The organism is Nonomuraea sp. NPDC059194, assembly GCF_042754765.1.
Classification (GTDB): Bacteria; Actinomycetota; Actinomycetes; order Streptosporangiales; family Streptosporangiaceae; genus Nonomuraea.
The window spans coordinates 504527-561382 of sequence record NZ_JBHZBH010000001.1; the positions used below are offsets into that span (position 1 = coordinate 504527).

Below are 56856 nucleotides of genomic sequence, written 5' to 3' on the forward strand. Positions count from 1 at the left end.
GGCCGCTCGCCGCAACGTCGCCCGTAAACCCGGCCCGCCGCGCCGCTTGCCGAAGCCGCCACGCCAACGACCCTGTCGTCTGCCGCCCCAGCCCCGCACGCTCGTCGGCCGTCTCCCTGGAGGGACGCCGACCCCGCGCCGAGGGTGGGCTTGACCCGGCTTGCCGTACAGACTCCGAAAAAGCCGCACCCCGCACCTCGGGGAGGATTCGCCACGAGATCGGGGATGGTCGGGGGTAGGGAGTGGGGTGAGAATCCGAAGAAAGCGGTAGACGGAGGCGGCCGTTATGACCGAGTACGCGCAGGCGAGAGAGGTGGCCGAGCAGGCCAGGCAGGCCGCTTGGGAGCGGCCGAGCTTCGGCAGGCAGCTCTTCCTCGGGGACTTCAGGCTTGATCTGGTGCACCCGATCCCCGAGCTCGGCGAGGCCGCCACCAAGAAGGGCGAGGAGTTCGTCAGGGCGCTGCGGCACTTCCTCGACCGGCATGTGGATCCCGCGGAGATCGAGCGGACCGCGGTGGTGCCCGACCGGGTGATCAAGGGGCTGGCGGAGCTCGGCGCGTTCGGGATCACGATCGAGGAGGAGTACGGCGGTCTCGGTCTGTCCCATCTCTACTACAGCCGTTCGCTCATGCTGGTCGGCTCCTACTGTCCGGCGCTGGCGGCGCTGCTGTCGGCGCACCAGTCGATCGGGGTTCCGCAGCCGTTGCGGCTGTTCGGCACCGAGGAGCAGAAGCGGGAGTTCCTGCCGCGGTGCGCGCGTGGGGAGATCTCGGCGTTCCTGCTGACCGAGCCGGACGTCGGCTCCGATCCGGCGCGGCTGTCGACGATCGCGACCCTGGTCGGCGACGAGTACGTGCTCGACGGCGTCAAGTTGTGGACGACGAACGGCGTGCTGGCCGGCCTGCTGGTCGTGATGGCGAGGACGCGCGGGAAGATCAGCGCGTTCGTGGTCGAGGCGGACTCGCCGGGCATCACGGTGCAGCGGCGCAACGCGTTCATGGGCCTGCGCGGCATCGAGAACGGCGTGACGAGGTTCGAGGGTGTCCGCGTCCCCGCGCGCAACAGGATCGGCCGCGAGGGCGAGGGGCTGAAGATCGCGCTCACCACGCTGAACACGGGACGGCTGTCGCTACCCGCCATCTGCGCGGGCAGCGCCAAGTGGGCGGCGAAGATCGCGCGCGGGTGGTGTTCCGCGCGGGTGCAGTGGGGGCGCAGGCTCGGCGAGCACGAGGCGGTCGCGACCAAGCTGGCCTTCATCGCCGCCACCGCCTACGCGCTGGAGGCGGTCATGGACGTGTCGAGCAGGCTGGCCGACGACGAGTCGACCGACATCAGGATCGAGGCCGCGCTGGCCAAGCTGTTCGCCTCGGAGATGGCGTGGCGGGTGGGTGACGAGCTGGTCCAGATCAGGGGCGGGCGCGGCTACGAGACGGCCGAGTCGCTGGCGGCGAGGGGCGAGCGGGGTGTGCCCGCCGAGCAGGTCCTGCGGGACCTGCGGATCAACCGGATCTTCGAGGGTTCGTCGGAGATCATGCGGCTGCTGATCGCGCGGGAGGCCGTGGACGCGCATCTGTCGGTCGCGGGCGAGCTGATCGATCCCGGCGCCTCCCGGCAGGACAGGACGAGGGCGCTGAAGCGGGCCGGCGCCTTCTACGCCAGGTGGCTGCCCGGCCTGGTGGTCGGACACGGCACGCTGCCCGTCTCCTACGGCCGCTTCGGCCCGCTGGCCCACCATCTGCGGCGGGTCGAACGCGACAGCCGGAAGCTGGCCAGGTCCACCTTCTACGCGATGTCCAGGTGGCAGGGTGGTCTGGAGCACCGGCAGGCCTTCCTCGGCAGGGTCGTCGACATCGGCGCAGAGCTGTTCGCGATGACCGCGGCCTGCGTGCGGGCGGAGGAGGATTCGCGGGACCTGGGCCGCCGTCCGGTGGAGCTGGCCGACGCGTTCTGCCGCCAGGCGAGCGACCGGGTGGACGCGCTGTTCGACCGGCTGTGGCGGAACACCGACGCCCAGGACGCCAGGCTCGCGCGGTATGTCCTCGACGGCAGATACACCTTCCTCGAGGAGGGCGTGCTGGATCCGTCCGTCGACGGGCCGTGGATCGCGGCGCCGACCGGTGACGAGGACGTGCGACGCCATTTCGATGCTTGATGAGTATCGCCACGACGCTTGTTCCGTGCACAATCGTGCAGAATGCTGTGGTCTGGTCTAGACCGGTGGAGGCCTTTTCGCGGCGATGGCGTTGCCAAACCGATACCATCCGGTATAGACCGGCTGGCTAACACCGGCTTACTCTGACGCAAACGCGTGGAGCACGTGGCTCCCGCACACCCGAATCCCCTGGGCGGTGTCAGGTGGCTGGTACGGACCAGCGCGCCCGTCCGATGAGAAGGCGGTATCTACGGTGAACATCAAGCTTGTGGGCGGCGCCGCTCTCGGCCTTGCCACCATGCTGGTCCTGTCCGCGTGCGGGGGCGGCGGCTCCCAGCCCGCGACGGGTGGCGACTCCACCGGACAGGCAGGCGGCCAGGTCACGCTGAAGATGGTGGCGGCCGACTACGGCGACAACCCGACGGCGGACAACGCGGGCACGAAGTTCTGGAAGTCCGTCGTGGACCAGTTCCAGGCGGCCAACCCCAACATCAAGGTCGACGTCCAGGTCATCTCCTGGAACGACATCGACAAGCAGGTCGCCACCATGGTCCAGAACGGCCAGGTGCCCGACATCCTGCAGACCGGCGACTACTCGGGCTTCGTCAAGGACGGCCTGCTCTACAAGGCCGACGAGGTCCTGTCGCCCGAGGTGTCGAAGGACATGCTCACCAAGTTCGCCGACTTCGGCAAGGTCGACGGCACCGCGTACGGGATCCCGTTCGTGTCCTCCGCTCGCGCGCTCTTCTACAACAAGGAGCTGTTCGAGAAGGCCGGCATCGCCGAGCCGCCGAAGACGTGGGACGAGCTCAAGGCCGCCGCGGAGAAGCTGAAGGCCGCGGGCGTCAGCCAGCCGTTCGGTCTCCCGCTGGGCCAGGAGGAGGCGCAGGGCGAGTCCTTCCTGTGGATGCTGGGCAACGGCGGCGGCTACACCGACGCCTCCGGCAAGTGGACGGTCAACTCCCCGGCCAACGTCGAGGCGTTCCAGTACGTCAAGGGCCTGGTCGACGCGGGCCTCACCACCCCCAACCCGGGCACCAAGGACCGCAAGACGGTCTGGGAGGACTTCGCCGCGGGCAAGGTCGGCATGGTCAACGGCGGCCCCATGTCCATCCCGATCTTCGACAAGGGCGCCGTGAACGGCAAGTACGCCGTCGCCCCGATCGCCGGCAAGACCGGTCCGCTCAACACCACCCTCGGTGTCATGGACTGGATCATGGCGTTCAACAAGAATGGCCACGCCGCCGAGATCAAGAAGTTCTTCGACTTCTTCTACACCGGCGACGCCACCCAGAAGATCGTCGACAACTACAAGCTGCTGCCCGTCACCAACGGCGGCATCCAGAAGCTGTCGGGTGACGAGAAGCTCAAGCCCTTCCTCGACGCGCTGCCCAACGCCAGCTTCTACCCGTTCAAGGACCCCAAGTGGTCCGAGGTGAACACGACGATCAAGCAGACGATCGGCGGGGCCGTCAAGGACGACCCGGCGAAGGTGCTCGGCGACATCCAGAAGGTCGCCGAGGGCAGCTGATCCTCTGGGGTTACGGCCGGCGCTCCCCCGCGTCGGCCGTACTCACATGGAAGGTTCTTCATGAAAAGGTTGCGCGTCCTGGAGCCCCTGGCGTGGATCGGACCGGCGGTGGTGCTGATCGCCCTGGTCGTCCTCTGGCCGGTGATCGAGATGGTTCGGACGTCGTTCCTGGAGGTCAGCCGGTTCGGCGTCGTCCGGGGCTGGAACGGCACCGAGAACTACGACAAGCTCTTCGCCGAGACCGATTTCTGGCCCGTGATGTTCCGCAGCCTCGTCTGGGTGGTCGCGGTCGTCGGGTTCACGGTGCTCATCTCGCTGGCGCTGGCCCAGCTGTTCAACCAGCGCTTCCCCGGACGCAAGATCGCCCGGTGGGCGCTCATCGCCCCGTGGGCCGCCTCGGTGCTCATGACCTCGATCATCTTCAAGTGGATGCTCGACCCCGAGGTCGGCATCATCAACCTGATCAGGCGTGATCTCGGGCTGATCCCTGCGATGGGCGGCGCCGACGCCGACCAGCTCGGCCAGGCCGCCACCGCGTTCCCCTGGTTGATCTTTGTGGCGGTGTTCGTGTCCGTGCCGTTCACCACGTATGCGCTGCTGGCCGGTCTGGCCACGATCCCCTCGGACGTCTACGAGGCCGCCAAGATGGACGGCGCCTCCAAGTTCAGGACGTACTGGTCGATCACGCTGCCGCTGCTGCGTCCCGCGCTGACCGTCGCCGCGCTCATCAACGTGATGAACGTCTTCAACAGCTTCCCGATCATCTGGTCGATGACCCACGGCCAGCCCGGCTACTCCACCGCGACCTCGACCATCTTCATGTTCATCCTCAAGGGCTCGGACATCGGCGAGTCCGCGGCGATGTCCGTGGTGAACTTCGGCATGGTGATCATCCTCACCGCCATCTTCCTCAAGATCTCCAAGTGGAAGCAGGAGGTGGCGTGATGGCCCACTCCCGTCCCGTCACGGGCGGCGCCATGCCGTCGGTCAAGAAGGTGGTCATCGCGGCCGCCGCCTACGTGATCGCGTTCATCTTCCTGTTCCCGTATCTGGTCATGCTGCTGACCGCGCTGCGCCCGCAGAGCAGCCTGCGCGAGGCGTCGTACTTCTCTGCGTCGTTCGACTGGTCGAACCTGCTGAACTTCTGGACCGGCGGCCTGGCCGACAACCTGTTCGTGACGCTGAAGGTGGCGGCGGGCTCGACCCTGCTGGTGCTGGTGGTGGCGCTGCCCGCGGCGTATTACTCGGCCAGGCACAACTTCAGGGGGCGCACGGCGTTCCTGATCCTGGTGCTGATCACCCAGATGTTCCAGCCGACGGCGATGCTCGTCGGCATCTACCGGGAGTTCTACCAGTTCGGCCTGGTCGACTCGACGTGGTCGCTGATCCTGGTCAACGGCGGGTTCAACCTGGCGTTCGCGGTGTGGATCCTCAACGCGTACTTCGCCTCCATCCCGCGGGAGCTGGAGGAGGCGGCGTTCATGGACGGCAACGGCCGCTTCGGCGCGCTGTTCCGGATCACCCTGCCGTTGGCGATGCCCGGTGTGATCACCGCGTTGATCTTCACGTTCATCGCGGCGTGGAACGAGTTCGTGGTCGCCCTGACGCTGACGACCAGCCCGGAGAACCAGCCGCTGACGGTGGCGCTCAACTCCTTCATCGGGCAGTACTCGGTGGACTGGCAGAACCTGTTCGCCGGCTCGGTGATCGCCACCATCCCGGTGATCATCCTGTTCGCGCTGATCGAGCGCAAGGTGGTGGGCGGCCTGACGGCCGGATCGATCAAATAGGGACGAACTTGGTAAAGTCCTCCGCGATCACTCAACGATCTCGGAGGACTCCTTGAAGCTGCGCACCATCGCCGCCGCCGCCATCCTGGGCGCCGGCGTTCTGGTCGGTACGGCAAGCCCCGCCTCGGCCGCCACCTGCTCGGGCAGCCACCTGGACAACTGGCCCATCAAGGGCGGCTACATCAGCGTCTACTACAACTCCTCGACCGGCTACAACTGCGCGATGACCTACACCAACAGGCCCGGCGTCTCGCAGTACATCCGGGTGACCCTCGGCGTCGAGGGCGGCGCGTCGAAGACGGACGCCAAGACCTACAAGTACTACGCGGGCCCCGTCAGCGTGTACGGCAAGGGCAAGTGCATCGAGTTCTACGGGCAGATCGGCAGCAACCCGCTGGAGGGCGTCGGGAACGCCTACTGCGGCTGAATTTAATCCGTTGCGCACCGTGCGGCTCCTGCCCTAACGTCTGAGCCATGCGCCTTTACCTGTGATGCGCGGGGCTGACCGGATCAGCCACCGCCACTCAGCACTTGAGCCCCGTCCATCCAGACGCGGCAGCTGAGCTTGCCCGACCGGCCATCTTTCGATGCGGCCGCGTCGCAAGTTGCGTAAAGGAGCACTCTTATGCGAGTTCGTTCAGGCACGAAGAAGCACGGCACCAACCTCCCCGGCCGGGAGATGCCGCAGATTCCGCGCCAGATACCCAAGATGTCGCAGCGGCCCATCGCGCCGCCGCGCCGCATCCCACCCAAGGGCCGCTGACACAGACGCCGCTGCCCCTCCCCTGTGACGAAAGAGCCGCTCCCCGCGAACAGTTCGCGGGGAGCGGCTTCATTCACAGGCTGCGGCATCCTCCTCGGGATGCGCCCATGGCGTGGACCCGTCAGAGGCGCTCGATGATCGTGACGTTGGCCTGGCCGCCGCCCTCGCACATCGTCTGCAGGCCGTAGCGGCCGCCGGTGCGCTCCAGCTCGTGCAGCAGCTTGGTCATCAGGATCGCGCCGGTGCCGCCCAGCGGGTGGCCGAGCGCGATCGCGCCGCCGTTCGGGTTGACCTTGGCGGGGTCGGCGCCGAGCTCGCGCATCCACGCCAGTGGCACGGGCGCGAACGCCTCGTTGATCTCCGTGACGTCGATGTCGTCGATCGACATGCCCGCCTTCTTCAGCGCCTTCTGCGTCGCCGGGATGGGCGCGGTGAGCATGTAGACGGGGTCGTCGCCGGTGAGGGCCAGCTGGTGGATGCGGGCGCGTGGCGTGAGCCCGTGGTCGCGGACCGCCTGCTCCGAGGCGATGAGCAGCGCGCCGGAACCGTCGGAGATCTGCGACGACGTGGCCGCGGTGATGACGCCGCCTTCCTTCAGCGTCTTGAGGCCCGCCATCTTCTCCAGGGTCGTGTCGGGGCGCGGGCCCTCGTCGTCCTCGACGCCGTTGACCGGGACGATCTGGTCCCTGAAGTAGCCGTTCGCGATCGCCTTGGCCGCCCTCTGGTGCGACTCGAAGGCGAACTTCTCCAGCTCCTCGCGGGTGAGACCCCACTTCTGGCACATCAGCTCCGCGCCGCGGAACTGGGAGATCTCCTGCTTGCCGTACCGCTCGACCCACATCTCGCCGAACGGGAACGGCATGCCCTTCTCCAGGGCGGTCGTGATCGACGAGCCCATCGGGACGACGCTCATCGACTCGACGCCCGCGGCCACGACCAGGTCCTGGGTGCCGGACAGCACGCCCTGGGCGGCGAAGTGGATGGACTGCTGGGAAGAGCCGCACTGACGGTCGATCGTGACGCCCGCGGTCGTCTCGGGCAGGCCGGCGCTCAGCCACGCGTTGCGGGCGATGTCCATGCTCTGGGGGCCGAACTGCATGACGCAGCCCATGATGACGTCCTCGACCGCCGCGGGGTCCACGCCGGTCCTGGTGATGAGCTCCTTCAGGGTGAGCGCGGCCAGATCGGTGGGGTGGACGGTGGAAAGGCCGCCCTTCTTCTTACCGACGGGGGTGCGAACCGCCCCGACGATGTATGCCTCAGCCACAGTGCCTCCCGGGGTAAAACCGAGCAACATTCGGTCAGTGAGAGGTTACAACAGAATGTTCCTCTGTGCCTGTGACGGCCGCCTCTCTCCGGGGGCTCTCCCCTTCTGGTACGGCTTCCGCCGGGTTGAGGCCACCGTGGGATGACGGTCACCGCCCGTCCATCACGCGTACTCCAGCACGACTTCGGTTCCCGCCGTCACGTCGCACCCTGAGACGGGCGACGTTGCGGCGCCCGGCCGGAGTCCTGCTGGGGTGGCGTGATGGACGGGCGGTCAGGGGTGACCGCGGTGGGCTGGGGCGGGCTTGCCGTACAGAGAGGATCTGAGCCGCGGCGCGGCGGGTCAGGATCGGTGCGAGCTCGTCATCGTGGCGTAGACGATGATGTTGTCGGTGTAGTGGCCCGTGCTGCGGTTGTAGATCCCGCCGCACGTGATCAGGTGCAGCTGGGCGTTGGCCTGGTCACCGTACACACGCTGCGTCGGGAACGTCGCCTTGCCCGCCTGCTCGACCCCGCCCACGGTGAACACCGCCGTCGTGCCGTCGCGCCGCTTCACCTCGATGACGTCGCCGTTGCGGATCTCGCCGAGCCTGCTGAACACCGCGCTCCTGGTGCGCGTGTCCTTGTGCCCCAGCATGACCGCCGGACCCGCCTCGCCTGCCGTGGACCCGTGCCGGTACCAGCCGACGAGGTTCGGGTTGTCGATCGGCGGCGTCTGGATCGCGCCCTTCCTGTCCACGCCCACCGACGTGACCGGTGCGTTGACGCCGAGCCGCTTGATGATCACTCTGATCGGGTTCGACGGCTGCATCGGCGGCGCCGGAACCACCTGCGGCAGCGGCGGCGGGACCGTCGGCGGCGCCTCGAACAGCGCCTGCTGCGGCTCGCCCGACTTGATCGCGTCGGGCTGACTCGACAGCGACAGCGACTGCCGCCCGTCCGCCAGGCCGTACTCCTCGGGGCTCATCAGCATGAACACCAACCCGACGACCACGGTCAGCACCCCCGCCACCGCCGCGAAGATCAGCGTGGACCGCAGGATCTGGCTGCCGCGATCGTCATAGGGCTCGGGATACTGTCCGCTCACCGGGTCACCCCCGAGGTGCGGTACGGCGACGCAGCACCAGCCCGCCCACAGCGGCGGCCAGCACGATCAGCGAACCGCTGACCACGAACATCCGCCCGTCGGGGCCCAGATCGCCACCGCCACCGGTCTCGGCAGCACCCTTCGGCGTCTTGGTCACCTTGCCGTTGCCCGCGCCGACGGGGGTCTGGGTGACGGTCGCGGTGACGGTCCGAGTCGGCTTGGCCGTCGGCGTCGGCGTCGGAGTGGGCGTCGGGGTGGGCGTGGTGCCCGTCCCCGCGCTGACGGTGAGCGTGTAGGTCTTGAGGTTGGCCGCGTTCTGAACCTCGCACCGGATCGCCGGGTCGGTTCCGCTGGCCGCGTTGGATCCGAAGTTGACGGTCCCGGGCTTCACCGTCGCCGTGCCCGCCGTCGCGGACGTGGTCTTCATGTTGACGACGCTGGTGATGGCGGGCAGCGGAACGATCTGGCCGGCCGTGATGGTCCCCGTGGCACCCTCGCCGGTGGCCGAGGTCAGGTTGGTGATACCGGTGAGCGTGGCGTAGGGGAAGATCTTCGGGCTCAGGGTGCCGGTGGTCGGCGCCTTGAGCTCCTTGCCGGTGACGTAGGTGCCCTTCCACCCGATGAAGAACTGCTCGTTCGTCTTGGCGGTGGTCGGCATGGTCAGTTCGACCTTGATCTGGACATCCTGCGTGTCCGTGGTGCCCGGTCCCGTGCACCTGTAGGTGACGATGTCCTGCGTGCCGGTGCCGCCACCGGTTCCGCCGACCGTGGTCGTCAGGCTCGCCGGGTTTGGCGTGCCCGCGATGCAGGTGGTCTCAGTCTCCGTGGTCTGGCCACTTGGCGTCACACTCAGCCAAAGGCTCGTCGTGGTCGGGACTGGCTTGGCGGCCACTGACGTCGCCCCCGCGTCGGGCTTCGCATTTACTGTCTTCGGCTGGGTCGTCGGCGAAGAACCACTCGGCACCTGAGCGCCGAGGTTGAGCTCCTGATCCCATGTCAGATCAGTACCGGCCGCGCCTTCTGCGGAGGTCGCGCCAGTGACATCGAGATCCGCCTCGATCACGATCTTCGACCCAGCGTTGATGAGCTGGTTCGCCTTCATGGAGACGAACTCCCATTTGATGGAAACGTTGGCGCCGGTCGCCACGTTGTCAGGCATGGTGATCTTGGCCTGAACCGTGTCAGTGCCCGCGAAGAGGCCGCCCGTGCAGTTGAAGGCGATGGTCATCGGCTTGTCCACGGCCGCTGCTGTCGACGCCTCCGCTGGTGCGGACAGGCCGGCGATGGATCCGACGAAGAGAGCCAGCGTTCCCGCGAGCCCCAGGGCAGAGGTCTTCAGGGCGAGGCGGCGCCGCGCCACGGACTTCAGCACTGTCTCTCTCCGTTCCAACAGCAGGTGACCACTTCAACTGGCGTAACAGGATTCCAGTCCATGGTCACGGTTCGGTAGAGATCCTACGAACTGTCCCTGTGAATCGTCTTGAAACTCCAAAAATCGCCCCAAATTGCCCCGCCGTCATCCCTTCTTCTTCGACAGGGTGGCGTACACGACGACGTTGTCCTCGTAGTGACCGTTGGCGCCGACCATCCCGCCGCACGTGATCAACCGCAGCTGGGCGTTGTTCGTGTTCCCGTACACCCGCTGCGTCGGGAACGCCGACTTCTTCACCTGCTCGATCCCGCTGACCGTGAACCGAGTGACCTTCCCATCGGTCCGGTACACGTAGATTTGGTCACCCTTGGCCAGTTCCTTCAGCCGCCTGAACACCGCCGCACCGCGCTTGGTCGTCGCGTGCCCGTTGATGATCGCCGGGCCCTTCTCGCCAGGGACGGGGCTGAAGCGGTACCACCCCGTGAGGTTCGGCTTGGACAGGGGCGGCGCCTGCAGTTCGGCCTTGGCGTCGACGGTCACGCTTCCGATGGGCGCGTTGACCTTGATCTTGGGGATCCTGATGCGCAACGGCTTCGCCTTGCCGTTCCGCTTGATGGGCGCCACGACCGCGCCGGCAGGCAGGGGCGGCGGCGCGGACAGCACGGCCGGAGCCAGCGGCGAGTTCGGCCCGCCCGGCCCCACCGACGGGAGCACGAACGAGTTCGCCACGTTGTACAGGCCGACCGTCTCAGCGCTCTGCCCCGACTGCGCGAGAGGCGCGGTGCCGCCGGAGCCGTCGTCGACCGGCGTGATGAACGACAGCAACCCCGCCATGATGGCCGCCACACCGCCCAGCGACCCAGCGATCAGGAGCCCGGGAAGGGCCTTGTTCAGCAGCGACTTCTGCTCGGTCATGATCCGCCCTCCCTCAGCGCCGGTTCCCGGCGTGCGCGGCACGCCGCCGTCTCATCACAAGTCCGCCGGCGACGCTGCCGAGCAGCAGCACGCTGCCTCCGGCCATCAGCGCGTACGGCTGCCGCGAAGGCTCGGGCGCCTCACCGGACGGCACGCCCCCGAACGGCGTCTTCTTCACCTGCGCGGCGACGTAGTTCGTCGCCGTCGGCCCGGTCGACGGCTTGGCCGTCGGCGTGGCGGTCGTGGTGGTGGTCGTATTGCCGTTCACGATCACCAGCCGGTCGGCCGTGGTCCGGTCGTTGTTGGTTCCGGGATTGTGGTTGCCGTTGTCGTTGTTCTGACCCGGCTGGGTGGTGCTGTTGGTCGGGGTCGGCGCGGGGGTCGTCGGCGTCGGGTTCGGGGTGCTGGGCGTGCTGGACGGCGACGAACCCGGCTTCTCCTTAACCGTCACCTCGATGGACACCGGTGCGCTCACGATCTTGCAAGTAGCCCGATGGAAGTCGGTCGGCACTGCGGCGGTGTTTGTCGTCACGCGGAAAGCATCGAGCCATGCCTTCTTGTCCGAGGCGTTCTCGATCTTGATCGTGTGCTGGCCGTATGGCAGGTTCTGCGGCGACTTCCACAGCGTGAATCCGCCGTTGCGCACCTCGTTCACCGGGTCGTCGTTCGCGTCCCGAGAAGGGTCCTCCACAGCCCTCAGCACGTCGTCCAGGTAGATCTTGACAGGGCCACCTTCGCGGTCATGCGGACCGATGTACTGCACACCGGTTCCGGTGAACTTCAACTCGGCCGTGTCACCCTGCGAGGAGGTCTCGTGGAAGTCGTTGTGGATATGGTGCTCAGAGGACAGCCGGTCGTTGAATTCGGTCCACCCGCCAACGTAGGTGATCACATGATCGCGCGGATTGTCCTCGTCGTTGCCGTTGTTGACGGTCGCCTCCCCGTTTGGAGGCGCGAAGTCGACCACGATGTCCTTGGGCTCGATCCTGATTACACCAGCCCGGTCGATCAGGTTCCGATCGGCAATTCCCGAAAGCAATGGCAGCTGGTCGTCCGCCCGCAGCTTGTCCTTGATCACATTGGTGCCGGTGGGCTGGAGGATGCCTTGCCACGCACCGGTGACCTGCACGTTGCCCAGGACGTTCATCTGCGCGCCCTCGGCGTAGAAGCCAGGCGACGAGAACCAGCCGTCCCTGTAGGCCAGCGACCACTTCAGATCGAGCGCACCGCCCACGATCAGATCAGTCGCGAAAGTCAGCTGAGTCCGCAATCTGATCGGCTTGTACTTGGCGATGGAGTAGCCGTTGGCACCCTCGCACTCGTAGTCGATGACCACGTCAGCCGGTGCGGCCGACGCCGGAGTGGACGGCAGGACCACGCACACGCCCGCCACCAGCCCTACCGATCCGGCTGCTAATGCGCTCCGCCAACGAGCCACCGCACACTCCGATCTCACTCAACGCCAAGGGGAGATCTTAAGGTTTCAAACAGTTGCGACACAGGCGAAAAACGCGACAAACGACACTTGTGATGAACCCGTGTCCACCACACAAGGTCGAAGTACGCTTCGACGAAGTACGTTCCTACCTTTGAGGAACCATGATCCCCAAGCCCGGGCCCGTCTTCGCCCGAGACTTCGAGTGGCGCCATCTGTCGGCCTTCACCGAGCGGGCGGGCACTCGCCCTCAACTTGGTGTCGTCAGCGGACGCCTACGTCAGGGAAAGACCTTCCTCCTGGAAGCACTGGCCCGGCAGGTCGACGGCCTGTACTTCGGGGCGACAGAGGCGACGGAGACGGAGTCGCTCCACCTGTTCTCCCAAGCAATGGCCGACTACACGCGAGTCGACGTTCCGGTCCGGTTCGCGAACTGGGACGAAGCCATCAGGCACCTGTTCGCCATCAGCGCCGAGAGAGGCGCACTGATCATCATCGACGAGTTCCCCTACCTGAGCAAGGTCTCTCCCGCCCTCCCGTCGATCATCCAGCGGGAGATCGACAGGGCCGTTCCCAAGGAGGCGCTCGTCTCCCTCCTGCTGTGCGGTTCCGCGATGTCCGTCATGGGCGGACTCCTCTCAGGAAGCGCCCCTCTCCGCGGCCGGGCATCCCTCGAACTGGTCGTGCGCCCCTTCGACTACCCGCTCGCCGCGCAATACTGGCGCCTCGCCGACCCTCGCCTGGCAGTGCTGGTCCATGCGGTGGTCGGCGGCACGCCTGCCTATCTCCGCTTTGTGAACGATGAGACACCCGCTGACCTCGACGACTTCGACGACTGGGTCCGGCGCACCGTACTGGACCCGGGTACCCCTTTGTTCCGCGAGGCGCGGTACCTCATGGAGGAGGAGGCGGACGTACCAGACACCGCTCTCTATCACTCGGTGCTCGCCGCCGTGGCGAACGGCAACGCGACCCGAGGTGGCATCGCGAGCTACATCGGCCGCAAGACGGCCGACATCGGCCACCACCTCAACGTTCTGGAAGACAGCTGCCTCCTGCGCCGCGAGGTCGACGCCTTCCGCCCAGGCCGTTCCGTGTATCGGGTGTGTGAGCCGCTGATCAGCTTCTACCAAGTCGTCATGCGCCCCCGCTGGTCGCTGCTGGAGAGTGGCAGGGCCGCCGCAGTGTGGCAGGACGCGCGGACGAGGTTCAAAGGCCAGGTCGTGGGACCTCACTTCGAGGACATGTGCCGCGCATTCGCAAGGACGGAGTCACTCTTCGGCGAACTGCCGGGCGAGGTCGCCGCGGGAGTGGTCGCCGACACGGCGCGACGAAGCCAGATCGAGGTCGACGTGGTGGTCTTCGCGGCGACCGAGCCGGGAAAACCGCGAAGAATCCTTTCCCTCGGCGAGGTGAAGTGGGGCACTCGCATGAACCAGGGCCACGCCGACCGGCTGGCGCGAGCCCGCGACCTGCTGGCCGAGAAGTACGACGTGCGCGACACCGTCTTGTCCCTGTACGGCGGAGCGGGCTTCGACCAGGGGATCACCGGAGCCCGCACCTTCGACCTGCGTGATCTCTACTCCGCATAGCGAGCAGCACGACATGCCAGAGTCGACGTGCTCCAGACCAACCCCCGCGTCGGGGATCCCCTACGCCAAAGCCCTCGGTGGTGACGAGCACGGTGTGATCGAGGTCGTCGATGTCGGGGGTCATGCCTGGAGGGTTCGTGATCCTTTGAGGCTCGATGACGTGCGTGTTCGGTGTGCCAAGGAGTAATCGGCTCTGGTCTACGCGGCTGCGGCGATGGCAGCGGCGACGAACAGCACCTGCAGGGCGGTGCGGACGGGCAGCGGAGTCACCGGCTTTCCCGCCAAAGTGAGGCCGCGGCGCGCCGCCGAAACGTTGGCCGGAAACATGGCGATCATGAGCAGTGCAAGCCCGATCGCGGCGTACGGCGCGAGCGGCGGAAGCAGCAGCCCGGCCGCGCCGGCCAGTTCCAGTACCCCGGTGATGGTGACCAGCAGGGCCGGCCGGGGGAACGCCGCAGGGATCATCGCGACGAAGTCGCGCCGCCACGAGGGCAGGAAATGCGGCACGCCGGTGACAACGAACATCAGGGCCAGAGCGCCACGCAGCGCGGGCTGCCAGCCGTCCAGCATGTCCACGCCGGCCAGGCCGAGCAGCCGCAGGGCGACGAAGCCACCGATCAGGGCGATGAACGGGACCATCCCATCCTCCAATCTTGTCATCGGCAAGATTGGAGCAGGCTCGCCATCTTGTCAATGCCAAGATAGGGTGAGGCCCGAACATCAAAGAGCGGAGGTGAGGGAGATCAATCAGCCGGCCTACCATCACGGCAACCTGCGACGGGCCATCCTCGACGCCGCCCTTCAGGCCATCGGCGAGTCCGGCCCTGCCGGGTGGAGCCTGCGTGAGCTGGCCCGGCGTGCGGGCGTCTCGCATGCCGCGCCTGCCCACCACTTCGGTGACAAGGCGGGACTGTTGACGGCCGTGGCCGCCGAGGGGTTCGAGCTGTTCGCCGACAGCCTGGAACGCGCGGCCGAGGACGTCTTCGCGGTAGGGGTGGCGTACGTGCGCTTCGCCATCGACTACCGGCCCTACTTCGAGGTGATGTTCCGTCCGGAGCTGTATCGCGCGGACGATCCGGGCATGCGAACCGCACGTGAGCGTGCCGCCCATGTGCTCGTCACCAGCGCCGGCAGACTATCGCCGAGCCCGGCGCAGGACCGGCTGACCACAATCGCCGCATGGTCGCTCGCCCACGGTTTCGCCGGCTTGTGGCTCAGCGGCTCCCTTCCCGAAAGCGCCCATGGCGATCCGGAGGCGATTGCCCGCTCGCTCGTCCAACTTGTGTTCGGACCGGCGGGCAGGAACGGATCGGAGTAGCGGCCATCAGGCGACCCACCTGGTGATACAGCCCTCGACGATCCAGGTCGTCCCGCTCCCCGGAAACCTCGCTCCAGGTGCAGCCGACTCCGGTCATCCGTACAAAGGCAGACCACCAACTAGGCAACCAGCACCGTCGGCGCTCGCGTATGAGTCCCTGGCCACCGCGAGATTCAGCGGTGAACGAAGCCGTCTCGACTCCCCCAGATCTCCAGAACGAACTCGGACCATGGCCTCCAGTGCAGCGTAGGACGAGATCGCCGACTGGTACGAAGAGGAGTTCCTGGACCAGACAGCAGAACGATCCGCTGGGGCTCGATCGCACGCTCCGCGATCTGCGCGGGCCGGGCGGCGGGGTCCGGACTAAGTGTCAGCGTCGGCGTACGGCACGCAGGTCCTTGGCCAAGGCAACCACGGCGAAGGCGATGAGCCCGTTGACGTAGGCGATCAGGCAGATCACCACCCCGCTGAGCTCGAGTTGCTCCCAAGCCGAGATCGCCAGGGCTACCACCCCGATGAGCAACAACGGCTGCAGCGGCAGGATAGTGACCGCCGTCAGGACCCGGTGCTCCCCGAAGAACCGCCGGCATCTAGCCCCCAGGAGCCAGGCCCAAGCCGAGAGTCCGGCCAGGACGAGCACGGCCACGAGCATGACCATCACACTCATTCGTCAGCCTCGTTTCGCCGCGGACCGGAGCGCCAGCACGACAAAGATTCCCGTGACCGGCCAGACACCCATCCCCAACCAGAAGGGGATCGCCTCCCCGGCGATCTCCGAACGGGCGAAGGAGTTGTCATAGATCGCGAACCCGGTCACAGCGGTCGCCAGCATGACGACGAACTGCGCCGCCACGGCCAGACCGATCGAGCGGCCCTGCGGAGCCTCCGCCCCAGCGCCTCGCGACGTCGGAACCCGCCCCCCAGAGGCCCGTGACTGCGGAACCTGAAGGACCTGCGGCTGCGGGGTTGGCGGCCGATGCGGAGGCGCCGGTTCCGGCCGGCCGCCCACGAGGTGCTGCAGCACCTGGTCGACGCACGGGCGCGACTCCGGCTCCTTGGCCAGGCAACTCACCAGCAGCCCCCGCAGTTCCTCTGGGACGCCGTCGAGATCGGGCTGAACGGTGAGGATGCGGTTGAACACGGCCGGGATGCTGTCCTGCCCGAACGCCGGCCTGCCGGTGGCCGCGAAGACCATCGTGACGGCCCACGAGAACACGTCCGACTTCGGACCGATTTCCCGGCCCCCGAGCTGTTCGGGCGACATGTACGGCGGGGTGCCCACGATCGCGCTGGAGAGCATGGTCGTGGCCTCCAGCGCCCGCGCGATGCCGAAATCGACGACCCTGGGCCCGTCCAGGGCGAGCAGGACGTTGCTCGGCTTGAAGTCGCGATGCACGATGCCGGCCTGGTGGATGGCCTGCAGTGCGGCCGCCGTGGCCAGCATCAGTCGTTTCATCCCGCCGACGTCGCGGGCGCCCTCCCGGGTGATCAGCTCCTGCAGGGAGTCTCCGGCGATGTACTCGCTGACGATGTACGGCTGGTCTCCTTCGATGTCCACGTCCAGGATGCGTGCCGTACCGAAAGATCCCACGGTGCGGGCCGCGCGCACCTCCCGCATGAAGCGGCGGCGACTGTCGTTGTCCTGGACCAGGCGCGCGTGCAGGACCTTGACCGCGACCTGTTCGCCGCTGGGAGCCACGCCCAGGTAGACCGTGCCCTGGCCGCCCTCGCCCAGCAGGCCCGTCAGCCGGTAGGACGCCATCTGCACCGGGTCGGAAGGTCGTAACGGGCGTGGATTGGTGGTCACCAGACTCTTATATCTCACTCCCGCACCCAGCCGATCTCACTGCCGAGCAGCCCGCTACGGCGAGAGGCACGCTGACATATAGTCCGCGCAACCACTGACATCCGAAGTGTCAGTGGTCGACGCGGACTAAATGTCAGTGGGTTCCGGCCAACACGAATCGATCCCGCCGGAATTCACCGCCCATATGCGCCCTTACAGAGAACTCCGACTGGACTGGGGCTCGCGCCTCTCCATCGGCCCGGCGGTCTGACCTTCGAGTGGACCGGTGGGCGGCCGGCGCAAGCCGTACGCTGCTCTGGCCGTCGCCTTCGGCTAGGTCATCGGCTTCATCCGTCGCCGGCATCACTCCGTCGGGTTCAAGAGATTCCTCGTGGCGGGTGCACCCGCGATCTTCTGCGCGTTCGCGGTGTTCGAGTCGGACGTGGAAGTCCTTCCGTTCAGCTTCTTTGCCTGGTTGGCGCGGTGGACCCGGCGGTCAGCGGCGCCGCAGTGCCGGGTCGAGCAGCGCGGGCGGAGTGTCGTTCTTCTCGTGCGCGGCCAGGTCGGTGCCCGGGGCGACGATCGCGTCGATCGCGTCGAGCACGTCGGCGGAGAGCATGGTTTCAGCGGCGGCGAGTTGCGAGTGCAGGTGGTCCAGTGTGCGGGGACCGATGAGCGCGCTGGTCACGGCAGGGTGCGCGGTCACGAATCCGAGCGCGAGCTGGATCATGGTCAGGCCGGCCTCGTCGGCGACCTTGGCCAGCTGCTCGACGGCATCGAGCTTGGCCCGGTTGGAGGGGACGGCAGTGTCGAAGCGTTGCGGCATGAACGTGGAGCGGCTGGTGGTGATGTCCCGGCCCTCGCGGATCGCGCCCGACAGCCAGCCCGAAGCCAACGGGCTCCACACCAGCACACCGAGCCCGTACTGCTCGGTCACTGGCAGCACATGGGTTTCGATCCCGCGCTGCAGGATCGAGTAGCTGGGCTGTTCGGTGACGTAGCGGCTCAGGTGATACTCGCGAGCGGCCCACTGGGCCTGCACGATGCGGTATGCGGGGAACGTCGAGGAGCCGAAGTAACGGATCTTTCCCGCGCGCTGCAGGTCGGTCAACGCCGACAGGGTCTCCTCGTCGCTGGTGCTCGGGTCCCACCGGTGGATCTGGTAGAGATCAACGTGGTCGACACCGAGGCGGCGCAGGCTGTTGTCCAGCTCGGTGACCAGCCAGCGGCGCGAACTGCCCTGATGGTTGTGCCCGTCACCCATAGGCAGGCTCGCCTTCGTGGCCAGCACGATGTCCTCGCGTCGGCCGGTGATGGCCTTGCCGACCATCTCTTCCGACTCGCCGCCGCTGTACGCGTCGGCGGTGTCGATGACGTTGATCCCGCCCTCAAGAGCGGCATCGACGATGGCGGTGACCTCGTCCTGGGTGGTGCGCCCGATCTTGCCGAAGTTCATCGCGCCGAGCGCGAGGGAGCTGACCTGCACGCCGGTGCGGCCCAAGGTGCGGTACTGCATGACCGTGTTCCTCCGTTGCGGATGAAGCGTGGTGGCAACGCATGGTTTGGTTGTCGGCCCCTGCTCATGGCATCATGAGTAAACGGAACCATGTCCCGCTTAACGATATGGAACGTTGTCCCGTTTAGCAAACTCGGCAACGGAGGGAAGGATGCGGTGAACGACAGCGACCGGCGCACAGGGCAGGCAGCCCGGCCCAAACGAGCGGACGCCCGGCGTAACGAGGAAACTCTGCTCGACGCGGCCGCCGCGATCTTCGTCACGTCAGGCGTGGAAGCGCCGGTACGCGACATCGCGGCCAAGGCCGGCGTCGGGACGGCCACGATCTACCGCCACTTCCCAACTCGGGCGGACCTCATCATCGCCGTCTACCGCCGCCAGGTCGACACCTGCGCCGAGGCCGGCCCGACCCTGCTGGCAACCAGCCAGACACCTCACGTCGCCCTCGGACGGTGGGTCGGCCTCTTCGTCGACTTCCTGGTCACCAAGCATGGCCTCGCGGCCGCACTGCAGACCGACAACGCCGGCTTCGAAACGCTGCACGCCTACTTCCTAGACCGCCTCCTGCCGGTGTGCACCCAGCTCCTCGACGCTGCCGCCGCCTCCGGTGAGATCCGCCCCGACCTCAACGCCTACCAACTCATGCGCGGCGTCGGAAACCTCTGCATAGGCGCCGACAGCGACCCCCGCTACGACGCACGCCAACTGGTCGAGCTCCTCGTTGCAGGACTACGCCAACCGCGCTGACCGTGGCACCCGTGAATGACGGGCCCACCAACTCGGGTCGGCGTCACCACGGGCAAAGTAGCTCCGTGTGACGGGTTAGGTTGGCGATCGCCGGTCATCGCGGTCGCGGTGCTGTGTCTGTCGGGTCGCGCCGACAGGCCTCCGAGGAGCTCTCTGGCGCAGTTGGCGACGGCGGGGGTGCAGCGGTGGATGCTCGACCGCTTCGCGGAAGGCGGTGGCCCCGCTCCCGTGATGCTCGCGATCAGAGCCCGCAAGCCCGCATGACCTTCCCGACGCAGCCAGCGAAAGCGCGCCACCACGAGGGCCCACGCCATGCCAACCCAACATGTTCATCAGCATGTTAGCTATCAAGCTAACGAACATGCTGGAGGCCGCCGCCCCACCATCACCGCCCGGGGACGCCGCCACACCCTCAACACCCCACCGCCAACCGTGGTCAACGGGGGCCGAAGGGGGCGGGAGCCCCCTGGAAAGGCCAGCCCCGAAGCCATCCGCGCGAAGCGCGCCACCACGAGGGACCGAGCTTATAGGGGAGCGCATCCAAGAACAGAATCGTATTCTGGTTGCCACACCCCACCATGGAGGCGACCACATGCAGCGAGACCTCTTCGACGAGGAGCACCTGCTCTTCCGGGAGACCGTGCGCGAGTTCATGGCCCGCGAGGTCCTCCCCCACCACCCCCAATGGGAAAAGGATGGCATCGTCCCGAGGGAGGTGTGGAAGAAGGCCGGCGAGCTCGGCATGTTCGGCTTCTCCGTCCCCGAGGAGTACGGCGGCGCGGGCGTCACCGACTTCAGGTACAACGCGGTCATCGTCGAGGAGATCATCCGCTCCGGCGCCTCAGGCCTCGGGTTCTCGCTGCACAACGACGTGATGGCCCCCTACCTGGTCGATCTCACCAACGACGAGCAGAAGCAGCGCTGGCTGCCTGGTTTCGTGTCGGGCGAGCTGATCACCGCGATCGCGATGACCGAGCCCGGGGCGGGCAGCGACCTGCAGGGCATCAGGACGACCGCGGTCCGCGAGGGCGACCACTACGTCGTCAACGGGCAGAAGACGTTCATCACCAACGGCATCAACGCCGATCTCGTCGTCGTGGTCGCCAAGACCGATCCCGAGCAGGGCGCGAGGGGCACGACGCTGCTGGTCGTCGAGCGCGGCATGGAGGGCTTCACGCGCGGCAGGAACCTCGACAAGATCGGCATGAAGGCTCAGGACACGGCCGAGCTGTTCTTCGAGAACGTGCGGGTTCCGGTGGCCAACCGGCTGGGCGCCGCCGACGGCGAGGGTTTCGTCCAGCTCATGAACAACCTGCCCCAGGAGCGGCTGTCGATCGCGGTCGCGGCGGTCGCGGCGGCGGAGGCGGTGCTGGAGCAGACGATCGAGTACTGCAGGAGCCGCCAGGCCTTCGGCAGGAACATCGGCAGCTTCCAGAACACCCGGTTCGTGCTGGCCGAGCTGGCCACCGAGACCGAGATCGCCCGTCACTACGTCGACAAGTGCGTCGTGGCGCTGAACGCCAAGCAGTTGTCGGTGGTCGACGCGGCCAAGGCCAAGTGGTGGACCACGGAGCTGCAGAACAAGGTGATCGACCGCTGTCTGCAGTTGCACGGCGGCTACGGCTACATGATGGAGTACCCGGTCGCGAAGGCGTGGGTGGACAGCAGGGTGCAGACCATCTACGGCGGCACCACCGAAATCATGAAGGAGATCATCGGGCGCTCGTTCGGTCTGTAGACCATACTGGTCGATATGGACGGCGGCCTGATCCTCCTGGTTTTCCTGGCGTTGCTGTTCGCCTGGGGCCTCAATCGGGTACGGCGGGCGCTGCGGCTGAGCCCGGTCGGCTATGTCGGTGTGGTGGTCGTGTTCGTGATCGTCATGCTGGCCATCTGGGGGCAGAGCCTTCGATGATGACGCGGGCGACGAGTTCGGGGTCGTCGCTCATGGGCACGTGCCCGCAGCCGTGCAGCAGCTTGACCCGTTGCCCTGACCACTTGGCCGCCCGTACGGCCTGCCGCCGCGGCAGCAGCCGGTCGTGCGCGCCCCACGCGATCGTGATCGGCGACTTCGGCGGCCCTGGCGGCATCATGCAGGAGAACGACTCCAGCGTCGGGTAGAACCCGGGGGCGGAGGCGAGCGCCTGGGTGGCGGCGGCCAGGGCGACGGGGTCGAGCCTGGACGGGTGGGCGACCAGGAGGGAGGCTCCGGCGAACCCGGCGGCCTCGGAGGACAGCACGCGGGCGCCGAACGCGCTGCGAGCGGCGGAGGCGGCCGAGGCACGCATCGAGCGCAGCACGCTCTGGCACCACAGCAGCTCGCCGCGCGACCAGAACCCGGCGGGAGAGATCGCCGTGGCCGTACGGACCACTCCGCGGGAAGCCAGCTCCAACGCGATGTAGCCGCCGAGGGAGTTGCCCGCCACGTGCGGCTCCCGCACGTCGAGCAGGGCGCAGAACGACTCGACCGCGTCGGCCAGCGCCTCGGCCGTGTACGGCGTGCCGGCCGGCAGCGGCGGCGAGTCGCCGAACCCCGGCAGGTCGACGGCGATCACGTCGCGGGAGGCGGCGAGCCGATCCAGGACGGGCAACCACGCCTGCCAGTGGTGGCCGATGCCGTGGACGAGGATCAGCGGCGGGCCGCTGCCGCGCCGCTCGAAGGCCAGCTCCATGCCATCGAGTGAACCACTCACCTGCTGCGCGTGGGAATCTCGAACCAGACGGCTTTGCCTTCCTTGGTGGGTCGCGACCCCCACCGCCTGGCGAGCTGGTCGACCAGGTAGAGGCCGCGGCCGCCCTCGTCGTTCTCGCCGGCGCTGCGGATGCGTGGCAGGCGCAGGTCCTGGTCGAACACCTCGACCCACACCGACTCCTCGCCCCTGCGCAGCCTGAGGGTGAAGGTCTTGTCGCCGACCAGTTCCTCCTCGAAGCCTGGCACGTCCCACGACTCCTCGAACGGCAGCGGCGGCCCGTCCACGGCGAGCTCCCTGCGCGGGATGCTGGCGGTGGCGGCGTGCAGGACGACGTTGGTGACGACCTCGGAGACCAGCAGGCAGGCCAGCTCGGCGCGCTCCTCGGGGACGTTCCAGCCGGTGAAGGCCTCGGCGGCCATCCTGCGGGCCTCGCTCACCATGATCGGCTGGGCGGGGAACTCGCGCTCCTCGACGTCGAGGTCGTCCTGGCTGGCGCGCAGGACGAGGATGGCCATGTCGTCGTCGATCTCGCCGGGCACCGCGCGGGTGGCGGTGTCGGCGATGCGCTCGACGTTGTCCTTGGTGCAGGCGGCCAGCTTCTCCTGCAGGATGCCAAGCGTCTCCTCGTCGGAGGGCATCCGCCCGCCGAAGTCGCGCCCCGGCCGCCGGTCGACGAGGCCGTCGGTGTAGAGGACGAGGGCCGCGCCCGGGGGCAGCGTGCGGGTCTCCTCCTTGTAGACGAGGTCGGCGTGCATGCCCTTGGCGCGGACGCCGAGCGGCTGGCCGACCTCTTCGATGGCCATCTCCAGGCACCGGCCGTCATGCAGGAGTAGCGGCGGCGCGTGGCCCGCGTTGGCGAACGACAGCTGCCGCGACCAGGCGTCGTAGACGAGGTACTGGCAGGTGACGATGGGCGGGACGCTGATGTCGGCGCCCGACTCGTCTTGTTCAGGGGTGGCGATGATGCGGGTCCACTCGTCGAGCCTGGCCAGGATGTCGGCGGGCGGCTTGTCGTCCTGGGCGAAGGCGCGCAGCGCGGCCCGCAGCTGGCCCATGATGGCCGCGGCCTTGGCGCCGCGCCCCTCGACGTCGCCGATCACGATGCCGACCCGGCCGGCCGACAGCGGGATCACGTCGTACCAGTCGCCGCCGACCTGGGTCTGGATGCCCTGGCCATGGGAGGCGAGGGGGGCCGCGGGGTAGTAGCGGACGGCTATGTCGAGGCCGTCGAGGGTGGGCAGGGCCCTGGGCAGCAGGTGCTTCTGGAAGGACTCGGCGGTGTGCCGCTCCTCCTCGAACAGCAGCGCGTTGTCGACGGCGAGGGCGACGCGGGTGGCGATCGCGCCGACGAAGTCACGGTCGAAGGCGTCGTAGTGGGGGCTGCGCCGGTCGGTGAGGTTGGACAGGCCGAGGTACATCAGCCCGAGTGTCTCGCCGCGCACGCACAGCGGGGCGACGACGGCGGAGGTCATCCCGATCTCGCCGCACAGCCGCGCGCTGCCCTCGTGGGGGCTGGGGAAGCTGCTGGAGGCGAAGTCTTCGACCAGGATCGTCTCCTGGCGGCGCATCGCGGTGTCGGCGTAGTGGCCGGCCGGGTAGCGGATCTCCGAGCCGACCGGCTTCCACGTGTCGGGCGGCGGGGTCCAGCCCTGCACGTGCTGGGAGACCCTGCGCACCAGCCGTTCGCCCTCCATCAGCTCGATGAAGCAGTGGTCGGCGAACTGCGGCACCAGCATCTCGGCGACCCGCTTGAGCGTCTCCTCGACGTACAGGGAGCCGGCCAGCCGCTCGCCGATGCGCTCCAGCAGGCCGAAGCGGTCCTTCTCCCGCTCGTTGCTGCGCATGGCCTCACGGGCGGTGATGACGATGCCCGTCACCGAGCCCGAGTCGTGCCTGAGGGGGACGGCCTGGGCCCGCACGTAGATCATCGTGCCGTCGCCGCGCTTGACGTCGAAGGTGCCCTCCCACACGCCGCCCTTGAGCACATGCTTGGCGAGGTCGACGGCGAGCGGGTGGTCCTTCTCCATGATCCCGAGCGAGAGGACCGAGCCCTCGCGCACCGAACCCTTGCCCTGGCGGCCGAACAGCTTCTCCGCGAACGGGTTCCAGTAGAGGAGGTTGCTGAAGCGGTCGGTCACCACGACTGCCATCTCGGCATGGTCGAGGACCGACGAAGCCGACAAGAAGTCGGCCGCTTCCTGGGACAAATCCCCCCAACGTTTCATCCGGCGACCACTCCTTGGGGAGGCATGTGCGCAAAGCGAACCACGGGCGCTCCTGCAACAGTCGTGTCCGGGGAGTGAAGGGACTCCCGTGTGGGATTCAACCAAGCAGCAGCGCCGTCGTCAGTGCTTGGAGACGAATACGTGCGCGGCGACCTCACGCGGAAGCTCCGCGGGAGTGTTCGTCGCGTCGTTATCACCTGTCACCCGCACACCGTCGTCGCTCGCCGCGAGCGTGACCTCGCGTCCGGGTTGTATCCCAACTTGCTTGAGTTTAAGCATCACAGCGGGATCGCTTTGCACTTGTTCGCTAATTCGACGCACGACAACGGGTAGGGGGCTCGGGCCCGCCACGTCGGCCATGCTGGGGAAGGCCGACCACGCCTCGGCCTCAGGGCCGGTCGCGCCGAGCTCCTCCAGGCCGGGGATCGGGTTGCCATGGGGATCGAAGGTGGGGTTGTCGAGCAGCTTGACCAGCCGTTCCTCCACCGATTCGGACATCACGTGCTCCCACCGGCACGCCTCGATGTGCACCTCCTCCCACGGCAGCCCGATGACCTGGGTCAGCAGGCATTCGGCCAAGCGATGTTTGCGCATGACGCGGGTGGCGAGGGTGCGGCCGAGGTCGGTCATGGCCAGATGGCGGTCGCCCTCGACGCGGACCAGCCCGTCGCGCTCCATGCGGGCGACGGTCTGGCTCACGGTGGGACCACTCTGCTGGAGCCGCTCGGCGATGCGCGCACGAAGGGGAACGATCCCCTCTTCCTCAAGTTCGTAGATCGTGCGGAGGTACATCTCCGTCGTATCGATCAAGCCGTGTGCGGTCAAGGCTCCTCCCGTCCTGAATGCTACGTCGGTCATGGGGCACAGAAGCCACAGAAACCCTAGTGGGAGAACGACCGACGATGGCAAAGGACGGAAACACCGGAGCGGCCCTGTTCCTTCCCGACCGGCTCACGCTGCCGGAGCTGCGGAAGGCGGCGGCTCACTGCGAGGGCTGCGACCTGCACAGGAACGCCACCCAGACGGTGTTCGGCGAGGGTCCCGTGAGCGCGCGCTTCTTGATCGTGGGCGAGCAGCCGGGAGACCAGGAGGACCGCAGGGGCGCCCCCTTCGTGGGCCCCGCGGGCCGCATCCTGGACAGGGGTCTGGAGGAGGCGGGCATCAGCAGGCAGAAGGCGTACCTGACCAATGCCGTGAAGCACTTCTCCTTCACGCTCAAGGGCAAGAGGCGGATCCACCAGAAGCCGACCGCCGCCGAGATCGACGCCTGCCGGCCGTGGCTGACCGCCGAGCTCTCGCTGGTGAAGCCGGAGATGATCGTGGTGCTCGGCGCGACGGCCGCCCGCGCCCTGCTGGGCGCCTCCTTCAAGGTCTCCCAGCGGCGCGGCGAGGTGCTGGAGCTGGGCGAGTCGCTGGCGGTGGCGACGATCCACCCGTCGGCCGTGCTGCGCGCGCCCGACCGGGACGAGGCCTATCAGGGGTTCCTGGCCGACCTCACCCTCGCCCGCCGCTCCTGTAGTTCCTGAAGGCCGGTACGGCCAGCCCCACCGCGAGGACGGCCAGCGCGCACGCCAGCCCGCCGCCCACCCACGCGCCCGTCATGCCGAAGGCCGTGGCGGTGGCTCCGGCTCGCAGATCGCCCAGGCGCGGCCCGCCCGCGACGACCACCATGAACACGCCCTGCATCCGCCCGCGCATCTCGTCGGGCGCGTGCAGTTGCAGAATCGACTGCCGCCACACCGAGGACACCACGTCGGCCATGCCGCCGACGGCCATGAAGGTCACGACCAGCCACAGCTCGTGCGCCATCCCCGCCGCGGCCACCGCCAGCCCCCACACCGCGATGACGACGACCAGCGCCACGCCCTGCCGCCTGATCGCGCCGACCCAGCCGGAGAACACCGCGCCCAGCACCGAGCCGATCGCCATGGCCGCGGTCAGCCAGCCCAGGGCGATCATCGAGCCGCCGAAGCGCTCGGCGACCAGTTCGGGAAACAGCGCCCTCGGCAGCGCGAAGACCATGGCGATGATGTCCACGACGAACGACATCAGCAGCACGGGGCTGCCCATGATGAAGCGCAGCCCCTCCCACACCGCCTTGGCGCCCGGGCGGACCACCTCGCCGAGCGGTTCGAGCGTCGGCAGCCGCAGCGCCGCGTAGAGGCTGGCGCCGAACAGCACCGCGTCGATGGCGTAGGCGGAGGCGAACCCGCCCGTGGCGAGCACGACACCGCCGATCATGGGGCCGAAGACCGCGCCGATGCTGAAGACGAGCGAGTTGAGCGCGTTGGCCGCCGGCACCAGCTCGGGGGTGAGCAGCCTGGGGATGACCGCGCCTCTGGTCGAGGAGCTGATCGCGAAGCCCGCCGCGCCCAGCGCGACGGCGACGAGCAGGACGTAGACGTTGCCGAGCCCGAGCAGCGCCTGGGCGAGCAGCAGGAGCGTGCTGGCCCAGGCGACCACGGAGCCGACGACCAGCAGCTTGCGCCGGTCCATGGCATCGGCGACCGCGCCGCCCCACAGGCCGAAGACCACCAGGGGGATCAGGTTGGCCAGGCCGAGCATGCCCACCCAGAAGGAGGAGGCCGTCAGCTCCCACACCTGCTGGCTGACCGCGACCACGGTGACGGCGACGCCGATGTGCGAGACGGCCTGCCCCCACCACAGCCGCCGGTAGGCGGCGACCCTCAGCGGACGTGTGTCGACAACGAAATCCCCGAAAGCCATTCACGGCACATTAGGGGGCAAGCCGCTCCAGCACCCAACCAGGGTGAACCCGCCGATAGCGCAACCTGTCGTGCATCCGGTCGAGCTGGCCCTGCCAGAACTCCACCTCCGTCGGCACGACCCGGTAGCCGCCCCAGAAGTCGGGGACGGGCGGGTTGTCCGGCCAGCGGGCGGCGAGTTCGGCGTAGCGCGCGTCGAGCTCCTCGCGCGAGCGTACGACGGCCGACTGCCGCGAGGCCCACGCGCCGACGCGGGAGCCGTACGGCCTGGAGTTGAAGTAGGCGGCGGAGTCCTCGTGCGGCAGGCGGACCACGCTGCCCTCGACGCGGACCTGGCGGCGGATCGGATGCCACGGGAACAGCAGCGAGGCCCGCGGGTTCTCGGTCAGGTCGCGGCCCTTGCGCGACTCGTAGTTGGTGAAGAAGACGAAGCCGTGCTCGTCGAAGCCCTTCAGCAGCACCGTGCGCGCGCTCGGCCGGCCGCCCGCCGAGGCGGTGGCGACCACCATCGCGTTGGGCTCGGGCAGCCCGGCATCCAGCGCCTCCTCGAACCATCGGGTGAATTGCGCGATCGGATCGGCCGCGACGTCTGATTCGAGCAAGGGCAGTCCCTCATAGGTACGGCGGAGCCCCGCCAGCGATGTGGCATCCACGAGAAGGTATTCTTGCGCGCTTGGTGGCGATCCCACACACAACCCCCTACCAGCGCCTATGGGCGTTTCGGCGTGCCCGAAGACGAAGCACCTCCGGTTAGGGGGTTAAATTGACCCGCCGGTATCTCGACATCAACAGAAGCGGACGAGCTCCGGGGATGCGAACACGCTCCGAGGCGGCCCGCGACCATGAGTACAGGATTGCCCACACGGCAAGAAAGGGAGGCGGCCGAGCATGTCCGACTTCAAACCCGGCCTTGAAGGCGTCGTAGCTTTCGAGACCGAGATCGCGGAACCGGACAAAGAGGGGGGCGCCCTTCGCTATCGCGGCGTCGACATCGAAGATCTGGTCGGCCGTGTCCCGTTCGGGCACGTCTGGGGTCTGCTCGTCGACAACAAGTTCCAGCCGGGCCTGCCGCCCGCGGAGCCGTACCCCATCCCCGTCCACTCGGGTGACATCCGCGTCGACGTGCAGAGCGCGCTGGCCATGCTGGCCCCGGCGTACGGCTTCAAGCCGCTGCTCGACATCGACGACGCGCAGGCCCGCGACGACCTCGCGCGCGCGTCGGTGATGGCCCTGTCCTTCGTGGCGCAGTCGGCGCGTGGCCTCGGCCTGCCGATGGTGCCGCAGAGCAAGGTCGACGAGGCCAAGACCATCACCGAGAGGTTCATGGTCCGCTGGCGGGGCGAGCCCGACCCCAAGCATGTCAAGGCCATCGACGCCTACTGGACCTCCGCCGCCGAGCACGGCATGAACGCCTCCACGTTCACCGCCCGCGTCATCGCCTCCACCGGCGCCGACGTGGCCGCCGCGCTCTCCGGTGCGGTCGGCGCGATGTCGGGTCCGCTGCACGGTGGCGCCCCCGCCCGCGTGCTGCACATGATCGAGGGTGTCGAGCAGCTCGGCGACGCCAAGAAGTACGTCCAGAGCGAACTGGACAAGGGCAACCGCCTGATGGGCTTCGGTCACCGCGTCTACCGCGCCGAGGACCCGCGCGCCCGTGTGCTGCGCCGTACCGCGAAGGAGCTCGACGCTCCTCGCTACGAGGTCGCCGCGGCCCTGGAGACGGCGGCTCTTGAGGAGCTGCACGCGCGCAAGCCCGACCGGGTGCTCGCCACCAACGTGGAGTACTGGGCCGCCGTGGTCCTCGACTTCGCCGAGGTTCCCTCGCACATGTTCACCTCGATGTTCACCTGCGCGCGCACCGCTGGCTGGGCCGCGCACATCCTGGAGCAGAAGCGCACGGGCAGGCTCGTCCGCCCCAGCGCCCACTACGTCGGCCCCGCCACGCGTCCGCTGAGCGACGTTCCCGGCGCCGACGAGGTCGTCGGCACCATCTGACACCTTCTTCCTCGGTAACGGCCCGCTGATCCCCCAGCGGGCCGTTTGTCGTTCCCCCGGGTTCTCGTCCCCCAGTGATAGAGATCACCCGTCGTACGGCATGCGGGCAGGGGCCGCCCGGAAGCGGTGATCGGCCCCATGACCAGGCATTCCTCCCGAGTCTCACATCCCGGACCCGTGACAAGCCATCCGAGATGGCTCAGTAGGCTTGGGCAGGTGGCTGACATCGTGATTCCCGCTGACATCAAGCCCGCCGACGGCCGTTTCGGCTGCGGGCCCTCGAAGGTCCGACCCGAGCAGCTGTCCGCGCTCGCCGCCTCCGGCGCGGGCGTGATGGGCACCTCCCATCGACAGAAGCCGGTCAAGAACCTGGTCGGCAGGGTCCGCGCCGGGCTGGCCGACCTGTTCTCGCTGCCCGAGGGTTACCAGGTCGTGCTGGGCAACGGCGGCACCACCGCGTTCTGGGACATCGCCGCCTTCGGGCTGGTGCGCGAGAAGTCGCAGCACCTGTCCTTCGGCGAGTTCTCCTCCAAGTTCGGCGCGGTCGTCAGCAAGGCGCCGTGGCTGGGCGAGCCGACCATCATCAAGTCGGAGGTCGGCACCCACCCCACCGCCGTGGCCGAGGACGGCGTCGACGTCTACGCCCTCACCCACAACGAGACCTCCACCGGCGTCGCGATGCCGATCAAGCGGGTCGGCGGCGACGACGCCCTCGTCCTGGTCGACGCCACCTCGGGCGCGGGCGGCCTGCCCGTCGACATCGCCGAGACCGACGTCTACTACTTCGCCCCGCAGAAGAGCTTCGCCTCCGACGGCGGCCTGTGGATCGCGATCATGTCGCCGCGCGCGCTGGCCCGCGTCGAGGAGATCGCCGCCAGCGGCCGCTACGTGCCGGAGTTCTTCAGCCTGCCCGTCGCGATCGACAACTCGGGCAAGGACCAGACCTACAACACGCCGTCGGTGGCCACGCTGTTCCTGCTGGCCGACCAGCTCGACTGGATGAACGGCAACGGCGGCCTGGCCTGGACCACCTCGCGCACCGCCGACTCCTCCCAGCGCCTCTACACCTGGGCCGACAAGTCGTCCTACGCCACGCCGTTCGCCGCCCCCGAGTTCCGCTCGCAGGTGGTCGGCACGATCGACTTCAGCGATGCCGTCGACGCCGCCGCGGTGGCCAAGGTGCTGCGCGCCAACGGCATCGTCGACACCGAGCCGTACCGCAAGCTCGGCCGCAACCAGCTGCGCATCGCCATGTTCCCGGCGATCGACCCCTCCGACGTCGAGGCCCTGACCACCTGCGTCGGCTACGTGGTCGAGCGCCTCTAGCCGTCCTCCACGAGCGCGCCCTCCGGCATCCACCGGGAGGCGTGCTCGTCGCGTGCGCGGGCCGCTTCATGGCCTGCGCGCTGTCGGCCCCACCACTGCGACGGGAGTGTCCAGGAGTGACGTCCACCTCGGGGGAACCGGCCGTGAGGCGGCGTGGTCTCGGCTACGTGATGTTCGCGAGCCGGTGGCTGCAGGCGCCGCTCTACCTCGGCCTGATCGCCGCGCAGGGCCTCTACGTGTGGCAGTTCATGGTCGAGCTGTGGCACCTCGGCGACGCGATCGTGACCGGCCACGTGAGCAAGGCGACGATCGACGCCTACGGCGGTGCCGAGTCCCTTCCCGGCCCCGAGGTCATCGTCATGCTGGCCATCCTCGGGCTCATCGACGTCGTGATGATCTCGAACCTGCTCATCATGGTGATCGTCGGCGGCTACGAGACGTTCGTGTCGCGGATCGACCTCAAGGACCACCCGGACGAGCCCGAATGGCTCTCCCACGTCAACGCCAACGTGCTCAAGGTGAAACTGGGCACCGCGATCATCGGCATCTCGTCGGTGCACCTGCTCCAGACGTTCATCAGGGCGAAGAACACGCCCCCGCAGACCATGATGTGGCAGACGCTGATGCACCTGGCGTTCGTGGCCTCGGCCATCGGCCTGGCCTACATCGACCGCCTGCTGTCCTCCTCACCTGCCGAACGCACCCACGCCCCCGCCGCCCACTGACCCCGCGCGCCGCCCAGAAGCCTCTCACGCGCCTTCGGACGGCCGCCCCTCAGAAGGACGGGGACGCCGGGGTGATCGCCTTGCGGCGTAGGACCCAGGCGGCCACGACACCGCCCACGAGGCCGAACAGGTGGCCCTGCCACGAGATGCCGTCCTGGTTGGGCAGCAGGCCCCAGACCAGCGAGTAGTACGCCACGGCCACGCCGATGCCCACCGCGATGTCGAACAGGCGCCGGTCGAACAGGCCGCGGGCGACCACGAGCCCGAAGTAGCCGAAGACGAGCCCGCTCGCGCCCACAGTGGCGACTCCGGGAGCGGTGGCGACCCAGGTGCCGAGGCCGCCGATCACCATGATGATCAGTGTGGCCCACAGGAACTTCCCGATGCCGCGGACGGCCGCCAGGAAGCCCAGGACCAGCAGCGGCAGCGAGTTGGCCATCAGGTGCCCGAAGTCCCCGTGCAGGAACGGCGCGAACAGGATGCCGATGAGGCCGTCGGGCGACCACGAGATGATGCCGAGCTCGTAGTCGAGGGCTCCGCCCATGAAGTAGTCGAAGATCTCGACGGCCCACATCGCGACGAGCATGCCGCCGACCAGCAGAAGGGCGCCGAGCGCGCCCTGCAGGAGGCCGCTCGCGCCACGCTTGGCCGACTCGTAAGGGGAACTCATGCGCTCTCCTGCCGCCAGGGGGTGAGACTTGTCCCCTTCACGGTAATGCGGGACGCCCCCTGCATGCGGCGCCCGTTTCCGAGATAGCGGGGCGAGGAGCGGCTCCTCCCGTGCCCACGGGAGGAGCCAGGCGAATTACTCGCCCTTCCACTCGGGGGCGCGCTTCTCGGCGAAGGCCGCCGCGCCCTCCATCGCGTCCTTCGACCCGAACACCGGGTTGATGATCGGGCCCTGCTTGGTGAACATCTCCTCCAGCGACCAGTCCGCCGACTCGATGACGACCTTCTTGGTCGCCGCCAGCGCCAGCGGCGCGTTCGCCGCGATCTTCCTGGCCAGCTCCAGCGCCCCGGTCAGCGCCTGGCCGGGCTCGGTGATCCGGTTGACGAGCCCGAGCTCGTACAGCCGGGCAGCCGGGTAGTGGTCGCCGGTCAGGGCGATCTCCATGGCCACGTGGTAGGGGATCCTGCGCGGCAGCCGCATGATGCCGCCCGCGCCCGCCACCAGCCCGCGTTTGGGCTCGGGCAGGCCGAACTTCGATTCGGACGAGGCCACGATCAGGTCGCACGACAGCGCGAGCTCGAAGCCGCCCGCGAGCGCGTACCCCTCGACGGCGGCGATCAGCGGCTTCTTGGGCGGCGCCTCGGCGATGCCGCCGAAGCCCCTGCCCTCGATGACGGGGAAGTCACCGGCGAGGAAGGCCTTGAGGTCCATGCCCGCGCAGAACGTGCCTCCCGCACCTGTCAGGACGTAGGCGGAGATGTCGGGACGGGAGTCGAGCGAGTCGAGCGCGGCGGCGAGGCCACGCGCGACGGCTCCGTTGACGGCGTTGCGAGCCGATGGGCGGTTGATGGTGATCACCGCGACGCCGTCGGACTCCTCGATCAGAACTTCGTCGGAGGACACGCGCACCTCACGTCACTTGGGCTGGAAACGGATGCCGCCGTCGAACCTGATGACCTCGGCGTTCATGTAGTCGTTCTCGATCAGCGAGCGCACCAGATGGGCGAACTCGTCGGGGCGGCCCATGCGCTTGGGGAAGACGACGGGGGCGACGAGCTTGGCCTTGAACTCCTCGGCGTTGCCGGAGAAGCCGTAGATCGGCGTGTCGATGATGCCGGGGCAGACGGTGTTGACGCGCACGCCGATGGCGGCCAGGTCGCGGGCGGCGGGCACGGTCATGCCCACGATGCCGCCCTTGGACGCGGAGTAGGCGAGCTGCCCGGTCTGGCCTTCGAGCGCCGCGACGGAGGCGGTGTTGATGACCACGCCCCTGTGCCCGTCGTCGGAGACCGGCTCGGTCTTGGCGATGGCGGCCGCGCCGATGCGCATGAGATTGAAGGTGCCGATCAGGTTGACCTCGATGACCTTGCGGTAGCTGGCCAGGCTGTGCGGGGCGCCCTCGCGGTTGACGGTGCGCTCGGCCCAGCCGATGCCCGCGCTGTTGACGATCACGCGGACCGGCTTGCCGGTGGCCACGGCCGCGTCGACGGCCGCCTGCACCTCGCTCTCGTCCGACACGTCCGTCCTGACGAAGACGCCGCCGAGTTCGTCGGCGATCGACTTGCCGCGCTCCTCGTTGAGGTCGGCGATGACCACGGTCGCGCCCTGGCGGGCGAGCTCGCGGGCCGTGGCCTCGCCCAGGCCGCTGGCCCCGCCCGAGATGATTGCTACTGCTCCGTTGACGTCCATGCCACGGACCCTAACGCGAGAACCGAACGAAGTTCTACTTCGAGTGGCTCAAATCTCTCCTACCGCGGTGTCGACGTCGGAGTAGACCTTGATGCGCCGGTCGAGCCCTGTGGTGTGCAGGATGCGGGCCACCGGCGCCTGGGGCGCGGCCAGCGAGACGCACCCGCCCTCGCCGGTCGCCAGGCGCCAGGCCTCGATCAGCACCGACAGCCCGCTGGAGTCCATGAACGACAGCGCCTGCAGATCGAGCACGAGTCGCGCGCCGTCCTGCTTGATCGCGTCGCGGACCTCGTCGCGCAGGAAGGGAGCGGTGAACAGATCGAGCTCCCCCTCCACAGCGACCACCACGGCGTCTCCCATGGCATGGCGCGCCAGCCGTAGCTTCATTCGGCCCTCCTCGATGAGCCACTGTACTTCGACATCCCCAGAGCGGAGGCATGGACAAACTACGATCATCAACATGCGGGGCGACCTTCCCGAGACCGGGGTCCGGCTGGCGAACCTGAGGATCAGCCCGTTCAGGGCGGTGCTGCGCAGAGTGCTGTACGCCGGCGGAGCGCTGGCGGCGGTGTTCGTGCTGGTCGCGGTGGATCTCGACGGATACAGGGACACCTACGACGGCAGGATGTCCTTGCTCGACGCGCTCTACTACGCGACCGTGACCGTGTCGACGACGGGGTACGGGGACATCACCCCCGTGTCGCCGCTCGCCAGGACGATCAACATCATCGCGGTCACGCCGCTGCGCATCATCTTCCTCGTCATCCTCGTGGGCACGACGCTGGAGGTGCTGACCCAGCGCACCCGCGACAACTTCCTGATCCAACGCTGGAGGACCAAGTTGCGCGACCACACGGTGATCGTGGGGTACGGCACCAAGGGCAGGGCCGCGATCCGCACGCTGCTGGAGAACGAGCGCACGAAGGAGTCCATCGTCGTCGTCGACACGAGTGCCGGCGCGATCGAGGAGGCCAACGCCGACGGTTTCGTGGGCGTCATCGGCGACGCCACCCGCAGCGAGGTCCTGGCCAGGGCAGGCGTCGGCCTGGCCAGGGAGATCATCATCGCCACCCAGCGCGACGACACCACCGCGCTGGTCACGCTGACCGCCCGCCAGGCCAACGCGAAGGCCGTGATCGTGGCGGCGGTACGCGAGGCCGAGAACGACCCCCTGGTACGGCAGAGCGGCGCCGACGTGGTCATCACCTCGTCCGAGGCGGCGGGCAGGATGCTCGGCGTGGCCACGCAGAGCCCGGCGGTCAGCGCCCTGATCGAGGACTTCCTCGTCTACGGCAAGGGCCTCGACCTGACCGAGCGCCCCGTCATGCCGCACGAGGTGGGCAGGACGGCCGCCGAGTGCGAGGGCATGGTCATCGCGGTGGTCCGCGACGGCGAGATCATGCCTTACGCCGACCCCAGGGCCGCCGCCGTCAGGCAGGGCGACCGTCTGGTGGTCATACACGTTCCTGTGGAATAGCGAAGCCGTACGGCAGCTCCAGGCGGTGCTCGGCCAGCAGCGAGGGGTCGGACAGCAGCGCGCGGGTCGGTCCGTCGGCGGCGATCACCCCGCCCGACAGGATCAGCGAGCGCTCGCACAGCTCCAGCGCGTACGGCAGGTCGTGGGTGACCATCAGCACGGTGACGTCGAGCGAGCGCAGGATCTCGGCCAGTTCCCTGCGCGCGGCGGGGTCGAGGTTGGACGACGGCTCGTCGAGCACGAGGATCTCGGGCTCCATGACCAGGACGGTGGCCACGGCGACCCGCCTGCGCTGGCCGAAGGACAGGTGGTGCGGCGGCCGGTCGAGGTGGTCGGCCATGCCCACCCTGTCGAGCGCGTTCTTGACCCTGCGCTCCAGCTCCTCGCCCCGCACGCCCATGTTCGCCGGGCCGAAGGCGACGTCGTCCCGCACGGTCGGCATGAACAGCTGGTCGTCGGGGTCCTGGAAGACCAGCCCCACGCGCTGCCTGATCTCCTTGAGCGTGTCGGGGCGCACCGGGGTACCCGCGACGCTCACCCTGCCGTGTCCGGCGGTCAGGATGCCGTTGAGGTGCATGACCAGCGTGGTCTTGCCCGCGCCGTTCGGGCCTAGCAGCGCGACGCGCTCGCCGCGGCCGATGGACAGGTTCACCCCGAACAGCGCCTGCGTGCCGTCGGGGTAGGCGTAGGCGAGCTCGCTCACCTCAAGGGATTTCACCACAGTGATACTCCAAGAACGGCCAACGCCGTGACGGGCAGGGCCAGCGCGACGCCCCACTGCCGCCCCGATCCCGAGATCTCCTGGGTGACGGGCAGGGAGCCGTTGTAGCCCCTGCTGAGCATGGCCAGGTGCACCCGCTCGCCCCGCTCGTAGGAGCGGATGAACAGCGCGCCCGCCGACCTGGCGATCACCGGGATCTGCATGACGTTGCGCGCCTCGAAACCCCTCGACTCCCTGGCCACCCGCATCCGCCGCATCTCGTCCACGATCACGTCCATGTAACGCAGCATGAACATCGCGATCTGCACCAGCATCGAAGGCAGCCGCAGCCGCTGCGCGCCGAGCAGGATGAGCCGCGGCTCGGTGGTGGCCGCCAGCAGGATGGAGGCGACGACGCCGAGCGTGCCCTTGGCCAGGATGTTCCAGGCCGCCCACAGCCCCTGCACGCTGAGCGAGAGGCCGAGGACCTCGGTCCGCTCCCCCATCCCGATGATCGGGATGGCCAGCGCGAACACCACGAACGGGATCTCGATCACCATCCGCCTGGCCACGTGGGACAGCGGCACCCTGGCCAGGCCCGCCGCGAGCGCCAGCAGCAGCGCGTAGCAGCCGAACGCCCAGAACGCCTCGCGCGGCGTGGCCACGACCACGCCCGCGAACGCGAGCACCGCCACCAGCTTGCACTGCGGCGGCAGCCGGTGGATCGGCGAGTCGCCCGGCCGGTAGAGCCGGTGGTGGTGCCCCGCACCCATGGCTAGACCCCGACTGCCGTACGGCGGCGCGCGGCGAAGGCGACGGCCCCTGCGACGATCAGCGTGATGCCCACGCCGATGACGCCCGCGACGCCCACGGGGATGCCGCCGACGTCGCCGTAGTCGGCCAGCGCCCACGAGCCGAACAGGTGGTCGGTGGCCTGGTCGAGGAAGCCCTTGTTCTCGGCCACCGCCTCCAGGCCGTCGGGGTTGGAGGAGGCGAAGAAGGACACCACGCCCGCGAGCACGAGCGTCACGCCGATGCCGCCGAGCAGGAACGGCTTGACGCGGCCGTTGGCGGGCCGGTCCGCGGTGACCGTGCCGGTGGTGGAGGTCGTGCCGTCGGCGCCCTTCAGGACGAGCGGGGTGGTCAGGCCGCGCGCGCCGTACACCAGGTCGGGCCGTACGGCCAGCACCGCGCTGACGGTCACGGCGGTGATCAGCGCCTCGCCGATGCCGATGAGCACGTGGACGCCGCCCATCGCGGCGGCGACGGCGGCGGTGTCGATCGGGGCGGTGCCGCCGACGGCGAACAGCAGCGCGAACGCCAGCGCGGAGACGGGCACCGACACCAGCGCGGCCAGGAAGGCCGCCGCGCTGATCGCGGCCCTGCTCCTGGCGACCCTGGTGATCAGGCGGAACAGCCCCCATCCGACCAGGACGGTGACCATGCCCATGATCACGATGTTGATGCCGAGCGCGGTCAGCCCGCCGTCGGCGAAGAAGACGCATTGGACCAGCAGCACCACGGTCATGCAGAGCACACCCGTATAGGGGCCGACGAGTATCGCGGCGAGCGCGCCGCCCAGCAGGTGGCCGCTGGTGCCCGCGGCGACGGGGAAGTTGAGCATCTGGACGGCGAAGATGAAGGCGGCGACCAGCCCCGCCATGGGCGCGGTGCGGTCGTCGAGCTCCCGCCGGGCGCCGCGCAGGCAGACCGCCACGCCCGCGGCCGCGACGGCGCCTGCCGAGATGGACGTAGCGGCGTTGAAGAAGCCATCGGGTACGTGCACGGCCAAGCCTCCTGTAAAAGGATGAAACCCCCTTACTTTAAGACATGGCCTTGCACCTGCATATGACTAGCAACTGGAACCGCCTATCAGGCGCCGCAGGATGGCCTGAGGGGTGAGCCTGTGGACGACTGTGCTCAGCCTGCCCTTGCCCGCCGTCGCGTACGGCCTGACGCTCCTGCGCACCGGCCCCCACCACCAACTGCGCGGCTCGGCCACGGTGCTCTCGTCGGCCTCGATCCTGAAGCGCGCGGGCGGGCCGCCCAGCTCCAGCTCCAGGTAGGCGTCCCAGGTGCCGGACGCGAACCGGCCGATCGCGGGCCTGGCCGCGAACACCCCGCCGGGCATCGATACCACCCGCTCGTACCGCTCCCTGCCGGTGTGGCGCTCCCGCCAGACCAGCCGCCGGACGGCGCCCGCCTCGGGGACCCCCGCGATGCCCCCCTCGATGCCCACGGTGATCTCGCCGTCGAGGATCAGCCGGTGCCCCAGCGACCACCGCGTGCGGGTGAGCCGCACACTGCCAGGCACCGTCAGCACGTGCCCACCGATGTCGAGGCTCAGGTTGCCGTTGGTCCTGGTGAAGTACGGCAGCGTGACCGCACTGCCGAACAGGCGCGGATCGGGCCTGGTGATGCCGCCGTCGCGCTCGGCGCCCAGCCTGCCCAGCCGGATGACGCCCTCGCACTCGACGGCGACGTAGAAGTCCCAGACGCCGGACGACAGCTCCCCGGGGGTGACCTGCGCGGTGAAGCCGACTTCGCCCACCGGATCGGTGGGCATGACCAGCTCGCCGCCCTCCTCCTGCCTGGAGCGCAGGACGAGGGCCAGGCCGCCCTGCCGGTGCGGGCCGTCGAGCGCCGCCTCGCCCTCGACGATCAGCCGGTCGCCCTCCCACCTGAGGGCGGTCAGGCGCCTGCACACGGTGGCGGCCTCGATGCCGGCCAGCCGTACGAGGCGGTCGAGGTCGTCGAGCGCCGCCAGCCGATGCCGGTCGGTCGTGGGGAGCGTGGCCTCGACGCCGGGCGTCAGCCACCGGTCGCACAGTGCGGCCACCTCGTGGGCGATCTCCTTGCGCCGCATGTCGTCGGCCGCCAGGAAGGGGGCGCCGAGCTGGGCGAGGATGTCGAGCCTGAAGTGCCGGCGCAGCAGGTGGTCGCGCAGCGGGCCCGGCTCGACGTGGGCGGCCATCAGCTCGATCGGCCTGCCGATCATGGCGAGCCAGCCGAGCGGGTCGCGGCTGGCGGGCTGCTGCATGATGCTGCTGCCGTCGGGCCTGGCGACCAGGTGGTAGCAGTCGTAGTCGGCCACGACCGAGATGACCTCGGCGTGGCAGTAGGCGTGGACGCTGAAGACGATGTCCTCGCCGACCATCTGGCCCTCGGCGAACCTGACGCCGTGGCGGTCGAGCATCTCCCTGCGGTAGAGCTTGAAGCAGCTCAGGCTGTTGTAGACGGGGCTGTCGCCCAGGTCGGCCCGCTCGACGCTGCGCTGGAACATCGAGACGGGCGCGCGGCGGCCATGCCCGACGATCTTGCCGAGCACGATGTCGGAGCCGTTCCTGTCGGCCGTGGCGACCATGCGCTCGAGCGCCTCGGGACCGAGGTAGTCGTCGGCGTCGCAGAAGAAGACGTAGCGGCCCCTGGCGTGGTCGAGGCCTGTGTTGCGCGGGCCGCCCGCGCCGAGCGCGTGCTCCTTGCGGATGACCCTGACGACGCCGCGGTGGTAGTGGGAGTAGAGCTCCAGCAGCTCGGCGCTGCCGTCGGTGGAGCCGTCGTCGACGACGACGATCTCCTTCTTCACCCGTTGGACCAGCGCGGAGGTCAGGCTGCGGTCGAGGTAGTCGCGGCAGTCGCGGACCGGGATGATGACGCTGACGTCGACAGCCTGTTCGTCGCACCCCGTTGGTTGTTCAGCCACAGCCGCGCCCCTCAGCCGTCACGTTCTGCCATCACCTCGTCTCAGTATGTGACAGACCCGAAGTTTCGCGGGGCCGTTCCGGTATGTCGACGGCTTTGCTTTCGCGCCAACCGACATATCCCCCGACGGTGCAAATTTGCTGATTAAGTTGGGGGAATAGTCGCCCGGCGGTGGCGCTGAATTCCCCTGTGGCGTAGAGAATCATCCCCCCAGGGAACAGTGCCCTACCCCTCGTCAACCTGCGTGATCCAGAGGTGGGAATGGCGCGTCTACACTCAGGCGACCATGACTGAGAGGTGGCGGGAATGGGAACGGAACTCAGCCGTCCGACGACCGAGGATCCAGCCGTGCGATCTGCTGAACGCATCGTCTCCTCGGCACGACTCGCCGAGCTCTACGAGTGCTCGGCGCTGCTGCGCCGTACGCGCCAGCGAGCCGAGCAGATCGTGAACGAGGCGCGCGCCATGCTCGCCGAGGCCGAGCAACACGACGACCCCATCAGGGTGCTCGCGCTCAGCGCCCAACTCGAGGAGGCACGTGGGGCCTACCGCAGAATCCTTCAGGCCTACACCACCATCTGCCGCAAGATCGGCGAGGAGCGCAACGCCATCATCATGGAGCAGGTCAAGGAGACCAGAGCAGCTGTGCACGAAGACTTGTCAGGCGTGGCCTGACGGAGTTAGCGTCAGGGCATGCCTGACACGTGGAAGGACAAGCTCCGCTGCTCCTTCTGCCACAAGAAGAGCGCGGACGTCAGCAAGCTCATCGCGGGCCCTGGTGTGCACATCTGCGACCAGTGCGTCGCACTGTGCAACGACATCCTCGAGTCCGAACGGCTCGCCGAGCCGACGGGGCCGCGCCTGCCGATGTGGGAGGAGATGTCGGTGGACCAGATCCTCGACCACCTCCCCAAGATCGCGGCGGTTCAGGTGCAGATCGACGACAACCTTCACGACTGGGTGCGCCACCTCCGCACCCGCGACGTGAGCTGGGAGCGCATCGGCGCCTCCCTGAACATGACCAGGCAGTCGGCCTGGGAACGGTTCAGGTAGCTGAACGGGCTCCAGCTCCCCCGCCCCCGGCCGGGGAGCTGGAGCAGGGGGCTCACTCGGGGAAACCCGCGTCGAGCCGCCTCTTCTTCAGCGCCATGTGCAGGCGCAGCCTGGTCATGCCGTCGTCGAGATCGGCGCCCAGCGCGTCGGCGATGCGGCCGAGCCGGTAGTAGAGACTCGTCCTGTGCAGGTGGAGCGCGCTCGCGGTGCGCTGCGCGTTGCCACCGAGGTCGAGGTAGGTCTCCAGGGTGTGCGCCTGCTCGCCGTCCAGCGCGGCCAGCGGGTCGTCGGCCACCCCGAGCAGCATCCGATACGGCCCCAGCCCCGCCCACGACACGTGGCGCGGCAGCGCCGGATCGGCGGCGGCCAGGTAGGCGGCCGTCAACGCCTGGCGATAGGCCTCGGGAGCCGACTCGGGCCCCATCGTGTCGCTGTAGCCGCGGGTGACGCCCTCCTCCTCCGGCATACCGTCGGCGGGCTGGCGCAGCAGGTAGGCGGCGTGTGAGTCGGTCACGAAGCCGCCGATGGCGTTCCGCTCGGGCCTGCCGGAGCCCGGCAGCACGACGCACACCTGGATGAGCCTGGGCGCCGTCCTGTTCCAGCCCTCCCCCGTGGTGAGCAGGCGGCGGACCATCGCGTCGGGGTCCTCGTGCCAGGCGGCCGCGATCTCGCGCGCGGTCTCCTCGGCCAGCGCCAGCGCCCTGTCGTCGAGCGTCTGGCCAGGGTCGAGCAGCCACAGGTAGCCGAGCGTGCGCCCAGAGTCCCTGAGCCCAGCGTCCCTGAGCCCAGCGTCCCTGAGCCCGGAGTCCCTGATCGGCACGCAGACCCTGGCGCCCATGCCCAGCGCCTCGTTGGCGGGCACGCGCACCGGCCCGGCGGCGGTGGCGATGCCGTGCCGGTCCTGCCACCGCCTGATCTCGGGCGCGACCTGCCTGGACAGGATCGCCGCGACCCTGACGGGATCGGCGTCGGCGTGCCGCGAGCTGTAGGCGATCAGCCGGCCATCGAGGTCGTCGACGGAGACGCTCCGCTCGATGGCCGCGGCCAGCGCGTCGAGCCATGCCTGCATTCCTACAAGTGTAGGAGCGGGTCCCTGCATCCACCTCATGCGTCGGCGGCCGACGCCTGCTTACCCTGGCCTCATGCTCGCCCCTCGTTCCTGGGTGCCCGCCGCCTCCGATGACCTCGTGCAGCGCGGCGCCGCAGCCGTCACCTCCCAGCCGGCCTCCGAAACCCTGGCCACGATCGACAGGCTCACCGAGCGCAACCACGAGATCCACGACGTGGAATGCGTCAACCTCAACCCGGCGACCAACGTCATGAACCCGCGCGCCGAGGCCCTGCTGTCGGCAGGTCTCGGCTCGCGCCCCTCACTCGGCTACCCCGGCGACAAGTACGAGATGGGCCTGGAGGCCATCGAACAGATCGAGATCATCGCCGCCGAGCTGGCCGCCGAGGTGTTCTCCGCCCGCTACGCCGAGGTCCGCGTCGGCTCCGGCGCGCTGGCCAACCTCTACGCCTTCATGGCCACCTGCAAGCCGGGCGACACGATCATCGCCCCGCCGCCCTCCATCGGCGGGCACGTCACCCACCACGCGGCGGGCGCCGCGGGCCTGTACGGCCTGACCACCCTCGACGCCCCCGTGCTGGCCGACGGCTACACGGTGGACGTGGCGGCGCTGCGGGAGCTGGCCGTACAGGTCAGGCCCAGGCTGATCACCGTCGGCGGCAGCCTCAACCCGTTCCCCCACCCGGTGGCCGCCGTCCGCGAGATCGCCGACGAGGTGGGCGCCCAGGTGCTGTTCGACGCCGCCCACGTGTGCGGGATGATCGCCGGCGGCGTCTGGCCGAACCCCCTGTCCCAGGGCGCCCACCTGATGACCATGAGCACCTACAAGAGCCTGGGCGGTCCGGCGGGCGGCCTGGTTGTCACCGACTCGGCCGCGCTGGCCGAACGGCTCGACGCGATCGCCTATCCGGGGCTCACCGCCAACTTCGACGCCGGCCGTACGGCGGCGCTGGCGGTGGCGCTGCTGGACTGGAAGGTGGCGGGCAAGGCGTACGCGGAGATGATGGTGGGCACCGCCCACCAGCTGGCCGCCAGCCTGCAGGAGCTCGGCCTGCCCGTCTTCGGCGGCGGCACCAACTCCCACCAGTTCGCGCTCGTCGCCAGGGGCGGCGGCCAGGCCGCGGCCCGCAGGATGCGCCAGGCCAACCTGCTGGCCTGCGGCATCGGGCTGCCGATGGCGCCGGTGGAGGGCGACGTCAACGGGCTGCGCCTGGGCACGCCCGAGGTGGCGCGCCTGGGCATGACCGAGAACGACATGCCGGTCCTTGCCGGGTTCGTCGCCCGCAGCCTCGACCCCTCCGTGGATCCGGCGACGGTCGCGCCCGAGGTCACCGAGTGGCGGCGCGGCTTTTCCGGAGTCCACTTCACCTGCTGAGTTCCCGCACACCCCCGGTCCCCCTCACGGGCCTGCCCGGGCCGGCCGCGGCATTCGCCGCCGCCGGTCCGGGCAGGCTCACGGTGACGGCCAGGCCGCCGTCCGGCCTGGCCAGCGCGGTGACGGTGCCGCCGTGCGCGTCGACGATGGCCCGCACGATCGACAGCCCGAGCCCCGACCCTCTGTCGGAGCGCACCCGCTCGCCCGACAGCCGCCTGAACGGCTCGAACAGGTCGTCCACGTCGTACGGCGGGACCACAGGACCGGTGTTCTCCACCGTGACGAGCCCGTCGGCCGACACCCTGATCCAGACCTGGCCGTCGCGCACGTTGTACTTGATCGCGTTCTCCACCAGGTTGAAGACGCACCGTTCGAGGAAGAGCGGATCGCCTTCGACCTGGGCGTCGGAGAGGTCCTGGTGGATGGTGACGCGCCGTTTGCGCGGCTGCAGGTCCACCTGCTCCAGCACGGTGCGCACGATGTGGCGCAGCTCGACGGGACGGCGCGCGGTGAGCTCCTGCTCCGACTGGGCCAGCAGCAGCAGGCCCTCGATCAGCCGCTCGTAGCGCGCGTTGGTCCCCAGCAGCGCCCTGGCCAGCGCCTTCAGGTCGGGTGAGGCCTCGGGCTCCTCCAGCGACACCTCCAGGACCGTGCGGTTGATCGCCAGCGGGGTGCGCAACTCGTGCGAGGCGTTGGCGATGAACCTGCGCTGCGCGTCGAACACCTTGTGCAGCCGGTCGAGCATCGCGTCGAAGGTGTCGGCCAGGCGCTTGACCTCGTCGTCGGGGCCGGTCAGCCCGATCCGCTCGTGCAGGGTGCTCTCCGACAGGCGTTGCGCGGTCTCGGTCACTCTGTCGATCGGGCGCAGCGCGCGGTCGGCGATCAGGTAGCCGAGCACCACCGCGATGATCCCGATCAGGATCATGATCATGAGGGAGTAGCGCAGCATCTCCTCCAGCACCCCGGCCGCCCGCGCTCCCACCTCGCTCTTCATCGTCGCCTGCAGCTGTTCCTTCGACGGCATCTCGGCGTTCGAGCCGATCTTGGCGAACGCCAGCACGAACTGCTTGCCCAGCGCGTTGGCGGTCAGCAGGTAGGTGAACCAGAGCAGCACCGAACCGGCCACGAAGAACAGCGCGCCGTACAGCACCGTGAGCCGCGCGCGCAGACCGAGCCTCACAGCCGGTAGCCCTTGCCCGGCACGTTCTCGACGAGCGCGGGCGCGCCGAGCTTCCTGCGCAGCGCGGTCATGGTGACGCGCAGGACGCTGGTGTCGCCGTCCGCGTACTCGTCCCACACGCTCCTGCGCAGCTCGGCCGAGCTCACCAGCGCGCCTTCGGCGCGCAGCAGCTCCCGCAGCAGGTCGAACTCCTTGCGGCTCAGCGACACCGGCCGCCCGTCCCTGGCGACCGTACGGCGGGCGGGGTCGAGCCTGACCCCGGCCCGTTCGAGCACCGGCGGCGGCTTGGGCGAGGTGCGGCGGGCCAGCGTCCTGATCCTGGCGACCAGCTCGGCGAACGCGAACGGCTTGACCAGGTAGTCGTCCGCGCCGAGGGACAGCCCCTCGACCCTGTCGCGGACCTGCCCGGCCGCCGTGAGCATGAGGATCCTGCTCCTTCGCGTCAGCTCGCCGCAGACGTCGTCGCCGTGCACCTCCGGCAGGTCCCTGTCGAGGACGACGACGTCGTAGTCGGTGTAGGAGGCGCGCTCCAGCGCCTCCTGGCCGTCGTAGGCCACATCGACGGCCATGGCGTGCAGCCTGAGCCCCCGGGCCACGGCGTCGGCCAGCTGTTCCTCGTCTTCCACGATGAGCACCCGCATGACGACGAGAGTGCAGCACCGGCTGTTAGGGAGGAGTAAGCCGCTTATCCGGCTTTAGCGCCCGGTTGGCTGAAGTGTGCCGCATGAGAACACGACTATTCGTGGCCGCGCTGCCACTGCTCCTGGCCGCCGCGTGCGGCTCGGCCCCCTCCACCGCGCAGGTCGCCAGCGCGGGCGAGGGCGGCACCGCCTCGGCCCAGCCGAGCGCCTCGGCCACCCTGTCCCGTGACGAGGCCCAGCTGAAGTTCGCGCAGTGCATGCGCGAGAACGGCGTCGACATGCCCGACCCCGACGCCAACGGCGGCATCCGCATCCAGGGCAAGAAGGGCGAGCAGGACAAGACCGAGGCCGCCATGAAGGCCTGCAAGCAGTACCTCGACCAGGCGGCGGGCGAGCGCAAGGCCATGGACCCGGAGCGGCGCGACCAGCTGGTGAAGTTCGCGCAGTGCATGCGCGAACACGGCGTCCAGATGGAGGACCCGGGCGCCGACGGCATGATCAAGATGCTCGGGAACCAGGGCGACGAGCAGACGATGAAGGCCGCCCAGGAAGCCTGCAAGGAGTTCGCCCCCGGGATGATGAAGGGCGGCGGCTCGTGAGGAAGGTCGCCCTCGCCGGCGCGTGCGTCCTCGCGGTCGCCGTGGCGGGCGCGGCGGTCGCCGTACTGACTGATGGCGGCGCGGGCGCGGCGACCCCGGCGGCCGCGACCCAGGTCGGAGTGCCCGCCACCGCGGCGATCACCAGGCAGGACCTCGTCGACACCAAGACGGTCAGCGGCGCCCTCACCTACTCCGGCGAGCGCCAGGTGACCGCGGGCGCGGCGGGCACCCTGACCTGGGTCGCGGCCGAGGGCGCGGCCGTCAGGCGGGGCCGCGCCCTGTTCAGGACCGACCGCAAACCCACGATCCTCCTGTACGGCAAGCTCCCCCTCTACCGCGACCTGCGGCTCGGCGTCGAGGACGGCCCCGACGTCGAGCAGCTCGAACGCAACCTGGCCGCGCTCGGCTACGACGGCTTCACGGTCGACGACGAGTTCACCTACGCCACCTACGAGGCCGTCGTCGAGTGGCAGGAGGACAACGGCCTGCCAGAGACGGGACGCGTGGACGCGGCGCAGGTGGTGTTCCTGCCGTCGGCGGTCAGGGTGACCGACGCCAGGGGTGAGCTCGGCGCCAGGACCGCTCCAGGACAGCAGGTGCTCACCGTCAGCGGCCTGGACAGGGTCGTGCACGTCGACCTCGACACCGACGACCAGACGCTGGCCAAGAAGGGGGCCAAGGTCACCGTCGAGCTGCCGGGCGGCGAGAAGGCGGCCGGGAAGATCACCTCGGTCGGCACGGTGGCCAGGACGGCCAAGGACAGCACGACCGTCGACGTCGACATCACGCTGGACAAGAAGCCGCGCACCAAGCTGGACCAGGCGCCCGTCGAGGTCGAGCTGGTCAGTGAGCGGCGTGAGGACGTGCTCGCCGTACCGGTGGAGGCGCTGCTCGCGCTGCGCGAGGGCGGGTTCGGCGTGGAGATCGTCGAGGGCGCCCGCACCAGGCTCCTGCCGGTCAAGGTCGGCGCGTTCGGCAGCGGCCTGGTCGAGATAAGCGGCGACGGGCTGGCCGAGGGCATGAAGGTGGGGGTGCCCGCCGCATGAGCATCATCGAGCTGCGCGGCGTCACCAAGACCTACGACGGCACCGTCCACGCGCTGCGCGGGGTGGACCTGACGGTCTCCCCGGGGGAACTCCTGGCGATCATCGGCCCCTCAGGGTCGGGCAAGTCCACGATGCTGCAGATCATCGGCACCCTCGACCGGCCGACCTCGGGGACCGTACGGATCGCCGGGCACTCCGTCCTCGACCTGAACGACCGCAGGCTGTCCGCGCTGCGCGCCCGCCACCTGGGCTTCGTCTTCCAGCAGTTCCACCTCGCGCCGGGGGTGAGCGCGCTGGACAACGTCGCCGACGGCCTTCTCTACACCGGCACCCCGCTGCGGATGCGCCGCGAGCGGGCGGCGGCGGCGCTGGACCGGGTGGGGCTCGGCCACCGGCTCCACCACAGGCCGAACCAGATGTCGGGCGGCGAGCAGCAGCGCGTCGCGGTGGCCAGGGCCGTCGTCGGAGACCCTCCGCTGCTGCTGGCCGACGAGCCGACGGGCAACCTCGACTCGGCCGCGGGAGCCGAGGTCCTGAAGATCATCAAGGAGCTCAGCGAGGCCGGGACGACCATCGCGATCATCACCCACGACACCGAGATCGCCGAATGGTGCCCCCGGCAGGTACGCGTCAGGGACGGGCTGGTGCTCCCATGAAACCGGCCAGGCTGAGCCTTCCCGACGTCTTCAGGGTCGGGGCGTCGGGGCTGCGCGCCCGTCCGACCAGGGTGATCCTGTCGGCGCTCGGGATCGCCATCGGGATCGCCACGATGATCGCGGTCATCGGCATCTCGTCGTCGTCGCGAGAGCAGCTGCTGCGCCAGCTCGACCGGCTGGGCACGAACCTGCTGACCGTCTCGGCGGGCAACACCGTCTTCGGCCAGCCCGCCAAGCTGCCCGTCGCCGCGGTCGACATGGTCACGCGCATCGGGCCCGTCTCCTCGGCCGCGGCCACCGGGGCCGCGCCCGCGACCGTCCGGCGTACCTCCCACATCGACGAGGCGGTGACCGGCGGCATCAGCGTGCAGGCCGCGACCACCTCGCTGCTGACCACGCTGGAGGGCGGCGTGGCGACGGGCGCCTGGCTGAACGACGCCACCGCCCGCCAGCCCGCCGTCGTCCTCGGCGCCAAGGCCGCCGAACGGCTCGGCATCACCCGCACCGGGGTGCGGGTGTGGATGGGCGGGCGGTGGTTCACGGTGATCGGGATCCTGCGCCCGACGCCGCTCGCCCCCGAGATCGAACGCTCGGCGCTCGTCGGCTTCCCCGTCGCCGAGGAGCTGCTCGGCTTCGACGGGCACCCCACGACGATCTACGAACGGTCGGCGGAGGAGGCCGTCGAGGCGGTGCGCGACATGCTGCCGCGCACGGTCAACCCGGAGAACCCCAACGAGGTCGACGTCAGCCGCCCGTCCGACGCCCTGGCGGCCAAGGCGGCGGCCGCGGGGGCCTTCACCAACCTGCTGCTCGGCCTCGGCGCGGTCGCGCTGCTGGTCGGCGGCGTCGGCGTGGCGAACACCATGGTCATCTCCGTGCTCGAACGCCGCCGCGAGATCGGCCTGCGCCGCTCGCTCGGGGCGACACGGGGGCAGGTGCGCATCCAGTTCCTGTCGGAGTCGCTGCTGCTGTCGGCGCTCGGCGGGGTCGCGGGCGCGATCCTGGGCGCGCTGGCCACGATCGGGTACGCGATGTCGCGCGACTGGCCGCCCGTCGTGCCCCCGTGGGCGATCGGCGGCGCGGTCGCGGCCACGCTCGTCATCGGCACCGTCGCCGGGCTGTACCCCGCGATGCGCGCGGCCCGCCTGTCCCCGACCGTGGCCCTTTCCACCACCTGATCCGGGGTACGGCGGCGGCATCGGTTCCTCCCGATGCCGCCGCCTTGTCCCGGTAGTCCGGCCGGGCCCCGGGGTTCGTCCGGGGCGAGTCGGGGTGATCCCCGATGCCCGGCCCGGCGGCCCGCGAGAGCATTGAGGGCATGAGGACGAGGAACATGATCGCCGTTGCCGCGCTGGCGGTCTCCGCGACGGCGTTGACGGGTTGCGGATTCATGGGGTTCGGCAAGGCCACGGAGAAGAAGACCGAGTCCTACGAGGTCACCGACAAGGTCATCCGGCTGAGCGTGAAGAGCGAGTTCGGCGCTGTCGTGATCAACGAGCGCGACAGGGCCGGGATCAAGGTCACCGAGAGCATGAACTGGCGCAACACCCAGCCGAAAGCTTCCCACGTGGTGAGGGGCGAGGTTCTCGAGCTGGCCTTCGACTGCAAGAAGGGCTTCGAACACTGCTGGGTCGACTACACGATCGACGTGCCCAAGGGTGTGAAGGTCAAGGTCGACACCGGCGCCGGCGACGTCACGCTGCGCTCGCTGTCGGACGAGGTCGAGGTGAGCACGGGCGCGGGCGACATCGACGCCAACGGGCTCACCGGCAAGCGGCTGTTCGCCGAGACCGGCGCGGGCGAGCTGAAGGTGAAGTTCGCCAGCCCGCCGGACAGCGTCGAGGTGGAGACAGGCGCGGGCGACACCAGGCTCTGGCTTCCGCAGGGGCCGTACGACGTGACCGCCGACACCGGTGTGGGCAGCGCCGAGGTGAAGGTGACCGACGACGCGGGCGCGTCGCGCAAGGTCCTGGTCTCCTCCGGAGCCGGCGAGGTGCAGGTCCTACCCCTCTGACCGGCCGGTTCAAGCCGTATCGGGCTTGACGTGAACCCCTGTTGATGTTCAAGGCTGTCCCCATGGACGAAGAGATCTACGACAGCACGACCGGCTGGGTCGCCGCGCACATCCGCACCTACCTGGAGACAGACGGCGAGAAGGGCCACATGTACCAGGGGTGGCCGACGCTCCTGCTCACCACGCGGGGCAGGAAGTCGGGCAAGCTGCGCAGGACCGCGCTGATCTACGGCGAGGACACCGGCCGCTACCTGCTGGTCGCCTCGAACGGCGGGGCGGCCCAGCACCCCGCCTGGTATCTCAACGTGATGGCGGAACCCGACGTGATGGTGCAGGTGGGGCCGGAGAAGTTCGCCGCCAGGGCGCGCACCGCCACCGCGCAGGAGAAGCCGGCGCTGTGGACGGTGATGACCTCGATCTTCCCCCTCTACGACAAGTACCAGGCCAAGGCCGAGCGCGAGATCCCGCTCGTGGTCGTGGAGCGGGTGGCTACCACCTGAACCACGGGCTCTCCGCGCCGCCGCCGAACGCGCTCGTGCCCGAGCGCCGCCAGCGCTGCCGGGCGTCGAGCTTGGCTCCCGTACGCACGGCCGAGGTGGTGAACGGGCCGCACTTCACGATGCCGCCCAGGGGGGAGACGCCCGAGCAGATGAAGGGCTGGGAGACGTTGGTGTCCGTGTCGGTGTTGTACAGCTGGAGGTGGATGTCCGAGGTGACCGACCCTCTGATGCGTCCCTTCATGTAGATCGTGTCGCCCGCCACAGCCATGCACGGCGACATCTCCACGCCCGCGCCCGCGGCGATCCAGTCGCGGCACCGCCAGTCGGGCGTCGAGTTCTTGCTCGGGGCGTCGGACGGCCCGTCCTCGCCCACCGGGTCGCCCTCGACGAGCGTCGACTGCTTCGGTTCTGTCTTCTTGGGCGGCCGCTTGGACGTCTCCGGAGTCGGCTGCTTGGACGTCTCCGTGGACGGCTGCGGCGAGACGGCCTCTTCCTGGGGTCCCTGCGCGGGCTGTCCCTTCGAGGTCTCGACGGGCCGGCTCTTGTCCTTGCCCGCCTTACCCGTGGGGGAGTCGGACGAGACCGGCGGGACGGACGGGACCGGCGGAGTGGCGGCCTCGCCGTCCACGGGCTGGGCGGCCGGCTCCTGCTGTTTGGCGGCCGACTCCTGCCGTGTGTCCGCCGCCTGCACTCCGACCTCCGCGTCCTGCGCCCGCCACGGGGCCACGACGACGACCGCCGCCCCGCTGGCCACCAGGGCCGCGGCGGCGGTCGCGATGACCACCCACCGGCGACTGGACGACCGGCGGCCCGCCGAGGCGATGGTCGCATCGCCGAGAAGGGGGACGCCGTCCACTTCTTGCGGCGCGGTCCCTCCTCGCGGAGCGGCTCCTCCTCGCGGAGCGGATACGGGAGCGGGACCAGGAGCGGGGCCGGGACCGGGGCCGGGAGCAGGGGCGGGGGCGGGAGGGAGGGGCTCGGAGGTGGCGGAAGGAGCGTCCGTCCTGGCGACCGGAGGTAACGCGGACAGTCCCGCCAGCGCGGGCGCCGCCGTACGCAACGCCGTCGCCACCTCCGCCGCGTGGGGACGCTCGGCAGGATTCTTCGCGACGCACGCCGACAGCACCGCCCACAGCGCGTCGGCCATGCCGGGCAGCCGCCGGGGCGCCGCGCCCACGTGCTGCCTGAGCAGGGCCATCGGATGCTCGCCGACGAACGGCGGACGCCCGGCGACCAGCTCGTAGAGGATCAGGCCGAGGGCGTAGACGTCCACCGCGAGCGTGGGGGCGCCGCCGTCGGCCACCTCGGGCGCCAGGTACGTGGGCGTGCCGATGATCGAGGTGGTCTGGGTGAGCCCGGGACCGTGGACGATGCGGGCCACGCCGAAGTCGGTCAGCCGCACCTGCCCGGTGGCGGCGTCGATCAGGACGTTGCCGGGCTTGATGTCCCTGTGCACGACGCCCAGGGCGTGCGCGGCCGCCAGCGCGTCGGCGACCTGCGCCATGAGCTGCGCCGCCTCGGCCTGGGGCAGCGTGCCGCGGCTCTGGAGCAGGGTACGGAGATCGCCGCCCTCGACGAGGTCCATCACGAGGGCGAGCCGCTCCCCCTCGATAACGAAGTCGCGCACGGTGACGATGTTGGGGTGGCGCAGCGACCGCATCACGTTGCGTTCCTGGACGAAGCGCAGGACCAGGTCCTGGTCACCGGCGAGGCCGTCGCGCAGCAGCTTCACCGCCACGGTCTCCGAGGTGTCGCGGCTGCGCGCCCGCCAGACGGTGCCCATCCCACCGGCGCCGATCTCGTCCAGCAGCACGTACCGGCTCCCCAGAGACTCCTCTGACCCGCCCGTCGCCATCGTTCACCTCTCCCCCGCCAACACAGCTAGATCACCATAGTCAGATCGCCCCGAACCAGGAAGATCAGGACAGATTCGGAGTGCTGCGTGGCGGCCCTCTCCGAGCATTGGACGCAGGGCGCGCCACGGCTCGATCGGGTTGGAACGCGCCATTTTTCGCAGTAAACACACCAGTAACGCGAAGGCCAGGACTTTTGCCTCGGATCACCAGTTATTTGACCGAAACTCGACATACTTCGTCAATTCGGGTGTCCATCTCGCCGACGACAGGGCCGGAATGGCAGTTTCGGTCACTCCTCTTGGCGACCCACTGTGACCGTGCGTGTCCGATACCGCGTCGCACCAGGAGTGTGCCGCCCCAGCGGTGTGTTGCCATCACAGCCGAAACCCGCCATGACCTCGATCTTGTTCGATTCGAGACTAGAGAAAGTCCATTTCGTCACCATGCCCGAAATCAAGATTTCGACATAGCTTGAAATTTCACCCCTTGACTGGGTTTCGGACGAAATAATAGGAAGGGCGTGGCTTGGCGCTGGCCGGTCCTCGGCAGGACGAAACCCTGCACGAGTGATCCCGTACTCCGCTGTTCGCGCGACGATCTCGCGCGGGCCGGTGGATCCATCTGGGGGGTGACTTCGCGTAGCAATGCGACAGGTTGACGCGTTACCTGATCCGCCGTTCGCCTCGCTGACGCGACACCTGCCTGGCGCTCCGCTGCTGTTCTGCCTCCCCTACGCCGGTGGGGACGTCTCCGCCTTCTGGGCGTGGCGGCAGGCCTTCGAGGGCGCCTTCGACGTGCGGGTGGTGATGCTCCCCGGCCGTGACGGCCGGATCGCGAGGCCCGGGGCACTGGCCCCGGAATCCATCGCCCGCGCCATCGCGCCGCACGCCGGCCGGCCGTACGCGATCTATGGGCACAGCATGGGCGCGCGCATCGCCTTCGAGGTGGTGCGCGAGCTGCGGCGGCTGGGCGTGCACCCGCCGCTGCGCATGTACGTCGGCGCCGCGCACCCGCCCGAGCGCCAGGAGACCCTGGCCCGCTGGACGAGCCTGGGCGACGAGGAGCTCCTCGACGAGGTGATCCACCGGCTCGGCGCGCCCGACGCGCTGCGGTCGCAGCCGGAGGTCAAGGCGCTGCTCGTGCCCGCCCTGCGCACCGACATGGCGTGGCTGCGCGACTACCGCTACACCCGGCAGGCGCCCTTCGCGCACCCGATCGTCGCCTTCGCCGGGGCACACGATCGCGAGGTGGTCGATCCGACGATGCTCGGCTGGGCCCGCCACACCTCGTCCGGGTTCCGGCTGCACACGCTCGACGCGGGCCACCTCTTCCTCAACACGCACGGCGAGCAGGTGGCCAGGGCGATCGCCGAGGACTTCCACGGCACGACCACCCCTGACCAGCCCGGCGAGGACGAGGTGCACGTCTGGCTGGCCGACCTGGCGCGGCTGCCCGAGGTGTGCGGGGCGACGGGCGAGCTGTCCCCCAGGGAGGCGGCGCGGGCCGCCCGGTTCCGGCGCCAGGAGCACAAGGACTGGTACGTGGGCCGCTCGGTGGTGCTCAGGCGGCTGCTGCGCAGCTACGGCGTCGAGACCGGCGTCGAGGAATTACGCACCAGGCCGGGCGGCAAGCCGTACACGGGCACGGACCTGACCTTCAGCATGAGCCAGTCGGGCGGACTGGTGCTGGTGGCGCTGGCCTGGGGACGCGAGGTCGGCGCGGACGTCGAGCGGATCCGCCCCCTCGCCAACGAGCAGGCGTTCTGCGAAGGCGCGCTCGACGAGCGGGAGGCGGCCGAGTTCGCGGCGCTGCCCGAGGAGCTGCGGCTGCAGAGCGCGCTGCGCACGTGGACGGCCAAGGAGGCGGTCCTCAAGGCGAGCGGGGACGGGCTGCGGGTGGATCCGGCGCTGTTCGGGTTCGCGGGGCAGCAGCCGGGGGCGACGTGGGTGCCCGACGCGGCGCCCGAGGTGGCGCGGCTGGCGCAGTGGCGGGTGACGCACCTGCCGCTGGGGCGGGCGATCGGCGCGATCGCCGTCCGCTCGCCGGGCTTCCGCCTGCGCTTCGAGTCGGTACGGCATGGCGAGACGGAACCGCATCGCGTGGAGGCCGCAGGATGACGCTGACCTCGCTCGGCACGAGCTGGACGCACGGGCCCGCGCACACGCCGCCGGACGGGTTGCTCTGCGACCTGATCCTGGCGCAGGCCGCGCGGACGCCCGACGCGCCGGCGATCCGGCAGTGGGGCACCACGCTGACCTACGCCGAACTGGTCGCGCGGGCGGGCAGCCTGGCGGCCAGGCTGGCCGAGCTCGGCGTCGGGCCGGAGACCCGGGTGGGCCTGTGCGCGCGGCGCACGCCGCTGATGCCGGTGGCGGTGCTCGGCGTGCTGCTGGCTGGGGGCGCGTACGTGCCGCTGGACCCAGGCCATCCGCGCGGGCGGCTGGAGGAGGTGCTCGACGACGCCGGGATCGCGGTGGTCGTCGTGGACGAGGCCGGTGCGGACCTGCTCGACGGCTGCGGCCGCACGCTGGTGGACGCGAACGACCCCAAGGCCGGGGCCCCGACCGCGGGAGCCGACGGCACCCAGCTCGATGGCGCCCCGCTCGATGGCGCCCCGCTCGACGGCGCCCCGCTCGACGGCGTCGGAGGGGGGCGTTCGGCGAATCGGGCGGTGGCGGGGAACGCCGCCTACGTGCTCTACACCTCGGGCTCCACCGGGCGGCCCAAGGGCGTGGTCGTCGGCCACCGCAGCGCCGTCGCCTTCGCCACCGCGACCGTCGCGCACTTCGGCCTGGACGGCTCCTGCCGGTCGATCGCCTTCTCCGCGCTCGGGTTCGACGTCTCGGTGATGGACCTGCTGGCCCCGCTCACCACGGGCGGATGCGTGCAGCTGGTGCCCGACGAGGACAGGGTCGACCCGGCCAGGCTGCAGCGCTTCCTCGAGGAGCACGAGGTCACCTGGGGGTTCATCCCTCCGGCGCTGCTGCCGCTCGTCGATCCGGCCCGCCTGCCGTACCTGCGCGACATCGTGACGGCGGGCGAGCCGCCGGGGCCCGAGCAGGTGGCGCGGTGGTCGGCGCACGCGCGCTTCCACAACTGGTACGGCCCGACCGAGTCGACGGTGTGCGTGGTCGGCGGCGAGTTCGACGGCGTGTGGGAGCGGGCTCTTCCGATCGGACGTCCGTTGCGCGGCTGCACGGCGCACATCCTGGACGAGGAGCTGAACGAGTGCCCGCCGGGCGTGCCGGGCGAGCTGTTCATCGGCGGGCCGCAGGTCAGCCGCGGCTACCTGGGCAGACCGGGGCTGACGGCCGAGCGCTTCGTGCCCGACCCGTTCTCGACGGAGCCCGGCGCGCGGCTGTACCGGACCGGCGACCATGTCGCGTGGGAGGACGACGGCCGCATCTCGTTCATGGGCCGCCTGGACCGGCAGGTGAAGGTCCAGGGGCAGCGGGTGGAGATCGGCGAGGTAGAGTCGGCGCTGCGCGCCCACCCTGGCGTGCTGCAGGCGGTGGTGGACTTCGCGGGCGAGTTGGTGGCCTACGTGACCCCGCAGGACGCGCCCGACCTGGCGGCCCTGCGCGAGGACCTGTCGGTACGGCTGCCGCGGTACATGCTGCCCACCAGGCTGGTACGGCTGGCCATGCTGCCGCTGAACGCCTCGGGCAAGGTGGACCTGCCCGCCCTCAAGGCGAGCGACGGAGCCGAGGACGCAGGTGATGCCGAGGGGCTGGCCGGGATCTGGGCTCGCGTGCTGGAGGCGCCCACCCCCGCCGACGGCGACGACTTCTTCGAGCACGGTGGCCATTCGCTGCGGGCGATGCGCCTGGTGGCCGCGGTCCGCGCCGAGCTCGGCCGGGCCGTCGCGGTCGAGGACGTCTACGCGGCTCGCACCTTCGGCGAGCTGAGCACCGTGGTCGAGAGGGCGCCCCGAGACACCGGCGCGACCCCGCCCACCGGTAGCCCCGCGGCGCTGTCGCCCGCCCAGCGCCGGATGTGGTTCGTGGAGCAACTGGCTCCCGGCTCGGCGGCGCACAACATCGCGATGGCCGAGCGGGTGCGCGGCCCGCTGGACCCGGTGGCGTTGAGGAAGGCGCTGACGGCGGTCGTGACGGCGCACGAGGTGCTGCGCTGGCGGGTCGCCGCGCGTGACGGAGCGCCCGAGGTGTCGGTGGCGCCGCCGTACGAGGTCGCGCTCCCGGTGGACGATCTCTCGGGCACAGACGAGGGCACGGCGACAGGCGAGCTCGCGGACACTCACGGGAGCGCGGGCACGGGCGAGGGCGCGGGCAAGAACTCAGAGGAGCTGGCGGCGCTCCTGGAGGCGGAGGCGCAGGCGCGGTTCGACCTGGCCACCGGGCCGCTCCTCAGGGCGCGGCTGATCCGCCTGGCGCCCGACGACCACGTCCTGTGTCTGACCGTTCATCATCTGGTCTTCGACGGCTGGTCGCAGGACGTCCTTTACCGCGACCTGGTCGCCGCCTACCGAGGCCAGGCCCTGGACGAGCCGGGCCACGGCTTCGCCGACTACGTGCGCTGGCTGCGCGAGCAGGGCGACGCCACGGCCCTCACCTGGTGGCGCGACCACCTGAAGGACGCCCCGCTGGTGCTCGACCTGCCCAGGGACCATGGCCGGCCGCCGGAGCAGACGTTCAGGGGCGCCGCCTGCCGTGCGGAGCTGGACGCGGCGACGGCCGGTCGGGTCGGCGAGCTGGCCGCCAAGTTGGGCGCGACGCCGTACTCGGTGCTGCTGGCCGCCTTCGGACAGCAGTTGGCCCGCCTGTCGGGCCGCGACGACCTGGTGGTCGGCGCGGCGTACGCGGACCGGCCGCACGTGGCCTTCGACCGGCTGGTCGGCATGTGCGTGCAGGTCCTGCCGCTGCGGCTGCGGCCGAGGGACGGCTTCGACGAGCAGGTGGCGGCCTGCGCCAGGGAGCTCAACGCCGCGATCAGGCACAGGGACGTGCCGCTGACGCCGCTGCTGGAGCTGCTGCGGCTGCCGCGTGACCTGAGCCGCAACCCGGTCACGCAGGTGCTGTTCAACATGTACAACTTCGCGCAGGCGCGGCTGGACCTGCCGGGCTGCGCGAGCGAGCCGCTGCGTCCCGGGCTGCCCGGCGCGCTGTTCGACCTGACCATGTACGTGAGCGAGCGGGCCGACGGCTACGCGCTCGAGCTGGTCTACAACCCGGACCTGTACACGGCCGAGCGCATGGACGCGCTGCTCGACGGCTACGTGGACCTGCTGGGCGAGCTTCTGACCGGGCGGCGTCCCGAGGAGGAGCCTGAGGCGGAGCTGCCTGAGCGGGACGGGCCCGGGCTGCTCGACGGCGATGCCTACGGGAGCCTGCGGCGCAGGACCGTGGCCGCGATCAGGCGCGCGGGGGTCCGGCCGGGCGAGACGGTCGCCGTGCTGGCCTCCCGGGTGCCCGAGCTGCCTGGGCTGCTGCTCGGCGTGCTGGCCTCGGGGGCGCGGTGGCTGGTCGTCGACTCCGCGCACCCGCCTGCCGTACAGGAGAAGCACGCAGCGGGGGCGCGGGCGGTGATCAGGTGCGCGCCGGGCCTCGACGGGCTGCCCGAGATCGTCCTCACCGACGAGGAGGACGACACGATCCACCCCGAGCGCGGCTACCTGTCGCTGACGTCGGGCACCACCGGCGATCCCAAGC

General features: G+C 69.5%; 52 protein-coding genes and 1 pseudogene (1 of these 53 running past the window's edge). 27 read left to right on the forward strand and 26 right to left on the reverse strand.

Going from position 1 to position 56856, the window contains the following annotated elements; genetic code table 11:
- Positions 1-286 precede the first annotated feature (286 nt).
- From ACFXJ8_RS02450 to ACFXJ8_RS02475, 6 genes are all read left to right on the forward strand, one after another.
- Entirely contained in the window at positions 287-2152 is a 1866-nt protein-coding gene (locus tag ACFXJ8_RS02450) for an acyl-CoA dehydrogenase family protein (RefSeq protein WP_379641991.1), read from the forward strand.
- A 253-nt stretch (positions 2153-2405) separates the two neighbouring features.
- Complete coding sequence (locus tag ACFXJ8_RS02455; protein ID WP_379641992.1) at positions 2406-3683, forward strand: extracellular solute-binding protein; 1278 nt, start codon at positions 2406-2408, stop codon at positions 3681-3683.
- 60 nt (positions 3684-3743) lie between these two features.
- Complete coding sequence (locus ACFXJ8_RS02460) at positions 3744-4628, forward strand: carbohydrate ABC transporter permease (protein WP_379641993.1); 885 nt, start codon at positions 3744-3746, stop codon at positions 4626-4628.
- On the forward strand, positions 4628-5473 hold the full coding sequence (locus ACFXJ8_RS02465; protein WP_379641994.1) for a carbohydrate ABC transporter permease: 846 nt from the start codon (positions 4628-4630) through the stop codon (positions 5471-5473). Before ACFXJ8_RS02460 ends, ACFXJ8_RS02465 begins: the two co-directional genes overlap by 1 nt.
- A gap of 52 nt (positions 5474-5525) precedes the next feature.
- Complete coding sequence (locus ACFXJ8_RS02470; RefSeq protein ID WP_379641995.1) at positions 5526-5900, forward strand: hypothetical protein; 375 nt, start codon at positions 5526-5528, stop codon at positions 5898-5900.
- Positions 5901-6098: 198 nt separating this feature from the next.
- Positions 6099-6236, forward strand: coding sequence for a hypothetical protein (locus tag ACFXJ8_RS02475; protein WP_379641996.1), 138 nt, complete (start codon positions 6099-6101; stop codon positions 6234-6236).
- Between the two features lie 121 nt (positions 6237-6357).
- On the opposite strand, the gene ACFXJ8_RS02480 is transcribed toward ACFXJ8_RS02475, so the two are convergent.
- The 5 genes from ACFXJ8_RS02480 to ACFXJ8_RS02500 all read right to left on the reverse strand — a co-directional run bounded on the left by ACFXJ8_RS02480 (position 6358) and on the right by ACFXJ8_RS02500 (position 12212).
- Entirely contained in the window at positions 6358-7503 is a 1146-nt protein-coding gene (locus ACFXJ8_RS02480; RefSeq protein WP_379641997.1) for an acetyl-CoA C-acetyltransferase, read from the reverse strand.
- Positions 7504-7845: 342 nt separating this feature from the next.
- Positions 7846-8589: a class F sortase gene (locus ACFXJ8_RS02485; protein ID WP_379641998.1), complete on the reverse strand. Its 744-nt coding sequence runs from the start codon at positions 8587-8589 to the stop codon at positions 7846-7848.
- Positions 8590-8593: 4 nt separating this feature from the next.
- Positions 8594-9961 (reverse strand): hypothetical protein, encoded by a 1368-nt coding sequence (locus tag ACFXJ8_RS02490; RefSeq protein ID WP_379641999.1) that lies wholly within the window; start codon positions 9959-9961, stop codon positions 8594-8596.
- 144 nt (positions 9962-10105) lie between these two features.
- The gene (locus ACFXJ8_RS02495) at positions 10106-10876 is read right to left on the reverse strand and encodes a class F sortase (RefSeq protein ID WP_379642000.1); all 771 of its coding nucleotides are present in this window, start codon (positions 10874-10876) and stop codon (positions 10106-10108) included.
- Between the two features lie 13 nt (positions 10877-10889).
- Positions 10890-12212 carry a hypothetical protein gene (locus ACFXJ8_RS02500; protein ID WP_379642001.1) on the reverse strand — a complete coding sequence of 441 codons (1323 nt, stop codon included), beginning with the start codon at positions 12210-12212 and terminating at the stop codon, positions 10890-10892.
- 263 nt (positions 12213-12475) lie between these two features.
- Between ACFXJ8_RS02500 and ACFXJ8_RS02505 the strand changes: the two genes are divergently transcribed.
- Positions 12476-13903, forward strand: a complete 1428-nt coding sequence (locus tag ACFXJ8_RS02505; RefSeq protein WP_379642002.1) for an ATP-binding protein — start codon at positions 12476-12478, stop codon at positions 13901-13903.
- A 198-nt stretch (positions 13904-14101) separates the two neighbouring features.
- Here ACFXJ8_RS02505 and ACFXJ8_RS02510 read toward each other — a convergent pair whose 3' ends face one another.
- Positions 14102-14542: a DoxX family protein gene (locus ACFXJ8_RS02510; protein ID WP_379642003.1), complete on the reverse strand. Its 441-nt coding sequence runs from the start codon at positions 14540-14542 to the stop codon at positions 14102-14104.
- Between the two features lie 94 nt (positions 14543-14636).
- On the opposite strand from ACFXJ8_RS02510, the gene ACFXJ8_RS02515 reads away from it, so the two are divergent.
- Positions 14637-15221 carry a TetR/AcrR family transcriptional regulator gene (locus ACFXJ8_RS02515; protein ID WP_379642004.1) on the forward strand — a complete coding sequence of 195 codons (585 nt, stop codon included), beginning with the start codon at positions 14637-14639 and terminating at the stop codon, positions 15219-15221.
- A 370-nt stretch (positions 15222-15591) separates the two neighbouring features.
- Here ACFXJ8_RS02515 and ACFXJ8_RS02520 read toward each other — a convergent pair whose 3' ends face one another.
- The 3 genes from ACFXJ8_RS02520 to ACFXJ8_RS02530 form a co-directional block, all read right to left on the reverse strand.
- Entirely contained in the window at positions 15592-15888 is a 297-nt protein-coding gene (locus ACFXJ8_RS02520; protein WP_379642005.1) for a hypothetical protein, read from the reverse strand.
- 3 nt (positions 15889-15891) lie between these two features.
- Positions 15892-17028 carry a serine/threonine-protein kinase gene (locus ACFXJ8_RS02525; RefSeq protein ID WP_379642006.1) on the reverse strand — a complete coding sequence of 379 codons (1137 nt, stop codon included), beginning with the start codon at positions 17026-17028 and terminating at the stop codon, positions 15892-15894.
- Between the two features lie 475 nt (positions 17029-17503).
- A complete protein-coding gene (locus tag ACFXJ8_RS02530; protein ID WP_379642007.1) occupies positions 17504-18523 on the reverse strand; it encodes an aldo/keto reductase in 1020 nt (339 codons plus the stop codon).
- A 156-nt stretch (positions 18524-18679) separates the two neighbouring features.
- Between ACFXJ8_RS02530 and ACFXJ8_RS02535 the strand changes: the two genes are divergently transcribed.
- From ACFXJ8_RS02535 to ACFXJ8_RS02545, 3 genes are all read left to right on the forward strand, one after another.
- Positions 18680-19270: a TetR/AcrR family transcriptional regulator gene (locus tag ACFXJ8_RS02535; RefSeq protein WP_379642008.1), complete on the forward strand. Its 591-nt coding sequence runs from the start codon at positions 18680-18682 to the stop codon at positions 19268-19270.
- A 592-nt stretch (positions 19271-19862) separates the two neighbouring features.
- On the forward strand, positions 19863-21008 hold the full coding sequence (locus ACFXJ8_RS02540; protein ID WP_379642009.1) for an acyl-CoA dehydrogenase family protein: 1146 nt from the start codon (positions 19863-19865) through the stop codon (positions 21006-21008).
- Between the two features lie 15 nt (positions 21009-21023).
- A complete protein-coding gene (locus ACFXJ8_RS02545; RefSeq protein WP_379642010.1) occupies positions 21024-21185 on the forward strand; it encodes a hypothetical protein in 162 nt (53 codons plus the stop codon).
- Here the strand turns inward: ACFXJ8_RS02545 and ACFXJ8_RS02550 are convergent.
- The 3 genes from ACFXJ8_RS02550 to ACFXJ8_RS02560 all read right to left on the reverse strand — a co-directional run bounded on the left by ACFXJ8_RS02550 (position 21151) and on the right by ACFXJ8_RS02560 (position 25013).
- Entirely contained in the window at positions 21151-21942 is a 792-nt protein-coding gene (locus tag ACFXJ8_RS02550) for an alpha/beta fold hydrolase (RefSeq protein ID WP_379642011.1), read from the reverse strand. The genes ACFXJ8_RS02545 and ACFXJ8_RS02550 overlap by 35 nt on opposite strands.
- A gap of 17 nt (positions 21943-21959) precedes the next feature.
- On the reverse strand, positions 21960-24188 hold the full coding sequence (locus ACFXJ8_RS02555) for a SpoIIE family protein phosphatase (protein ID WP_379642012.1): 2229 nt from the start codon (positions 24186-24188) through the stop codon (positions 21960-21962).
- Between the two features lie 120 nt (positions 24189-24308).
- Positions 24309-25013 (reverse strand): metal-dependent transcriptional regulator, encoded by a 705-nt coding sequence (locus ACFXJ8_RS02560; RefSeq protein WP_379642013.1) that lies wholly within the window; start codon positions 25011-25013, stop codon positions 24309-24311.
- A gap of 77 nt (positions 25014-25090) precedes the next feature.
- Between ACFXJ8_RS02560 and ACFXJ8_RS02565 the strand changes: the two genes are divergently transcribed.
- On the forward strand, positions 25091-25714 hold the full coding sequence (locus ACFXJ8_RS02565) for a UdgX family uracil-DNA binding protein (RefSeq protein WP_379642014.1): 624 nt from the start codon (positions 25091-25093) through the stop codon (positions 25712-25714).
- On the opposite strand, the gene ACFXJ8_RS02570 is transcribed toward ACFXJ8_RS02565, so the two are convergent.
- The gene (locus ACFXJ8_RS02570; protein ID WP_379642015.1) at positions 25683-26915 is read right to left on the reverse strand and encodes an MFS transporter; all 1233 of its coding nucleotides are present in this window, start codon (positions 26913-26915) and stop codon (positions 25683-25685) included. The genes ACFXJ8_RS02565 and ACFXJ8_RS02570 overlap by 32 nt on opposite strands.
- A 10-nt stretch (positions 26916-26925) precedes the next feature.
- Positions 26926-27567 carry a pyridoxamine 5'-phosphate oxidase gene (gene pdxH, locus ACFXJ8_RS02575; protein WP_379642016.1) on the reverse strand — a complete coding sequence of 214 codons (642 nt, stop codon included), beginning with the start codon at positions 27565-27567 and terminating at the stop codon, positions 26926-26928.
- A gap of 235 nt (positions 27568-27802) precedes the next feature.
- On the opposite strand from pdxH, the gene ACFXJ8_RS02580 reads away from it, so the two are divergent.
- The 3 genes from ACFXJ8_RS02580 to ACFXJ8_RS02590 all read left to right on the forward strand — a co-directional run bounded on the left by ACFXJ8_RS02580 (position 27803) and on the right by ACFXJ8_RS02590 (position 30960).
- Entirely contained in the window at positions 27803-28909 is a 1107-nt protein-coding gene (locus tag ACFXJ8_RS02580; protein ID WP_379642017.1) for a citrate synthase 2, read from the forward strand.
- 216 nt (positions 28910-29125) lie between these two features.
- On the forward strand, positions 29126-30235 hold the full coding sequence (gene serC, locus ACFXJ8_RS02585; protein ID WP_379642018.1) for a phosphoserine transaminase: 1110 nt from the start codon (positions 29126-29128) through the stop codon (positions 30233-30235).
- Between the two features lie 143 nt (positions 30236-30378).
- Positions 30379-30960, forward strand: coding sequence for a TIGR00645 family protein (locus ACFXJ8_RS02590; protein ID WP_379642019.1), 582 nt, complete (start codon positions 30379-30381; stop codon positions 30958-30960).
- A 49-nt stretch (positions 30961-31009) separates the two neighbouring features.
- Here the strand turns inward: ACFXJ8_RS02590 and ACFXJ8_RS02595 are convergent, their stop codons facing one another.
- The 4 genes from ACFXJ8_RS02595 to ACFXJ8_RS02610 form a co-directional block, all read right to left on the reverse strand.
- A complete protein-coding gene (locus ACFXJ8_RS02595; RefSeq protein ID WP_379642020.1) occupies positions 31010-31630 on the reverse strand; it encodes a rhomboid family intramembrane serine protease in 621 nt (206 codons plus the stop codon).
- Between the two features lie 135 nt (positions 31631-31765).
- Positions 31766-32533, reverse strand: coding sequence for a crotonase/enoyl-CoA hydratase family protein (locus tag ACFXJ8_RS02600; RefSeq protein ID WP_379642021.1), 768 nt, complete (start codon positions 32531-32533; stop codon positions 31766-31768).
- 12 nt (positions 32534-32545) lie between these two features.
- Complete coding sequence (locus ACFXJ8_RS02605; protein WP_379642022.1) at positions 32546-33319, reverse strand: SDR family NAD(P)-dependent oxidoreductase; 774 nt, start codon at positions 33317-33319, stop codon at positions 32546-32548.
- A gap of 48 nt (positions 33320-33367) precedes the next feature.
- A complete protein-coding gene (locus tag ACFXJ8_RS02610; RefSeq protein WP_379642023.1) occupies positions 33368-33706 on the reverse strand; it encodes an anti-sigma factor antagonist in 339 nt (112 codons plus the stop codon).
- A gap of 73 nt (positions 33707-33779) precedes the next feature.
- On the opposite strand from ACFXJ8_RS02610, the gene ACFXJ8_RS02615 reads away from it, so the two are divergent.
- Complete coding sequence (locus ACFXJ8_RS02615; protein ID WP_379642024.1) at positions 33780-34796, forward strand: potassium channel family protein; 1017 nt, start codon at positions 33780-33782, stop codon at positions 34794-34796.
- Here ACFXJ8_RS02615 and ACFXJ8_RS02620 read toward each other — a convergent pair.
- From ACFXJ8_RS02620 to ACFXJ8_RS02635, 4 genes are all read right to left on the reverse strand, one after another.
- Positions 34774-35517 (reverse strand): energy-coupling factor ABC transporter ATP-binding protein, encoded by a 744-nt coding sequence (locus ACFXJ8_RS02620; RefSeq protein ID WP_379642025.1) that lies wholly within the window; start codon positions 35515-35517, stop codon positions 34774-34776. The two genes, ACFXJ8_RS02615 and ACFXJ8_RS02620, sit on opposite strands and share 23 nt — an antisense overlap.
- On the reverse strand, positions 35511-36269 hold the full coding sequence (cbiQ, locus tag ACFXJ8_RS02625) for a cobalt ECF transporter T component CbiQ (RefSeq protein WP_379642026.1): 759 nt from the start codon (positions 36267-36269) through the stop codon (positions 35511-35513). Before cbiQ ends, ACFXJ8_RS02620 begins: the two co-directional genes overlap by 7 nt.
- 2 nt (positions 36270-36271) lie before the next feature.
- Positions 36272-37282: an energy-coupling factor ABC transporter permease gene (locus tag ACFXJ8_RS02630; protein WP_379642027.1), complete on the reverse strand. Its 1011-nt coding sequence runs from the start codon at positions 37280-37282 to the stop codon at positions 36272-36274.
- Between the two features lie 66 nt (positions 37283-37348).
- The gene (locus ACFXJ8_RS02635) at positions 37349-39199 is read right to left on the reverse strand and encodes a glycosyltransferase family 2 protein (RefSeq protein ID WP_379642028.1); all 1851 of its coding nucleotides are present in this window, start codon (positions 39197-39199) and stop codon (positions 37349-37351) included.
- 347 nt (positions 39200-39546) lie between these two features.
- Between ACFXJ8_RS02635 and ACFXJ8_RS02640 the strand changes: the two genes are divergently transcribed.
- Complete coding sequence (locus ACFXJ8_RS02640) at positions 39547-39873, forward strand: hypothetical protein (RefSeq protein WP_379642029.1); 327 nt, start codon at positions 39547-39549, stop codon at positions 39871-39873.
- An 18-nt stretch (positions 39874-39891) separates the two neighbouring features.
- Positions 39892-40080, forward strand: a pseudogene (locus ACFXJ8_RS02645) (ClpX C4-type zinc finger protein); the annotation flags it as partial.
- Between the two features lie 223 nt (positions 40081-40303).
- Here the strand turns inward: ACFXJ8_RS02645 and ACFXJ8_RS02650 are convergent.
- The gene (locus ACFXJ8_RS02650; RefSeq protein WP_379642030.1) at positions 40304-41320 is read right to left on the reverse strand and encodes a PucR family transcriptional regulator; all 1017 of its coding nucleotides are present in this window, start codon (positions 41318-41320) and stop codon (positions 40304-40306) included.
- A 73-nt stretch (positions 41321-41393) separates the two neighbouring features.
- Between ACFXJ8_RS02650 and glyA the strand changes: the two genes are divergently transcribed.
- A complete protein-coding gene (glyA, locus tag ACFXJ8_RS02655) occupies positions 41394-42695 on the forward strand; it encodes a serine hydroxymethyltransferase (protein WP_379642031.1) in 1302 nt (433 codons plus the stop codon).
- On the opposite strand, the gene ACFXJ8_RS02660 is transcribed toward glyA, so the two are convergent.
- The gene (locus ACFXJ8_RS02660; RefSeq protein ID WP_379642032.1) at positions 42685-43875 is read right to left on the reverse strand and encodes a sensor histidine kinase; all 1191 of its coding nucleotides are present in this window, start codon (positions 43873-43875) and stop codon (positions 42685-42687) included. The genes glyA and ACFXJ8_RS02660 overlap by 11 nt on opposite strands.
- Positions 43872-44516, reverse strand: coding sequence for a response regulator transcription factor (locus ACFXJ8_RS02665; RefSeq protein WP_379642033.1), 645 nt, complete (start codon positions 44514-44516; stop codon positions 43872-43874). Before ACFXJ8_RS02665 ends, ACFXJ8_RS02660 begins: the two co-directional genes overlap by 4 nt.
- Positions 44517-44599: 83 nt before the next feature.
- Here ACFXJ8_RS02665 and ACFXJ8_RS02670 point away from each other — a divergent pair, with 83 nt between their 5' ends.
- The 6 genes from ACFXJ8_RS02670 to ACFXJ8_RS02695 all read left to right on the forward strand — a co-directional run bounded on the left by ACFXJ8_RS02670 (position 44600) and on the right by ACFXJ8_RS02695 (position 49331).
- A complete protein-coding gene (locus ACFXJ8_RS02670) occupies positions 44600-45115 on the forward strand; it encodes a hypothetical protein (RefSeq protein ID WP_379642034.1) in 516 nt (171 codons plus the stop codon).
- Positions 45112-46161: a peptidoglycan-binding protein gene (locus ACFXJ8_RS02675; protein WP_379642035.1), complete on the forward strand. Its 1050-nt coding sequence runs from the start codon at positions 45112-45114 to the stop codon at positions 46159-46161. Before ACFXJ8_RS02670 ends, ACFXJ8_RS02675 begins: the two co-directional genes overlap by 4 nt.
- The gene (locus ACFXJ8_RS02680; RefSeq protein ID WP_379642036.1) at positions 46158-46817 is read left to right on the forward strand and encodes an ABC transporter ATP-binding protein; all 660 of its coding nucleotides are present in this window, start codon (positions 46158-46160) and stop codon (positions 46815-46817) included. The genes ACFXJ8_RS02675 and ACFXJ8_RS02680 overlap by 4 nt, the downstream gene beginning before the upstream one ends.
- Positions 46814-47995 (forward strand): ABC transporter permease, encoded by a 1182-nt coding sequence (locus tag ACFXJ8_RS02685; RefSeq protein ID WP_379642037.1) that lies wholly within the window; start codon positions 46814-46816, stop codon positions 47993-47995. The genes ACFXJ8_RS02680 and ACFXJ8_RS02685 overlap by 4 nt, the downstream gene beginning before the upstream one ends.
- Before the next feature lie 140 nt (positions 47996-48135).
- A complete protein-coding gene (locus tag ACFXJ8_RS02690; RefSeq protein ID WP_379642038.1) occupies positions 48136-48831 on the forward strand; it encodes a DUF4097 family beta strand repeat-containing protein in 696 nt (231 codons plus the stop codon).
- Positions 48832-48893: 62 nt separating this feature from the next.
- On the forward strand, positions 48894-49331 hold the full coding sequence (locus ACFXJ8_RS02695; RefSeq protein ID WP_379642039.1) for a nitroreductase family deazaflavin-dependent oxidoreductase: 438 nt from the start codon (positions 48894-48896) through the stop codon (positions 49329-49331).
- Here the strand turns inward: ACFXJ8_RS02695 and ACFXJ8_RS02700 are convergent.
- Positions 49321-51144, reverse strand: a complete 1824-nt coding sequence (locus tag ACFXJ8_RS02700) for a protein kinase (protein ID WP_379642040.1) — start codon at positions 51142-51144, stop codon at positions 49321-49323. The two genes, ACFXJ8_RS02695 and ACFXJ8_RS02700, sit on opposite strands and share 11 nt — an antisense overlap.
- 687 nt (positions 51145-51831) lie before the next feature.
- Here ACFXJ8_RS02700 and ACFXJ8_RS02705 point away from each other — a divergent pair.
- Positions 51832-53304, forward strand: a complete 1473-nt coding sequence (locus tag ACFXJ8_RS02705) for a thioesterase domain-containing protein (RefSeq protein WP_379642041.1) — start codon at positions 51832-51834, stop codon at positions 53302-53304.
- Positions 53301-56856 carry the 5' portion of an amino acid adenylation domain-containing protein gene (locus tag ACFXJ8_RS02710; protein ID WP_379642042.1) on the forward strand. The gene runs 1310 nt beyond the window's last position, so 3556 of the gene's 4866 nt are visible here — the first part of the coding sequence; the start codon lies at positions 53301-53303; its stop codon lies off the right edge, out of view. Before ACFXJ8_RS02705 ends, ACFXJ8_RS02710 begins: the two co-directional genes overlap by 4 nt.

Bases quoted from the DNA above. Each gene is read 5' to 3' on its own strand.
- ACFXJ8_RS02450 (WP_379641991.1), top strand. From the start codon at position 287: ATGACCGAGTACGCGCAGGCGAGAGAGGTGGCCGAGCAGGCCAGGCAG.
- ACFXJ8_RS02460 (WP_379641993.1), top strand. From the start codon at position 3,744: ATGAAAAGGTTGCGCGTCCTGGAGCCCCTGGCGTGGATCGGACCGGCG.
- ACFXJ8_RS02465 (WP_379641994.1), top strand. From the start codon at position 4,628: ATGGCCCACTCCCGTCCCGTCACGGGCGGCGCCATGCCGTCGGTCAAG.
- ACFXJ8_RS02475 (WP_379641996.1), top strand. From the start codon at position 6,099: ATGCGAGTTCGTTCAGGCACGAAGAAGCACGGCACCAACCTCCCCGGC.
- ACFXJ8_RS02495 (WP_379642000.1), bottom strand. From the start codon at position 10,876: ATGACCGAGCAGAAGTCGCTGCTGAACAAGGCCCTTCCCGGGCTCCTG.
- ACFXJ8_RS02505 (WP_379642002.1), top strand. From the start codon at position 12,476: ATGATCCCCAAGCCCGGGCCCGTCTTCGCCCGAGACTTCGAGTGGCGC.
- ACFXJ8_RS02510 (WP_379642003.1), bottom strand. From the start codon at position 14,542: ATGGTCCCGTTCATCGCCCTGATCGGTGGCTTCGTCGCCCTGCGGCTG.
- ACFXJ8_RS02520 (WP_379642005.1), bottom strand. From the start codon at position 15,888: ATGAGTGTGATGGTCATGCTCGTGGCCGTGCTCGTCCTGGCCGGACTC.
- ACFXJ8_RS02530 (WP_379642007.1), bottom strand. From the start codon at position 18,523: ATGCAGTACCGCACCTTGGGCCGCACCGGCGTGCAGGTCAGCTCCCTC.
- ACFXJ8_RS02540 (WP_379642009.1), top strand. From the start codon at position 19,863: ATGCAGCGAGACCTCTTCGACGAGGAGCACCTGCTCTTCCGGGAGACC.
- ACFXJ8_RS02545 (WP_379642010.1), top strand. From the start codon at position 21,024: ATGGACGGCGGCCTGATCCTCCTGGTTTTCCTGGCGTTGCTGTTCGCC.
- ACFXJ8_RS02550 (WP_379642011.1), bottom strand. From the start codon at position 21,942: ATGGAGCTGGCCTTCGAGCGGCGCGGCAGCGGCCCGCCGCTGATCCTC.
- ACFXJ8_RS02555 (WP_379642012.1), bottom strand. From the start codon at position 24,188: ATGAAACGTTGGGGGGATTTGTCCCAGGAAGCGGCCGACTTCTTGTCG.
- ACFXJ8_RS02565 (WP_379642014.1), top strand. From the start codon at position 25,091: ATGGCAAAGGACGGAAACACCGGAGCGGCCCTGTTCCTTCCCGACCGG.
- ACFXJ8_RS02570 (WP_379642015.1), bottom strand. From the start codon at position 26,915: ATGGCTTTCGGGGATTTCGTTGTCGACACACGTCCGCTGAGGGTCGCC.
- ACFXJ8_RS02580 (WP_379642017.1), top strand. From the start codon at position 27,803: ATGTCCGACTTCAAACCCGGCCTTGAAGGCGTCGTAGCTTTCGAGACC.
- ACFXJ8_RS02595 (WP_379642020.1), bottom strand. From the start codon at position 31,630: ATGAGTTCCCCTTACGAGTCGGCCAAGCGTGGCGCGAGCGGCCTCCTG.
- ACFXJ8_RS02605 (WP_379642022.1), bottom strand. From the start codon at position 33,319: ATGGACGTCAACGGAGCAGTAGCAATCATCTCGGGCGGGGCCAGCGGC.
- ACFXJ8_RS02610 (WP_379642023.1), bottom strand. From the start codon at position 33,706: ATGAAGCTACGGCTGGCGCGCCATGCCATGGGAGACGCCGTGGTGGTC.
- ACFXJ8_RS02615 (WP_379642024.1), top strand. From the start codon at position 33,780: ATGCGGGGCGACCTTCCCGAGACCGGGGTCCGGCTGGCGAACCTGAGG.
- cbiQ (WP_379642026.1), bottom strand. From the start codon at position 36,269: ATGGGTGCGGGGCACCACCACCGGCTCTACCGGCCGGGCGACTCGCCG.
- ACFXJ8_RS02650 (WP_379642030.1), bottom strand. From the start codon at position 41,320: ATGCAGGCATGGCTCGACGCGCTGGCCGCGGCCATCGAGCGGAGCGTC.
- glyA (WP_379642031.1), top strand. From the start codon at position 41,394: ATGCTCGCCCCTCGTTCCTGGGTGCCCGCCGCCTCCGATGACCTCGTG.
- ACFXJ8_RS02665 (WP_379642033.1), bottom strand. From the start codon at position 44,516: ATGCGGGTGCTCATCGTGGAAGACGAGGAACAGCTGGCCGACGCCGTG.
- ACFXJ8_RS02670 (WP_379642034.1), top strand. From the start codon at position 44,600: ATGAGAACACGACTATTCGTGGCCGCGCTGCCACTGCTCCTGGCCGCC.
- ACFXJ8_RS02680 (WP_379642036.1), top strand. From the start codon at position 46,158: ATGAGCATCATCGAGCTGCGCGGCGTCACCAAGACCTACGACGGCACC.
- ACFXJ8_RS02685 (WP_379642037.1), top strand. From the start codon at position 46,814: ATGAAACCGGCCAGGCTGAGCCTTCCCGACGTCTTCAGGGTCGGGGCG.
- ACFXJ8_RS02690 (WP_379642038.1), top strand. From the start codon at position 48,136: ATGAGGACGAGGAACATGATCGCCGTTGCCGCGCTGGCGGTCTCCGCG.
- ACFXJ8_RS02695 (WP_379642039.1), top strand. From the start codon at position 48,894: ATGGACGAAGAGATCTACGACAGCACGACCGGCTGGGTCGCCGCGCAC.
- ACFXJ8_RS02705 (WP_379642041.1), top strand. From the start codon at position 51,832: ATGCGACAGGTTGACGCGTTACCTGATCCGCCGTTCGCCTCGCTGACG.